At 43.0% G+C, this 56,900-nt stretch carries 63 protein-coding genes and 2 pseudogenes; 17 read left to right on the top strand and 48 right to left on the bottom strand.

Annotated features, from left to right (window positions below; all coding sequences use genetic code 11):
* Nucleotides 1-355: 355 nt before the first annotated feature.
* Complete coding sequence (locus ACWPOD_RS08220) at nt 356-559, top strand: hypothetical protein (RefSeq protein WP_005395134.1); 204 nt, start codon at nt 356-358, stop codon at nt 557-559.
* 75 nt (nt 560-634) lie between these two features.
* On the opposite strand, the gene ACWPOD_RS08215 is transcribed toward ACWPOD_RS08220, so the two are convergent.
* The 20 genes from ACWPOD_RS08215 to ACWPOD_RS08120 all read right to left on the bottom strand — a co-directional run bounded on the left by ACWPOD_RS08215 (nt 635) and on the right by ACWPOD_RS08120 (nt 16,748).
* Entirely contained in the window at nt 635-2,113 is a 1,479-nt protein-coding gene (locus ACWPOD_RS08215; protein WP_456231764.1) for a CesT family type III secretion system chaperone, read from the bottom strand.
* A 9-nt stretch (nt 2,114-2,122) separates the two neighbouring features.
* Nucleotides 2,123-2,581, bottom strand: a complete 459-nt coding sequence (locus tag ACWPOD_RS08210; protein WP_182019338.1) for a CesT family type III secretion system chaperone — start codon at nt 2,579-2,581, stop codon at nt 2,123-2,125.
* A gap of 230 nt (nt 2,582-2,811) precedes the next feature.
* Entirely contained in the window at nt 2,812-3,786 is a 975-nt protein-coding gene (gene vopR, locus ACWPOD_RS08205) for a type III secretion system effector VopR (RefSeq protein WP_005395139.1), read from the bottom strand.
* Nucleotides 3,787-3,796: 10 nt separating this feature from the next.
* Nucleotides 3,797-4,243 (bottom strand): type III secretion system chaperone, encoded by a 447-nt coding sequence (locus ACWPOD_RS08200; RefSeq protein WP_031780449.1) that lies wholly within the window; start codon nt 4,241-4,243, stop codon nt 3,797-3,799.
* A gap of 264 nt (nt 4,244-4,507) precedes the next feature.
* Nucleotides 4,508-5,671, bottom strand: a complete 1,164-nt coding sequence (locus ACWPOD_RS08195) for a VopS family T3SS effector adenosine monophosphate-protein transferase (RefSeq protein WP_456231763.1) — start codon at nt 5,669-5,671, stop codon at nt 4,508-4,510.
* Between the two features lie 3 nt (nt 5,672-5,674).
* Nucleotides 5,675-6,160 carry a CesT family type III secretion system chaperone gene (locus ACWPOD_RS08190; RefSeq protein ID WP_233059801.1) on the bottom strand — a complete coding sequence of 162 codons (486 nt, stop codon included), beginning with the start codon at nt 6,158-6,160 and terminating at the stop codon, nt 5,675-5,677.
* Between the two features lie 131 nt (nt 6,161-6,291).
* Nucleotides 6,292-6,930 (bottom strand): HrpE/YscL family type III secretion apparatus protein, encoded by a 639-nt coding sequence (locus ACWPOD_RS08185; protein ID WP_006741524.1) that lies wholly within the window; start codon nt 6,928-6,930, stop codon nt 6,292-6,294.
* Nucleotides 6,909-7,574 (bottom strand): SctK family type III secretion system sorting platform protein VscK, encoded by a 666-nt coding sequence (gene vscK / locus ACWPOD_RS08180; protein ID WP_114322286.1) that lies wholly within the window; start codon nt 7,572-7,574, stop codon nt 6,909-6,911. Before vscK ends, ACWPOD_RS08185 begins: the two co-directional genes overlap by 22 nt.
* Nucleotides 7,567-8,313: a type III secretion system inner membrane ring lipoprotein SctJ gene (gene sctJ / locus ACWPOD_RS08175; protein ID WP_086015689.1), complete on the bottom strand. Its 747-nt coding sequence runs from the start codon at nt 8,311-8,313 to the stop codon at nt 7,567-7,569. Before sctJ ends, vscK begins: the two co-directional genes overlap by 8 nt.
* Nucleotides 8,313-8,657, bottom strand: a complete 345-nt coding sequence (vscI, locus tag ACWPOD_RS08170; RefSeq protein ID WP_005377202.1) for a SctI family type III secretion system inner rod subunit VscI — start codon at nt 8,655-8,657, stop codon at nt 8,313-8,315. Before vscI ends, sctJ begins: the two co-directional genes overlap by 1 nt.
* A gap of 8 nt (nt 8,658-8,665) precedes the next feature.
* Nucleotides 8,666-9,301: a YopR family T3SS polymerization control protein gene (locus ACWPOD_RS08165; protein ID WP_456231762.1), complete on the bottom strand. Its 636-nt coding sequence runs from the start codon at nt 9,299-9,301 to the stop codon at nt 8,666-8,668.
* A complete protein-coding gene (locus tag ACWPOD_RS08160; protein ID WP_047009830.1) occupies nt 9,298-9,657 on the bottom strand; it encodes a YscG family type III secretion system chaperone in 360 nt (119 codons plus the stop codon). The genes ACWPOD_RS08165 and ACWPOD_RS08160 overlap by 4 nt, the downstream gene beginning before the upstream one ends.
* 3 nt (nt 9,658-9,660) lie before the next feature.
* On the bottom strand, nt 9,661-9,909 hold the full coding sequence (gene sctF / locus ACWPOD_RS08155; RefSeq protein WP_047009831.1) for a type III secretion system needle filament subunit SctF: 249 nt from the start codon (nt 9,907-9,909) through the stop codon (nt 9,661-9,663).
* A gap of 17 nt (nt 9,910-9,926) precedes the next feature.
* Nucleotides 9,927-10,130: an EscE/YscE/SsaE family type III secretion system needle protein co-chaperone gene (locus ACWPOD_RS08150; RefSeq protein WP_012841766.1), complete on the bottom strand. Its 204-nt coding sequence runs from the start codon at nt 10,128-10,130 to the stop codon at nt 9,927-9,929.
* Nucleotides 10,117-11,418, bottom strand: coding sequence for a type III secretion system inner membrane ring subunit SctD (sctD, locus tag ACWPOD_RS08145; protein WP_012841765.1), 1,302 nt, complete (start codon nt 11,416-11,418; stop codon nt 10,117-10,119). Before sctD ends, ACWPOD_RS08150 begins: the two co-directional genes overlap by 14 nt.
* A gap of 5 nt (nt 11,419-11,423) precedes the next feature.
* Complete coding sequence (gene sctC / locus ACWPOD_RS08140; RefSeq protein ID WP_047009833.1) at nt 11,424-13,298, bottom strand: type III secretion system outer membrane ring subunit SctC; 1,875 nt, start codon at nt 13,296-13,298, stop codon at nt 11,424-11,426.
* Entirely contained in the window at nt 13,295-13,723 is a 429-nt protein-coding gene (locus ACWPOD_RS08135) for a YscB family type III secretion system chaperone (RefSeq protein ID WP_074191269.1), read from the bottom strand. The genes sctC and ACWPOD_RS08135 overlap by 4 nt, the downstream gene beginning before the upstream one ends.
* Nucleotides 13,724-13,735: 12 nt before the next feature.
* A complete protein-coding gene (locus ACWPOD_RS08130) occupies nt 13,736-14,716 on the bottom strand; it encodes a T3SS regulon anti-activator ExsD domain-containing protein (protein ID WP_152814876.1) in 981 nt (326 codons plus the stop codon).
* Nucleotides 14,717-14,864: 148 nt separating this feature from the next.
* Nucleotides 14,865-15,725: a helix-turn-helix transcriptional regulator gene (locus ACWPOD_RS08125; RefSeq protein WP_456231761.1), complete on the bottom strand. Its 861-nt coding sequence runs from the start codon at nt 15,723-15,725 to the stop codon at nt 14,865-14,867.
* Between the two features lie 615 nt (nt 15,726-16,340).
* A complete protein-coding gene (locus ACWPOD_RS08120) occupies nt 16,341-16,748 on the bottom strand; it encodes a YscW family type III secretion system pilotin (RefSeq protein ID WP_134646525.1) in 408 nt (135 codons plus the stop codon).
* A gap of 387 nt (nt 16,749-17,135) precedes the next feature.
* Here ACWPOD_RS08120 and exsC point away from each other — a divergent pair, with 387 nt between their 5' ends.
* Nucleotides 17,136-17,582 (top strand): type III secretion system regulatory chaperone ExsC, encoded by a 447-nt coding sequence (gene exsC / locus ACWPOD_RS08115; protein WP_167426523.1) that lies wholly within the window; start codon nt 17,136-17,138, stop codon nt 17,580-17,582.
* Nucleotides 17,583-17,590: 8 nt separating this feature from the next.
* Entirely contained in the window at nt 17,591-17,896 is a 306-nt protein-coding gene (gene exsE2 / locus ACWPOD_RS08110; protein ID WP_005397379.1) for a T3SS regulon translocated regulator ExsE2, read from the top strand.
* Between the two features lie 134 nt (nt 17,897-18,030).
* Here exsE2 and exaC read toward each other — a convergent pair whose 3' ends face one another.
* Complete coding sequence (gene exaC, locus ACWPOD_RS08105; RefSeq protein ID WP_065646409.1) at nt 18,031-19,551, bottom strand: acetaldehyde dehydrogenase ExaC; 1,521 nt, start codon at nt 19,549-19,551, stop codon at nt 18,031-18,033.
* A 239-nt stretch (nt 19,552-19,790) separates the two neighbouring features.
* Here exaC and ACWPOD_RS08100 point away from each other — a divergent pair, with 239 nt between their 5' ends.
* A complete protein-coding gene (locus tag ACWPOD_RS08100) occupies nt 19,791-21,551 on the top strand; it encodes a sigma-54-dependent Fis family transcriptional regulator (RefSeq protein WP_456231760.1) in 1,761 nt (586 codons plus the stop codon).
* 60 nt (nt 21,552-21,611) lie between these two features.
* Here the strand turns inward: ACWPOD_RS08100 and ACWPOD_RS08095 are convergent, their stop codons facing one another.
* Entirely contained in the window at nt 21,612-21,749 is a 138-nt protein-coding gene (locus ACWPOD_RS08095) for a hypothetical protein (protein WP_005464410.1), read from the bottom strand.
* 575 nt (nt 21,750-22,324) lie between these two features.
* Between ACWPOD_RS08095 and ACWPOD_RS08090 the strand changes: the two genes are divergently transcribed.
* Complete coding sequence (locus ACWPOD_RS08090) at nt 22,325-22,528, top strand: hypothetical protein (RefSeq protein WP_005464314.1); 204 nt, start codon at nt 22,325-22,327, stop codon at nt 22,526-22,528.
* A 10-nt stretch (nt 22,529-22,538) separates the two neighbouring features.
* Here the strand turns inward: ACWPOD_RS08090 and ACWPOD_RS08085 are convergent, their stop codons facing one another.
* The 4 genes from ACWPOD_RS08085 to zwf all read right to left on the bottom strand — a co-directional run bounded on the left by ACWPOD_RS08085 (nt 22,539) and on the right by zwf (nt 26,999).
* On the bottom strand, nt 22,539-23,066 hold the full coding sequence (locus ACWPOD_RS08085; protein WP_041852947.1) for a hypothetical protein: 528 nt from the start codon (nt 23,064-23,066) through the stop codon (nt 22,539-22,541).
* A gap of 231 nt (nt 23,067-23,297) precedes the next feature.
* Entirely contained in the window at nt 23,298-24,746 is a 1,449-nt protein-coding gene (gene gnd / locus ACWPOD_RS08080) for a decarboxylating NADP(+)-dependent phosphogluconate dehydrogenase (protein ID WP_134646517.1), read from the bottom strand.
* 37 nt (nt 24,747-24,783) lie between these two features.
* Nucleotides 24,784-25,500, bottom strand: coding sequence for a 6-phosphogluconolactonase (gene pgl / locus ACWPOD_RS08075; RefSeq protein ID WP_152814862.1), 717 nt, complete (start codon nt 25,498-25,500; stop codon nt 24,784-24,786).
* Nucleotides 25,497-26,999, bottom strand: a complete 1,503-nt coding sequence (gene zwf / locus ACWPOD_RS08070) for a glucose-6-phosphate dehydrogenase (RefSeq protein WP_005397367.1) — start codon at nt 26,997-26,999, stop codon at nt 25,497-25,499. Before zwf ends, pgl begins: the two co-directional genes overlap by 4 nt.
* A 539-nt stretch (nt 27,000-27,538) precedes the next feature.
* Between zwf and ACWPOD_RS08065 the strand changes: the two genes are divergently transcribed.
* Together ACWPOD_RS08065 and ACWPOD_RS08060 are read left to right on the top strand one after the other, a co-directional pair.
* Nucleotides 27,539-28,471: a helix-turn-helix domain-containing protein gene (locus ACWPOD_RS08065; RefSeq protein WP_456231759.1), complete on the top strand. Its 933-nt coding sequence runs from the start codon at nt 27,539-27,541 to the stop codon at nt 28,469-28,471.
* A 117-nt stretch (nt 28,472-28,588) separates the two neighbouring features.
* The gene (locus ACWPOD_RS08060) at nt 28,589-30,724 is read left to right on the top strand and encodes a TonB-dependent siderophore receptor (RefSeq protein WP_456231758.1); all 2,136 of its coding nucleotides are present in this window, start codon (nt 28,589-28,591) and stop codon (nt 30,722-30,724) included.
* A 91-nt stretch (nt 30,725-30,815) separates the two neighbouring features.
* On the opposite strand, the gene ACWPOD_RS08055 is transcribed toward ACWPOD_RS08060, so the two are convergent.
* Together ACWPOD_RS08055 and ACWPOD_RS08050 are read right to left on the bottom strand one after the other, a co-directional pair.
* Nucleotides 30,816-31,502, bottom strand: a complete 687-nt coding sequence (locus ACWPOD_RS08055) for a response regulator (protein WP_456231757.1) — start codon at nt 31,500-31,502, stop codon at nt 30,816-30,818.
* Nucleotides 31,499-33,118: an ATP-binding protein gene (locus tag ACWPOD_RS08050; protein ID WP_456231756.1), complete on the bottom strand. Its 1,620-nt coding sequence runs from the start codon at nt 33,116-33,118 to the stop codon at nt 31,499-31,501. Before ACWPOD_RS08050 ends, ACWPOD_RS08055 begins: the two co-directional genes overlap by 4 nt.
* Nucleotides 33,119-33,595: 477 nt before the next feature.
* Here ACWPOD_RS08050 and ACWPOD_RS08045 point away from each other — a divergent pair, with 477 nt between their 5' ends.
* The 7 genes from ACWPOD_RS08045 (at nt 33,596) to ACWPOD_RS08015 (ending at nt 40,996) form a co-directional block, all read left to right on the top strand.
* Nucleotides 33,596-33,823, top strand: a complete 228-nt coding sequence (locus tag ACWPOD_RS08045; RefSeq protein WP_005377125.1) for a hypothetical protein — start codon at nt 33,596-33,598, stop codon at nt 33,821-33,823.
* Between the two features lie 130 nt (nt 33,824-33,953).
* A complete protein-coding gene (locus tag ACWPOD_RS08040; RefSeq protein WP_258620295.1) occupies nt 33,954-35,369 on the top strand; it encodes a TolC family protein in 1,416 nt (471 codons plus the stop codon).
* 3 nt (nt 35,370-35,372) lie between these two features.
* Nucleotides 35,373-36,353, top strand: coding sequence for an HlyD family secretion protein (locus ACWPOD_RS08035; protein ID WP_258620297.1), 981 nt, complete (start codon nt 35,373-35,375; stop codon nt 36,351-36,353).
* A gap of 22 nt (nt 36,354-36,375) precedes the next feature.
* Nucleotides 36,376-37,542 carry an ABC transporter permease gene (locus tag ACWPOD_RS08030; protein ID WP_456231755.1) on the top strand — a complete coding sequence of 389 codons (1,167 nt, stop codon included), beginning with the start codon at nt 36,376-36,378 and terminating at the stop codon, nt 37,540-37,542.
* On the top strand, nt 37,539-38,690 hold the full coding sequence (locus ACWPOD_RS08025; RefSeq protein WP_395205101.1) for an ABC transporter permease: 1,152 nt from the start codon (nt 37,539-37,541) through the stop codon (nt 38,688-38,690). Before ACWPOD_RS08030 ends, ACWPOD_RS08025 begins: the two co-directional genes overlap by 4 nt.
* Before the next feature lie 259 nt (nt 38,691-38,949).
* Nucleotides 38,950-40,014, top strand: a complete 1,065-nt coding sequence (locus tag ACWPOD_RS08020) for an HlyD family secretion protein (protein WP_258687635.1) — start codon at nt 38,950-38,952, stop codon at nt 40,012-40,014.
* Nucleotides 40,004-40,996: a DUF2955 domain-containing protein gene (locus ACWPOD_RS08015; RefSeq protein ID WP_395202001.1), complete on the top strand. Its 993-nt coding sequence runs from the start codon at nt 40,004-40,006 to the stop codon at nt 40,994-40,996. Before ACWPOD_RS08020 ends, ACWPOD_RS08015 begins: the two co-directional genes overlap by 11 nt.
* A 221-nt stretch (nt 40,997-41,217) precedes the next feature.
* Here the strand turns inward: ACWPOD_RS08015 and ACWPOD_RS08010 are convergent, their stop codons facing one another.
* Entirely contained in the window at nt 41,218-42,135 is a 918-nt protein-coding gene (locus tag ACWPOD_RS08010) for a LysR family transcriptional regulator (protein ID WP_395202002.1), read from the bottom strand.
* A gap of 301 nt (nt 42,136-42,436) precedes the next feature.
* Between ACWPOD_RS08010 and ACWPOD_RS08005 the strand changes: the two genes are divergently transcribed.
* From ACWPOD_RS08005 to ACWPOD_RS07995, 3 genes are read left to right on the top strand one after another with little or no spacing between them, the layout of a single operon-like run.
* Entirely contained in the window at nt 42,437-42,649 is a 213-nt protein-coding gene (locus tag ACWPOD_RS08005) for a DUF1656 domain-containing protein (protein ID WP_048626481.1), read from the top strand.
* A gap of 10 nt (nt 42,650-42,659) precedes the next feature.
* Nucleotides 42,660-43,523 (top strand): HlyD family secretion protein, encoded by an 864-nt coding sequence (locus tag ACWPOD_RS08000; protein WP_031780619.1) that lies wholly within the window; start codon nt 42,660-42,662, stop codon nt 43,521-43,523.
* A 14-nt stretch (nt 43,524-43,537) separates the two neighbouring features.
* Nucleotides 43,538-44,893, top strand: coding sequence for an FUSC family protein (locus tag ACWPOD_RS07995; protein ID WP_395202003.1), 1,356 nt, complete (start codon nt 43,538-43,540; stop codon nt 44,891-44,893).
* Nucleotides 44,894-44,939: 46 nt separating this feature from the next.
* Here ACWPOD_RS07995 and ACWPOD_RS07990 read toward each other — a convergent pair whose 3' ends face one another.
* From ACWPOD_RS07990 to ACWPOD_RS07900, 19 genes and pseudogenes are all read right to left on the bottom strand, one after another.
* Complete coding sequence (locus ACWPOD_RS07990; protein WP_256965179.1) at nt 44,940-45,281, bottom strand: hypothetical protein; 342 nt, start codon at nt 45,279-45,281, stop codon at nt 44,940-44,942.
* Nucleotides 45,282-45,423: 142 nt separating this feature from the next.
* Entirely contained in the window at nt 45,424-46,050 is a 627-nt protein-coding gene (locus ACWPOD_RS07985) for a LysE family translocator (protein WP_047009854.1), read from the bottom strand.
* A 308-nt stretch (nt 46,051-46,358) separates the two neighbouring features.
* On the bottom strand, nt 46,359-46,712 hold the full coding sequence (locus ACWPOD_RS07980) for a DUF1428 domain-containing protein (protein WP_012841750.1): 354 nt from the start codon (nt 46,710-46,712) through the stop codon (nt 46,359-46,361).
* Between the two features lie 97 nt (nt 46,713-46,809).
* Entirely contained in the window at nt 46,810-47,415 is a 606-nt protein-coding gene (locus ACWPOD_RS07975) for an SDR family oxidoreductase (RefSeq protein WP_047009855.1), read from the bottom strand.
* An 81-nt stretch (nt 47,416-47,496) separates the two neighbouring features.
* Nucleotides 47,497-47,793: an antibiotic biosynthesis monooxygenase family protein gene (locus ACWPOD_RS07970; RefSeq protein ID WP_104971812.1), complete on the bottom strand. Its 297-nt coding sequence runs from the start codon at nt 47,791-47,793 to the stop codon at nt 47,497-47,499.
* A gap of 144 nt (nt 47,794-47,937) precedes the next feature.
* Nucleotides 47,938-48,225 carry a putative quinol monooxygenase gene (locus ACWPOD_RS07965; protein WP_104971813.1) on the bottom strand — a complete coding sequence of 96 codons (288 nt, stop codon included), beginning with the start codon at nt 48,223-48,225 and terminating at the stop codon, nt 47,938-47,940.
* A 120-nt stretch (nt 48,226-48,345) separates the two neighbouring features.
* Nucleotides 48,346-49,020, bottom strand: a complete 675-nt coding sequence (locus ACWPOD_RS07960) for an alanine--tRNA ligase-related protein (protein ID WP_456231779.1) — start codon at nt 49,018-49,020, stop codon at nt 48,346-48,348.
* A 109-nt stretch (nt 49,021-49,129) separates the two neighbouring features.
* Nucleotides 49,130-49,675, bottom strand: coding sequence for a GNAT family N-acetyltransferase (locus tag ACWPOD_RS07955; RefSeq protein ID WP_167426509.1), 546 nt, complete (start codon nt 49,673-49,675; stop codon nt 49,130-49,132).
* Nucleotides 49,676-49,824: 149 nt separating this feature from the next.
* Nucleotides 49,825-50,394 (bottom strand): hypothetical protein, encoded by a 570-nt coding sequence (locus tag ACWPOD_RS07950; protein WP_456231754.1) that lies wholly within the window; start codon nt 50,392-50,394, stop codon nt 49,825-49,827.
* Between the two features lie 135 nt (nt 50,395-50,529).
* Nucleotides 50,530-50,872 (bottom strand): annotated as a pseudogene (locus ACWPOD_RS07945) (RDD family protein).
* Nucleotides 50,873-51,095: 223 nt separating this feature from the next.
* Nucleotides 51,096-51,704, bottom strand: a complete 609-nt coding sequence (locus ACWPOD_RS07940) for an MSMEG_1061 family FMN-dependent PPOX-type flavoprotein (RefSeq protein WP_456231753.1) — start codon at nt 51,702-51,704, stop codon at nt 51,096-51,098.
* Nucleotides 51,705-51,850: 146 nt separating this feature from the next.
* Entirely contained in the window at nt 51,851-52,252 is a 402-nt protein-coding gene (locus ACWPOD_RS07935) for a putative signal transducing protein (RefSeq protein WP_104971817.1), read from the bottom strand.
* Between the two features lie 104 nt (nt 52,253-52,356).
* A complete protein-coding gene (locus ACWPOD_RS07930; protein ID WP_104971818.1) occupies nt 52,357-52,878 on the bottom strand; it encodes a GNAT family N-acetyltransferase in 522 nt (173 codons plus the stop codon).
* A gap of 184 nt (nt 52,879-53,062) precedes the next feature.
* A pseudogene (locus ACWPOD_RS07925) lies at nt 53,063-53,275 on the bottom strand (glutathione S-transferase N-terminal domain-containing protein); the annotation flags it as partial.
* Nucleotides 53,276-53,448: 173 nt separating this feature from the next.
* Nucleotides 53,449-53,931 (bottom strand): hypothetical protein, encoded by a 483-nt coding sequence (locus tag ACWPOD_RS07920; RefSeq protein ID WP_146192903.1) that lies wholly within the window; start codon nt 53,929-53,931, stop codon nt 53,449-53,451.
* Between the two features lie 11 nt (nt 53,932-53,942).
* Nucleotides 53,943-54,380, bottom strand: coding sequence for a DUF5675 family protein (locus ACWPOD_RS07915; RefSeq protein ID WP_041852942.1), 438 nt, complete (start codon nt 54,378-54,380; stop codon nt 53,943-53,945).
* Between the two features lie 257 nt (nt 54,381-54,637).
* A complete protein-coding gene (locus ACWPOD_RS07910; RefSeq protein WP_456231752.1) occupies nt 54,638-54,940 on the bottom strand; it encodes a DUF4241 domain-containing protein in 303 nt (100 codons plus the stop codon).
* A gap of 49 nt (nt 54,941-54,989) precedes the next feature.
* Entirely contained in the window at nt 54,990-55,436 is a 447-nt protein-coding gene (locus tag ACWPOD_RS07905) for a GNAT family N-acetyltransferase (RefSeq protein ID WP_012841740.1), read from the bottom strand.
* A gap of 135 nt (nt 55,437-55,571) precedes the next feature.
* Nucleotides 55,572-56,336 carry a hypothetical protein gene (locus tag ACWPOD_RS07900; RefSeq protein WP_167426506.1) on the bottom strand — a complete coding sequence of 255 codons (765 nt, stop codon included), beginning with the start codon at nt 56,334-56,336 and terminating at the stop codon, nt 55,572-55,574.
* Nucleotides 56,337-56,900 lie beyond the last annotated feature (564 nt).

Here is a 56,900-nt window from a genome sequence, read left to right as displayed (position 1 = left end):
TAGCAACTTATTCTTTATCTTCCATTAAATAGCCTCAGTTTTGATTTAAATACGAACGAGAGTTAGCTCTCTTAGCATGGTTATCACAACGCGCTGTCTTTACATCGATAGGTTTATAAGGAATTTAACCTTATAAAAACAATCATTAAGCGTCAAAATAAGACATAACGCTGCATAGCCACTTCGTGTATATATCATCACTATTTAGGAATAGTCATTAGCGGTGAAATATATTAATCAGCGCGATGACAATGGAATATTTAGACTTAATTTAAACCATTTTGACTTCGTTATTCCTATAAAAGTAGAGGTTAATTAGATTAACCTTTAATAAACACGCTCTAGAGGAATAAAAATGAGAAAAAAACGAGATAGCTTTCAAAAAAAGAATAAAAAAAGCAATTATGAAGACAAATTTGAGTTGATGGTAAAAGAATACCACAGCGCAAAAGAAGTATTAGACGCAATGCCAGAAGGTTCGGCTGACTACGACAAGCAGAAAAAGCACTGTGAATCTCTATTTGCTAATGCCGAGCGCTTTTTCAAGCGAAATCAGTAGGCCAGTTTAACGCCTAGATAAACACCCGGCAAAACACCATATACGGTAAGGGAGCAGATGCTCCCTTACTTTCAATTAAACCCAACCTTCCGCTAAGTACATCAGTCGCAATTGACTTGGTGAGCCCAATTTATCTAATGCATCCAACTGAGCGTCACTCAGGTTTGGGCATTTATCAAGGTATACTCGTCCATTTTCGGCATCAAGTGGCAGTTTGTAAGTCAACTTTTCATTGATTTGACTCGCCTCACCTTTATCGATCGCTCGAACCGCAGGCATGAGCCAATCCCAATCTTCGCCCAGCAGCTTTTTAAACGCACTATGAGCAGTTGCCTCAGTTTTGCTTGGCGCATCTTCTGGACTTAGCTTCAAGATAGAATCAACGTCAGGGACTAAGTGTTCACTTGGCTCTGAGCCCAACATCTTTTTCAACGTTAAGCGAGCAGCTTCCATCTCTTGTGCTTCTTTAGGCGCTTGAGGTGATGTCATCGCCGTGTTCTCTTTAGGGCCAAGGTACGCCATCAATGCGCGTACAGAAGCTGGATCTTGCATGCTGAAGGTAAAGTCTCCTTTGGCATTAGAAACTTCAAGCCTTGGTAAAACACCAGACATCTCACCTTGCATGAGTTGCTCTTTGACTTCTGTATTTAGTCCGTATGCTCCAGCTTGGTTCGCAACAAAACCACCACCACTGATGATGCCAGTCGTGGCAGCCGAACCAATGGCTTCTTTTGCTATCGGCGTAACACCCGCTGTCGCTACAGAGCTCACACCAAAAGTACCCAAGCTCCCTGTCGCCATGCCCAATGTTGCCCCAACTGCACCTTCAGCTGATAACATTGCATGACCTTGAGCCAATGTTTGTTGCATCGGCATAGAGAGACGTTGGTCTCGCCCTGGAAGCTGCGAAATTTGCTCCAGCTGATGGTGGTAAGCTTCAGCATCGCCATTGACTGCCGCTTTGTGCAGCTCACGTCCTGTTGAAATTAATAGCCCTACGCCAGGCAAAGCTAGGTTGATGACAGCATTAACGCCAGAACCTTTCAGTTTTTCTTTGCCCATCTGTAACAGTTCGGCACCAAAACCATCCATTTTCCCCGGGTACTGAGCCTCTAAACTCACCTGCATACGCGGATCTTTGCTGATCGCGTCAAACGTATTTTTAAGCTGCTGGTACGTACCGCTGCTCACCTTGACTTCATCCAACAAGCTGACAACTTCTAAGATTTTGCGCTCAGTAAGCGGCTCACCGCGATAACCAGAAGGGCTAACCAATGAGTAAGCTAGCAAGGCAACCTCAGGCTTTTCTTGTTTAAGTAGCGCCTGTTTCAAATCAAGGTGAGTTTTGATGTTTTCTTGGAAAAACTTAGTGTATTTGCTTCTCAACACGCCTTCGTGGATAGAAGCAAACTTGTGACCTTTGTGGAACGTTGAAGGTTCTTTTACCTCACCTCTTTTACTGATCACTCGGTCATCTTTTTGCGCAGCGACTGCACGAAACTGTTCTAGATCAGGTACTGGGCTTTGGCTGATTTTTTGCGTTGTATTGACCATTTTTCTCTCCTACACACGAAGTGATTGAACATGAGCTTGTTCATGGTTAGGGGTGGTTGGAATCGCTTGATCCAACATTGCAAAACGCGCTTGCCACAATTCAGTCTGTTCAATAACCTCATGAAACCAAGCGGTAAGATTCGTCGTGTTTAGGTGCTCAACTGGTTTACGTCCCGCTAAGACAAGCTGTCGACCATTTGGGGCTAAAGCAAGTGCAAGGCTGCCACCACCGATACCCTGATAATTAGCATGAGCAAGAAGCTCTAAACCTTTGAGTCTTTGTTCGCCCGACTTTTCTAATCCTCCGAACGTCACGGACAACATTAAGTCATCCGTATCTGTCGCGATGAAATACAGCATGTAGCGGTCGTCGACCAGTAGCTGACAGCGTTCATTGTCTTCAAAACTCAGTTCGGGTAACTCATTGAGTTGGCAAAACTCCAAGAGCAGTTGTTGAATCGTGTTCATAACTTTTTCCTTTTGTTTCAATAACTCTATTGAACAACGATTGCAGATTGAACGATGTCGGTAATGGCTTTATTTTTGTCACTTTCTCGTCTTCATTGTGAGGTTTTCCGCAGAAATCTCGCTGTAAAAACGAGTTGCCAGAGTAATCAAAAAGAGCAGCTCAGGGCTGCTCTTTCAATAAAGGTTAGAAGGTTAGTATTATGTGTTTGCTCACTTCTTTTGCAGAGTGACTAACCCAGTTTATGGCTATCAAAAATGACTTCTGTTGGCGGGAACATATTCGAAACAGGTGGTCGTTGCGCATCTCCAAACATTGGTGCACCGAATGCGGATGTTGCCCAAGGATCAACAATTTTCACATCCTTACTCCATGTTGAGGGATCTTTAATATCACTCCCCTCTTGTCGACCAACCAGTACATAAAGGTGTGTACCTGAATGACCCTTTTTAAACGCAACCACTTCGACTTTAGGCTCACCTTCAGGTGTGCCTGACATGCCTTGAATCATCTCAGCAGCGGCAGCAAAGGCAAATGTAGTACAGCAGCCGGCTTTCGCGTTTTGTACTGCCTTAGCAATGTTCTGTAGAGTGCTTAATTGCGGTGCGGTTCCTCTTTGTGCTGCAGCTTGAACTCCGTTTGCAGACATAGTCGCTCGTTGATCTTGCATGATTCGCGCTTGATTCGCGTGAAGCGCTTCTAATCTAGGCTTTCCTTTGGTTTCATAAAACTGCGAACCTTTTACACCAAATGTATTTAAGTCTGTACAGGCAAAATCACCAAGCTTTTGAAGGTTAGTTTTATGTTCGTTGATCAGCGCTACACTCGATGAGGTTTTATTCGCTTTAGAAGAAGAGGCCGTTTGTGCGGCTGGCCAATGTGAGCTAGGACCAGACGACAATCTCTCAAGATTTTTCAGACTACCGAGCGTTAACTTGTTTTCACCGTTCAACACATTTTGTAGCATCAGCTTCGCAACGTCTTTAGGAATGCCCTGCTTCGTGAGCAGATTCACCACAATGTCTTTCGCTTTATTCTGGTGGCTAATACGCGCGCTGACGCTTTTGTTTTTAGGCGCCCCTTCTTTAACAAAAATATCTTTGCCATTATGCGCTCGAACCTCTTTATCGTCAGCTTGATTTTGTGTCGCCAAATGGGACGTTAACTGACTCAACGAATGCATGTGTGATGTATTAATATTGACCATGTTTGATGCCTTAAACCTGAATAAATGCGTGTACGTCTGTTTGGCTAAAATCTACAACCGTATTGTTCTGAAATAGCTGAGCCCAAGTATCCACTAGCTCATTCAGTTGAATCATTAAGTTAGCAATATTGGTGAGTTCACTCTCGGCCGCGATGGCAACCTGAAGAACCACATCTTTAGTGGTTGGATTAACGCAAAACTGCACACCGCCGGTTTCTCGATATAAGAAGTTGTATTCAAGTAAAACTTGAAGTTTGTCTAACGTAATATCCTCTTGTTCTATGTGCAGGTTTTTAGAAATCAACAACTCGCCTTTTTCCTCCACAAGCAGAACATCGACACTGTTATTTTCAGCAAAATGCAGTGACCACATTTGATCGTCATACGCTGTCACGCGCTCAAGGTTCAGCACTTCTCCCAGTTCAGAGAGAAGCATATTAATCTTTCCTGTATCCATGTTGTGTCCTGTCTAATTTAATATACCTAAGTAGCCTCGAAATATATGATGCAGCGAGACGACTTGGGTATAACGGCTTATTTAAATAAGCTCATAAGGATAAGAGCGATTTTATGGCGTGATAGACACAAGAGCTTTATTTAAACGTCTCAATTTTATTGCTATTAGCCGTTTTAGCGAGGTAGAAAAATGAAGAGTAAGTTGGATAAAGAAATAAGAAAAGAGCGGCAATCGCCGCTCTAAAATTGGAATAGAAGAGAAAAATTACTTGATGCCGTGAAGGCTGTTCTCTGCGTTCATAGCCAAAGGATTGAATGAGTCGTTACGAAGTTCTGCTATCGCGTATAGCATGCGTCCCATGCGACCGTTTCCATCGGTGAACCCGTGATACCCAATGACTCCTGCAAACAAGTGTTTACCCAGATCTTTATCCGCCACTGGTTTTTCTTTCAAAAATCCTTCAATGTGCTGCTTTAGCATCCCCTCACCGCCAATACTTGAAGGCAAAGTACCACCCGAAATATTTGGCCCTCGGTAGTCACGTTCAACATCAGGTACCAATCGAGCGTGTAGCTCTTTTAAGTTGTCCATATTCAATAAGTCTTTACCATTAGACGCGTACTCTTTAAGTAAAGACGTAATGTTTTCGGCATCGTTTCCTTTAGAGTTAGAAGCATTAATGATCCACGCCGCAGCTCGTTCGACATTATCGGTGACGCCACTTTTGTTAAACGCGTCCTCTGCCAGTCCTTCAGCGTATACACCTTGGCTTAGATCGGTGCTTGCTAGACCTTCGATATGGCGTTGCGCCGATTTAAGATGCATCACCTCCATATCAAACACCGCTTGCATTTGAGTGATGCTACCTGCTGGATTTTTTTGCGCTGCAGACACACCACCGCCGCAGTCTTTTACTACACGTCCAGCAAGCGACTTCGCTGCACTTTCGCCAATCAGTGATGTGAGGTTTTTACCAGAATCGGTTTCTAGCATTGATTCTGTCATTGCTCGCTCCGCTAACTGGTTTAGCTCAGCAGAGTGCGATTGGACCGTTTTGCTATCCAATTTCGCGAATGCATTTAATACATCTGATGCGGTTTTTATGTTTCCATCTTTGAAGAACATTTGTCCATGCTCAACAGAAGAAGCAGCTCGTAAACGCTGAGCTTGGCCTTGCTCATTATCAAATACGGCTTTTGTAAGGGCTTTCGCAACCGATTGTGAGCTGCCTTCGCGAAACAATTTTCCTGTCGCTTCAAAAAATCGCGCTACCGCACCATTAGTAGGATTGGTACGAGTAAATTCTTGGGTCGCTGCGTTGATTTGGTATTCTTTGCCACCAATACTCAGCTTGCCTTCGTTTAGTATCTCGTTGCGAGCTTGCGGCATGGCAGCCTGCAATGCGCTAACACTTCCAAAACTGATCATGTTTTAAACCCTTAATGTGGAAAAATGAGTAGTACTCGTTACCGGGACTTCGGTTGTTTTATTGATTACTTTTTGCGTGTTCGCACTTTTTAGCCATTCGATGAAATTCGCTAATGATTCATCAAGAAAAGAAGCAGTTAACAGTTGCTGGTGCAGGTGTGTGAAACCGATGTATCCCGTTTCTGCCTCCCAGAATACCGCTGGAGAGCCTTGCGTTAAGGCATCTTTCATATGTTGACGCAAAACATCATCACTCGGCTTATCGCCTGAAATCAGCCCAATAAGTGTCAGGCGATCTTCTTGTGCGCGAATTGTGATTGCTGTGTTTTGGTCAATGAGTAGATGACAACAATCATCCTCATCAAAAACCAGCGACTCCAGTTGGCAGCGGCTGGCAAAATCTGTCAGTAAAGAAGTTATAAATCCATTAGCCATTCGACTAAATAATCCTATTTTTGTTGTTTTAGAGGCGCTGCTTGGTTGCAACACTTATCAACTAAGCAGCTTTCTTAGGTGTATTCTTAAGGATTTATGGCAGTGAATATTTTAGAAATGGTCGGTTTTTTTTTGTTTAAAGGCATTAAAATGAAAAAACTCAGCAAGTACTGAGTTTTTAAGATTTATTCATGAATCGTAATTTTACGCTCACTGAGCTGCTTCACCATCGCTTGCTTTAATGCATGCAACTGTCCATCAATACTGGCGTCGATGATCCCAACTTCAGTTTCCAGAATGCAGCCTCCATTTTTCAAGCGAGCGTCTGCTACCACGTCAACGTAACCGACTTCAGGGTAATCACTCAATACACCAGCCACCTTTTCCCTCACATCAACAACCTGCTCTGGATGGACATGTAAAATGACCTGCTTTTGGTTGCTCACCAATTGCAACGCTTCTCGCACGACGCTCACCGTGGTATCGACATCATCAAAGGTATCGATGATCTTACGCACCGCTTCTAACACCACACCTGTCATTTTTTCTTCGACTTGCTGATAGTAGTCATTACAACGTGCTAAGGTTTCAACCATCGTTTGCGCATTTTCAATCTTAGCTTGTGCGAGACCATCTTGATAACCACGTTGTTTTTCAGTTTCGTAGGCTTGTTGGGCATTAGCAATTATGCTTTCAGCTTTGGAGTTCGCGGCTTCAACTAAGTGTTGCGAATCAAGATAACTGGCATAATCTTTCGCTTTCAGCACCTTTAAGCCAGGTGCCAGCTGCAAGTTGTCTGTTTTTATTTCAACAAATGAAACCATTGGGGAATAACCTGTTTTGCGATTTTTTTTGTGAGTCGATACGCCAGATCTCGCTGATCTTTTGCCAACCAGCTAGCCATTTCCGTACTCTCGCTGAGCTGCTGTTCTAGTTTGAATTGCCAACGCAGGACAATGTCTTCTGGCGAGTTAACTAAAACAAACCTTATCCAGGAGTACCCAAGCGCTTGCATTTTTGCTTCAACAGACCGCTCATCCAATGATTCTGGCAACGGATGTTGCCAACCTTGCGGCCAACTGGATAACAACATCGGCCCGTTTTGAATCAAGAACCGAGCGCCTTCCAATCCAAAGACGTTGTTCAGAACCTGTTTCGGATGTTTTAAAACAACGCCTCGCATTGCCACACAATGTAAAGCTCCGCCCACCATCAATACGAGTTGGTTCAACGCATCCGCTGGGAGCAACGCCAAGCTATGGCAAGGTTTGTTAAAAGCCGTCTCTGGAACCGGAGATAACGCCCACTCATTTATGCACCATTGGTTAAACATGGGGTTATCTCTCCAACCTTCAATATTTAATAACCAAGGCTGTTTCTGTTCTATCCAACTTTTATGGATGTATTGGCAAGGCGCGTAGTTAAATTGATGTTGTACCTGCGCGAGTGGTGTTTCTGGTTTAACCACGCTTTGTGTTCCTGCGGCACCAAGTAAAAGTAGCGATATTTGAACCGATAAGCGCAGCTACCAAGAACACCAGGATGGCGACAAAATTATTCGCCGTCTCTTTGGTGACCTGAACCGACAAAATGCTTTTAAATTGATTGTTTTGAGTAGCAACTCGTACCTCTGATGAGGGTACCATCACTACGCTGATTCGATCGTAATTCAACCCCTCAATACTGTTGTTCACCAATAATTTGATCTGAGGAACATACGAATCAAGCGCAATATCCGCCGCGTGTTTAATAAACACAGAGGCAGACGCAGGAGTTGGACGCTCTCCTGGACGTAGATCTTGATCTTCCAAAACAACATGAACACGTGCCACCAGCACGCCATCAATCTGAGATAAGGTTGAAGAAAGTTCTTGAGATTTCGCGTACACCAAACGTGCTCGTTCTGCTAATGGCGACGAGATCAAATCGTCTTTGGGAAACACCTCTTTCAATGTAGAAAACTGCTCTCTTGGATACCCTTTTCGCTTCAGCGCGTCTACCGCGAAGGCGATTTGAGAACTGTCTACCATTAACTTGACGGTGTTGTCTTTGTCAGGTTCTTTTGTTGCAACGACACCTTCGGATAATAAGATCGACAACATCTCATTCCCCTCTTTCTGAGTTACGTTGGTGTACAGCTCGGTCTGACAACCCACCAGAAACAACGTAAGCATGATGAAAACCGCTCTCATTTTATTCATCATCACTATTGTGCCTTCAATAAGGTTTCTACGTTTTGTGTGGTTTTACCCACGGTTTTCGCGATCAGCTCTTCTTGAAAAGTAATGCGCGTCAGTGCCCACTGCATTTGCAGTAATTGCGCCGGATCATCACCCACCATCTTCATGTTGTCTTGCAGGTTACTTTTCGCGTTATCGATAGTATTTTTTAACTCGCTGATGTTTTCGAGCAAACCGCCCTCCAAGCCATTATTCGCCTCGGGAACCGACATGGCTTGCTCGAAACGTTCACTTAAACCGTCCTCGACTTGTGCATCCTGCAACTTATCAATGTTGGTTTGCATCACCTCGGTGTACTGCGTGTTTATCATATGTACTCCTAAGACAAATCTAACTTGTGACTATGAGTCACGATGTTTTTCACCATCGCATTTTTTTGAATCATGAAGCTAAGCTCATCACGAACCATGTCCAGTGTTGATGCCATATCAGGTAACGACTTCAACTCAGCCCAGCTGTGCCACAAGGCTTGTTCTTTCTGGGCACCCAGTGGAAAATGCTGCGCCAACATTTCTTTAAGTGCTGCTTTATCGACAGGTGGCTCGGCAATAAGCTGGCCCGAAAAATCCCCTAGCAACTCCTGCTTCAACACCTTTAATAAATCGGCTTGCGGGTATTCGGTGCCCATTGCGCTCTTCGCCTCATAAAAGGCGTACCACATTGCCTCTCGTTTAACTTGAGGATCGGAGAACGCTTCATTCAACGACGATAAGACGCTTTGTTTACTGACAACGTCTGCGTCTTTTAGTGATTCATACCACGCTTTGATGTCCGCCAGTTTCGCTTCTGTTTTCTCTAACGTCTCTTTTGGAGAGGCGTGTGAGGCTTCCGCTTGCTTAGCATTACGCTCCATGAGCACACTCATCTTATCTTCATCGCTCCGCTCATAATGGCGCGACTCCGATTGGCGCAGAGGTTGAGGCTGAAGAGTTAGATTGCTTGAATCAACGATCATCCAAGGTTCCTAATGTCCTGAGAAAAGCTTGCTGCAAATGCTTGGCTTTCTTCGCTTCCCTGTGATGCGAGTTCTACCCAACTTTCCGCTTTGCTCAATAAACCAGCTTTGGCGGAAGCAAGGGCCGCTAAACTGATCAGATCAGGATAGGCGTTGCAAAGTGGTTCTAGCAATTGATGAGCCTCTTCGTACAAGCCTTTATTCATAAGGCTCATTGCACGAATCATCACCACGGTCTCTTCAGAACCAGAGCTTGCTTCAAGGCCGTCCGCTATCGTATTAGCTTCTTGATGACGATGCATACCGGTTGCCATCAGCGCAATTTCAGCCAGCAATTGGCGCATTTCTCGTTCCATGCTTTATACCTTCTGGAGAATCGACTGCATCACATCTTTAATCGCACGAGTGGTGGTCGCATTGATGTTGTAAACAACAGACCATTTGTTGATCGCGTGCTGAAGTTCAGCCAGCTTAGATGGATCATCGGCGTTTGTTTCTAGGTTCTTGATGGCAGTCGTCACTTCTGTGTTGGCATCTTTCGCTTGTTTTTCTAACTTAGTTTTAACATCATCAAGGTTTACACTGTTACTAGCATCGTAAAATGACATAAGACTTCCTCGTATTTTTAGTTCGCTTCGTATGATTCAACGACCGCATGTGCGGCGGTGTAAGCTTCATACTGTTTGAGTAGCAATTGGTACTGCTGTGGTGAGCACCCTAAATCCAACTGACGTTTCACCACCGCTTGTGCTTCTAAGAGCTTGCTCTTAATCTTGTGCACTTCCGCACCGTTTTTGTCGTTATTTAAAATTTGTTCAAGATTTGTCATTGTTCGTCTCGCCCTCGTATCCGAGTTCTATTGTTATCACCCGCCCGCCTTTGACCAACTCAATGCCAGCTGGCGTAACACTGGATATGCGGTAGCCTTGAGGCGTTCTTGCACCAACCATGTAACGAACGTTATCAGTCAGAATCACATATGGAACCTGACCAAAGTTAACGCTACGAAACGGGAAATCGATGTTGGTGCCTTTACTCACCTTAGGTATGGATTTCAAAACTAAATATGGTTTTTCACCATATTGTTCTCGGAAGTCTCGAGTCACACCGTAAAATCGAGTCGTTTCGATATCATCAAGTTCCCCGCGTACTTCGATGCGATCACCGCTGGTAACCAACTGGACTTTTTTCAGTAGCTCCGCATCCGTCAATAAGGCTTTTAGCGTATCCATGTAGGCACCCGCTCTTTGCAGTTCAACCTTCCACGCTACGAGGCCCGGTACGTCTCGCTCTAAAATTTGCTCAACTTGGTTCCAGCGGCTGGCATCATCGATATAACCCGTCAGTAACAGTGTGCCCGTCTCATCCCCATTTTCGACTTTCACCTGGTGATAGCCGAGGTTTCGCAAAATAAATCGAACCCCGCGACGGATTTCTTCCATCGTTCTTAAGTCACTTTTGTAATTGATACCTAGTACATCAATTCGACCAAGCAGATCGAGTTTCTGAGTTCGATCTTCAACATAGCCTTCCAAAACCGCTTGGCGTGCGGCGGCATTCCATTCCACACGAACGTCGCTAAGTTTGAGCTCGCCTAAGATGTTGCGCACCAAAACAATGGGTTCTGCTTCTGTGACAGTCTCATTATTGTTTCCGTTAGCTTGGCTGTACCACATACCAGCAAAAATGACACTCGGGACAAAACTACAAAGCAAGGCGATGAGCGTTGTTTTTTTCCAGCTAGAGCGTTGTACAGCAACAACAGGTGTATCCTGTTCGCTAGATTCGTCGCTGACGTTACTCACGATTAACGCATCTTCTGCGTACCCCAGTGCGAACTTCACAACGCCTACAGAGACAACGGCATGGCGTGACAACTCGATCCCATCATCTTCAACAGAGATGTTTTCACCGTTAATATTTGCCTCTTTGCAGCCTCGTAAAATGACCGAGTCTTGCTGGCAAACCAACGTGAAATGGTTAGCTTCGACCCCAGCATCAGACAGCACGAGATCTGCGATAAAGTCGTCACTGCCAAGCACAAGAGCGCCCTCAGGTAAGGTGACTTCAACTCCGGAATGCACGCCTGATAAAATACGAATTTTCCATTGCTGCATCGCGGTTAAGGCTCCTCTGATGGACGCACACACTCACTTTGTGAGTCATCGCATTCCAATACTTTTACACGCCAACCCTTTTGCCCTGTCGGCAATTGGCACTGCGTCAATTGAGACGACTGTTGCTGTGACAATAAGTCTTGCTGATAGCGCTCCGCTTGAGTCTTTGATGTGCAGCTATACACTTCGACGACCGATTTAAATTCAGCACTGTTGTTGGAAATGTTGTTGAGCTTGCCAATGCTTGGTCGCAGATCGTACTCATTACCAATCAACACACTATCGCCAATACCATCCACAACGATTCGCGGTTCTAGAATAAACATGCGCACCGTGCGGCGTTTAGTGTTGGTATTACTTCTAAACAACGCACCTAAATATGGGATGTCTCCCAACAGTGGTACTTTACGTAACTGATGACTCACTTCATCTCGATAAACACCACCGATGAGCAAGCTCTGTCCTTGCTTCACCGTCGCCAAGGTACTGATTTCAGTTTTTCGAACGGAAGGAAGGTCGTCGACACCACCATCGGTAATCTTTGCCCCGTCTTCGAGATGAAGGCTCAGGTTAATTTCTGGTCGGGCTGCAAACCTGTCACCAACGATACGCGGGACAATTCTCAGTAACGTGCCATACGTGACCTCTTCCAGTGCTGCGGTCTCTTTACCAACCAGCTTGACGTAAAACGTGCTGCTGTTGTTCAGTACCGCTTCGACATTTTCTTGGGTTAACAGTGTTGGTCTTGAAACCACTTGAGCACTGCCTTGAGATTCCAATAATCGGATTTGAGCCAACAGGTAATTCAGATTGGTTGAATCAAGCAAAGACTTAAAATTTTGTCCGCTGCCGAGAGTCACATCACCCGAACTCACATCCCCTGTTGTTTTGATATCAACAATTCGATTATTTCCGACAGACACTCCCGCTCGCCAATCCACGCCTAACTGACTTAAATCGTTGGCACTGATGTCGACAATCGATAACGCAACTTCAATTCTTGATTGCGGTTGGTCCAATTGAGCGACCAGTTTGCGATAGAGCGGTAATCGCGCTTGAGTATCACGAACAATAATCGCATTAAGGCCCGGCTCTGCTTCAACCGTTGCTCCGCCATGAACTGAGGCGGTTTTATTGCTTTTTACAGGCTTATCTGAACTGGTAACTTCTTTGTTCGATGCACTCGTCACTTGAGTTTGAACACCAGACACGACTCGCTTTAAAACCGATGCGATACCAGGAACCGTAATTGTCTGATCTCGATATGCAATTTCTCTGTCCGTTGCAGAAGCGTACTTCAAAGGAATTATTTCAACGAATAACTCGTCGGTTGAATTCGATTTCTGCAGCAGGCGCGTTTCTAATGCTTCGGCCGTTTGTACAACTAAGTCGACATAACGTGGAGGACCTGCAAGATAAACCAACCCTTTACTTTCAGCGGCTCTCCACCCATAGCGCGAATCCCACACTCCAGTGGAAATTAACGTGCTTCGTAGCTCTCTGGCGGTCAATAATTCTAATTGGAGTAAACGTGAGCGCGTTTCTGTCGCCTTATAGACATGTAAGACGGCACCATCGAAATACCACATCAAGTTATAGACTTGCGATAAGTAATCGAGGAACTCAGCCGGATCATCAGGAGTAAAACGTCCACTCACTCGATCATTAACTTTGTCACTCACCGAAACCGAAACGCGATAGTTTGCGCCAAAGTTATTCAACAACTCTTTTAATGAGTCGTTATCTGCATAGTATCGGAATGGTTGTTCGGGCCAGTGTAAGTCTGTTGCTTGTGCGAATCCCAACGGAGCAAAGCTCACAGCACACAACAGTATCTTAGTGGCAGCACGTCTGATGTTCGGAAAGACTTTTCGCATCATGGCAACCACACATTATGATTAATCGTGTGGTTCACGCGCTCTTGCTCCAATAATGCCATATAACGCTCACATAGATTAACGTGCTTGGAAAGCAAAGAAGAGAACAGCTCAATCGAACAGTCCTCGATCCTCACTTTGCTTTGTAAAATCAGCTGCTGATCATCATTCGCTGTTAGTACGCAGCCATCTTCACGGATTGTTTTTAATGAGAGCTGCATGCAACGTTGTAGCGCTTGTTCTTGTTGATAATCTAGATGCTCTTTAAACTGGAAGGGTAAAGCCGCTTCCCATAAAAACCATGATGCGTGTTGTTTGATGGTCAGTGACAACTGATCAACCTCGATGTTGTAAGAACCATTTTCTGAGGCAATAAAATCCCCTACCTTTAGCGTTTCCGCTAAAGATTTCATCATCTTATCTAACATTTAACGCCCTATTTAAATCTGGCTGAGGTGATTGCAAGCCTGGCCGCACTGGCCGCTTTGAGTGTCAAAATAGTAGTGATCGATGTCGCCAACAATTTGCATGCTCTTGAACCACTGCCATACTTTCGCAACCGCATTTTGGTCGTTGTAAACCACATCACATGCATCCCAGACTTCGTTCAGCTCAGGAGCTTCAAGTCGAACTTCCGAACACCACTTTTTCCACTCAGAGATAAACTGAGCAGTCGTAGAAGTGTACTCTGCGAACCCTTTAAGCTCGTCTAGGGACGGTTGCCACTTCTCAATTAACGAACGATGACATTCAATCACTTGCATCTGTTGTTCGCTCAACGTCCCGAGTTGATCTTTCAACTGGTGTTGTTGGCGCTCAATTAAATCGAGCTGCTGTTGCACAAACACCGCACTGGTGTCCTCTCCCAATAGTTTCGACCAATATTCCTTTTGAATATCGAGCTGATTGATAAGCTGTTCCACTTTAATGGAGGCATGCAAAGCGCTTTGATCAACTTGACGGTTAATCCACTCGTTTAGCGATAAATGAAAACAAAGCATCAACGTTTTTGGTACCGCTAAATTGAAGCGAAAACCAAGACGCGCGTTGATGTATTCCAGTCTTTGTTCAAAGGTCACGAGTGTGCGGCTATCACTGAGCTGCGACCCAATTTCCAAAAATAAACGCATGGCGAATCGGTCAAGCGACGCACCGAGCTTTTGATACGTTTTCACCAACTGGCTTGCGCACAGGCTGTCGACGACGCTTCTATCCAACAAGCGCTGAAGTAAAGATAACTGTTCATAATTAATGACGCCTTCACTCAACAATTGTCGGTGATTGACGTGCACAACATTGAAATCCTGCGTTGATCTAGAAGCACTTTCATATCGAGCTCCTCTCTGCAAAACAGTCACTTTCCGTTGTGTCACAATGCTGTCTGGAAAAAGCGAACGGCGTCGCCAATGCTGCTTTTTCATTTATGTTCGTCTCCGCACCCCTCTCGAACGATCCAGAAAGAAAGAGGTGTAATAATTTTTAATCGTTCGTTGTTACATGACGCATAATAGAATTTACGCTGATGAGTGACTTTCAAAATTAGTCAGAAAATTTTAGTCCCAAGTCATTTCATTTCGCGATAGCTACTTGATCGTCTCCCGAACGTACACGGCTTGGCGTCGTTCCAAAACGACGGCGGTAACTCTGCGTAAAGTAAGACTGACTAGAAAACCCAGCCTCCATCGCCACATCCACGATGCTCATCTTGCTCGTCAACAGGAGTTTATGAGCGTGCAACAATCGGCGCTCACTGATCCAAGCTCTTGGAGAAATGCCATAGTGCTCATTAAATAGCTCTTTAAAAGTCGTTAAGCTAGCACCAAACTCTTGCGCATAGTCAGTCAACTTCCACTCTTTGAGGTAGTGTTGTTCCATAAATCGACGTAACCGTTCCGATGTTCGGTTAGTTTGTTGTGACAGCAACGCATAGAGTGATTCTCCCCCTTTGCCGTGCAGCAAAAGAATGAGTAACTCTTCATATTTTAGGCACATGATCGCATCTGGATACGCCTGTTGCTCAAGCGTCTGCATGCTGGAAAGCACTTGCTCTACGAGTATGTTCAAACCAAAAGTAAACAAGCCAGAACAAACTTTATCTACCTTGGGCAGCATCATCAAAAGATCACTGTGCTTCTGTAATAGCTGGCTAACGAGTTCATTGTCGTAGGTTATAATCGACGCTTTGTATGCCCCGTCTAAGGGCAAATACTCGAATAAGTAATCCCCTTGGGATAGAAACACCCCGTTTTCTGCCGCGACATCGATTGTGCAATCACCTGTTTGAACTCGAAGCTGACCATTGTGAACGACAACAATGTGAGATTGGTCTGAGTGAAATACTTCGTCAGATTTTTCATAGCGGGAAAAACTACGAATTTTTCGCGAGCTCGAGCCGACCTTTTCTGTGTTTAGTTGGCCTGACACATCCATTTTCTACCCTTCATTATTTTGAGTTTCTCAGTACGAGTGTTGAGAAACTTTCAAAGCAATACTTTGATTGTTGTTATTTCTAAGTACTGCTATATCAATTAAAGAAGCAAAGAAAAGAGCATAGAAGTTCATATCACTTACCATACCCCCCGAATAATTAGCGAATATCCTAAGCATTACCCTTACCTAAAGGTAAAAGTTTATCTTAGTAAACTCTGCTGTCCGTCTTTATTATTTTTATCAGATAGCGTTTATTATTAGCCAAAACTTAAATATCATTTCGTTATTAAAGTTTAGGATTTTTGTTATACATTAGAATAAAATTAAATAGATTATGGTATCGTTTATCGAACAAACTGAAATTTCCAAAATCTTAAAATTGTATGTTTTATAGCCTAAAACGCCAAGCCAACGTGTTCAAGGAGCGAGATATAATCATAAAGAATGCTATTTTTGCAACAAGTATAAGTCTAAAAAACAACTGACCCGATGACTTAAACCATGTGATTAATGTTTGTAAAAAACAACAAAACTTTCACAACAGGAAAGAGCAAATCTTTATTTTTAATAATTTAGTAAGGTCTAATTAAATGTAACCGATTACTTTTCATCTGGTTATTTTTTTGGCACGAGTATCAAGTTTTCCTGTTTTCCCTCCACTGAAAATAAATAGTTCTTTTCTTTTTCCGCTACAAGTTCCCCATTCGAGTATAGCTTTCCAATTATCTTCATGTTTCCGTCACCAGCTTGAATCGGTGCAATTAAAAATGAATACTGTACGGGTAATTGAACGCCTTGGTAGTGCTGCAATGCAGATCTAAGACACTGATTTTCAATCACTTTACATATTTCCACATCAAGAGACGTAATCGAAGGTGGAAAGTATCCATCGACAGAAACCCAACCATAGAGTGTCGCCTGACTCTTTGTGTCAAAGCTACCTTCCCTTACAATCGGCACAGATTGACTACACCCACTTAGTAGGAATAGTCCGACAAAACCAGCCCACATAGAATTGTTCATTATGACACCATAAACTTATTTTATAGACTTAGTTCATTTTAATTTCACACAATTCTTTATGTAAAAATATAAAAGATCAACTTATATTTATACTACAAGTGGACAATAAATCGCATTCTTCAACAACACATATTTAACATTAGATTTAATTTAACTCATCGTGACTGCACCTTAATACACTTTCAATTAGGCGGGTATATTAGAGAACAAAGATATTTAAATATCTAAGAAGCACCACAATATGCATCAGAGCACATTTGTTATCGCTGTTCTATTTAGCTCACCGAAATTAAAAACCAAAATATAATAACAACCGACCAATATTGATAAACATGAAGAGATACATCTAATATTTTCCTTGATAAAATTTCAAAAGGGACTATTCCTATGTCAGCACGCCAAACTATCGATGAGATTTTGCTAAAGTTTGCTCATCAAATAGGCTTGCCTGCACTGCATCTAACGGAAAATGAAGTAAGCTTAGCGTTTGATGATAATCTAATAGTGCATATCATCTTTCATCCTGAATCGACAACCCTCCAGCTCGAAGCTGAGATTGTTGGTCTTCAAATCGTTAATTCCGATCTCTATCGTTCTTTCCTAGCCTTTAATTATCACTGGCCTGAGCATCAATTATTCTTTAGTTTAGATAATCATCGACATGTACTCTGTTTAAACCGACTCATTAACATTAAGCGACTGGATTATGAGTATTTTGAAACTGCTTTGGCGGAATTGTTGACGCAAAGTGAGTCGTGGGAGTCGTTATTGTCTGCTCATGTCGCCACTGCTGAGGTAGCTCCGATGCCACAAACTTTAGACTTAAGAGTTTAGGTGTCTCTATGTCCAACGACATCCAATCTAAATACACTAACTTACCGGTTCATGAAGTAAAGCAAGCACAGCAAAGTGATGCTCTGCCACAAGGAACGTTTCATGGCCGCAAAGTGACCCTACTCTCTTCATCAGAAAGCAGTTTGGCTCGAATGAGCTCTAAAAGAGAACTTAGCGAATGTTTAAACCAGTTTGCGAGTCTTGAGTCTTGTAATCGCGTCTTGGATTTTGATCAGCAGTTTAGTCTTGAAAAGCAAAACACCGCGGTCGAAAAACTACTTGAACGAAAAGTGACCGTAATTCAACGTTCCTGATCACGCAATATAAATGGGTTCAAAATATAAATTTCACGTATATACACCCTCCCACCCGCAAGCCCATGCAATAAAAAACCCCGAAGGCTCGGGGTTTTGGTTAGTACTGCTTTTTCTTTGTTAACTACTTCAATTTAGAAGAAGCCTAGTGGATCAACACTGTAGCTAATCAATAGGTTTTTCGTATTTTGGTAGTGATCCAGCATCATCTTATGTGTTTCACGTCCAATACCTGACTTTTTATAGCCACCGAACGCAGCGTGTGCAGGGTAAGCGTGGTAGCAGTTAATCCAAATTCGACCAGCTTCGATATTACGGCCCATACGATATGCGACGTTCGCATCACGAGTCCAAACGCCTGCGCCTAAGCCATATTCGGTGTCGTTCGCGATTTCCAGAGCTTCCGCTTCATCTTTAAACTTAGTGATGGCAATGACGGGGCCAAAGATTTCTTCTTGGAAAATACGCATCTTATTGTGGCCTTCCAACATCGTTGGCTGAATGTAGTAACCCTGATTGATTGACTCTGGCTGTTCAGATACGCCACCACCAAAGACCACTTTTGCGCCTTCTTCACGGCCGATTTCGAGGTAACTTAAAATCTTATCAAACTGTTCTTGAGAAGCCTGAGCACCAACTTGAGTATCGGTATCGAGCGGGTTACCTTGCTTGATTAACTGCGCACGTTCCGTCAATTTCTCTACAAACTTATCGTAAATCGCTTCATGAACTAATACGCGAGATGGACAGGTACAAACTTCGCCTTGGTTGAAGAAACCAAGTAGCGTACCTTCGATACACTTGTCGAGGTACTCATCTTCGTAATCGAAAATATCTGAGAAGTAGATGTTTGGAGATTTACCACCTAGCTCCACTGTCGATGGGATCAAGTTGTCTGCTGCACATTTTAGAATGTGATTACCAACCTGTGTTGAACCGGTAAACGCTAACTTCGCAATGCGGTTGCTGGTTGCAAGCGCTTGGCCCGCTTCTGAACCAAAACCATTAACAACGTTGATGACGCCCGGAGGCAGTAGATCACCGATCTTTTCCATAAGAACCAGAATCGACGTTGGAGTTTGTTCTGCTGGCTTCAATACCACGCAACAACCTGCCGCAAGTGCCGGTGCCAGTTTCCAAGCCGCCATCAACATAGGGAAGTTCCAAGGGATGATTTGACCAACTACGCCAATCGGCTCTGGGAAGTGATAGCTTGCCGTGTGCTCATCCAGCTCCGCCGCACTGCCTTCTTGCGCGCGAATACAGCCAGCAAAGTAACGGAAATGATCCACCACCAAAGGTAAATCCGCAGCCAAGGTTTCACGAACTGGTTTGCCGTTTTCCCATGTTTCTGCAACCGCAAGTTCTTCTAAATGCTGTTCAATACGGTCTGCAATTTTCAGCAAAATGTTCGAGCGTTCGGTCACGCTGGTTTTCGCCCACTTTGCTTTGATGTTGTGTGCTGCATCCAAGGCTAAGTTGATATCTGCCTCGCCAGAACGGGCAACTTTACAATACGCTTGCCCGTTGATTGGTGAGATATTGTCAAAGTACTCACCGCCCGTTGGTTTTACCCATTCTCCACCGATAAAGTTATCGTAATGCGATTTGAAATTAACGATGGCATTTTCACTACCTGGCTGTGCATAGATCATAACTCTTCCTTTTGTTTCTCGTTCAATGTGTTATTGCAGTGTCGTATCGCACTGTTCACAAAGAGCATTACGCAAGTCACACGCCAACTACACCACACTTGTTGTTAATTAAATGTAAAACTATGATTACCAAGCGATAACAAACCAAGTGAGCGATGTTTGAGCGGATGTATGGTGTGAACACCAATGTTCAAGTGTTCCAAAATGGCACACCCTCACTGTGACAAAATGGTACAGTCATGGAACTTCAACACATTAGCGATAACAATTGGCTTTCAACTTCATGGATCCGAAGTGAACAGGCGGGTTTAAAACAGCGTCGACGCCCTGAAGATATTCGAGTGACACCAGCGACACTTCAAGATAGGCGTCACCAACTCAACTTCTTATTGGAAACCGTCACCCAGTTTGCTCTCCCGCTGTTCAATCAGCTTTTTGCTCATAGTGACAGCCGCTTAATTCTGACGGATGCCGACGGCGTCATCATCGGCAGTTGGGGACAACCTAAGTTCCGCGAGAAGTTGACCGAAATTGCGCTAAGCTCTGGTGCGTGCTGGCAAGAAAAGGTCAAAGGCACCAACGCGATTGGGACTGCGATAGTTGAAGCAAAACCGGTCTCAGTCATCGGCGATCAACACTTCATCCAACATCATCGTTTTATTAGCTGCTCGGCCAATCCTATTTTCGATCATCTTGGTCATTTGATTGGCGTGCTAGATATCACCAGCGAACAAAAGAAACATGATTTCTCAACGCAAGTTCTGGTACAAAACATGGTTCAGCAAGTTGAAAATCAATTGCTTAACTTGATTCCACAAGGGCATATTCGTGTGGATTTGGCGTGTGAAAAAGGCTTACTAAACAGTGGATGGCAAGGCATTATCATCGCTAATGAAGATGGACAGATTCTCGCGCACAACCAAGTTGCTTCTCAGCTCCTCGCGCAACAAAACGTCATCGGGCAATCGCTCGACGACATTCTTTCTATCCAAAGTGCCGACCATCCTTTCGTGTTCAAAACAAAGCCGTTGACCGACAAAAAAGTGAAGTCTCGTTCCGTTACCGCTTCCAATGATCTGCATTACAGCGATTCTACTGTCGAACATTGCTGGCAACAAGCCAATCGCGTTATCGATAAAGACATCAGCTTACTGATTCTCGGAGAAACTGGGGTTGGTAAAAATGAGTTTGTGAAAGCGCTACATAAAAACAGCCAGAGAAAAACGGGGCCGTTGGTTTCCGTTAACTGCGGCGCACTACCAAAAGATTTGGTTGAGTCCGAATTGTTTGGCTACGTGGCTGGTGCATTTACTGGCGCAAACAGCAAAGGCTATCAGGGAAAAATTCGCCAAGCACACAAAGGGATTTTGTTTCTGGATGAAATCGCAGATTTACCCTTGGAAGCTCAAAGCCGTTTACTGCATGTATTGCAAGATAAAACCGTGCTTCCTGTGGGTTCAAACCAAAATGTTCAAGTCGATACGCAAATCATTGCGGCCACACATAAAGATCTCGAGAACTTGGTTAGCGAAGGATTGTTCCGTCAAGACTTATACTATCGCCTCAATGGTTTGATCATCGAATTGCCTCGCTTCGAAGAGCGAGATGATAAGCAACAACTGATCGCAAATATCCACCGACGTCATGCTGAATCTGAACAACAACTTTGCCCTCACCTACTTTCTCTGCTGCTTTCTTACTCTTGGCCAGGAAACTTGCGTGAACTCGATAGTTTAATCAAAGTATCCGCGTTAATGGCGCAAGGTGAAGAAACGTTAGAGCTCGCTCACGTACCGACTCACCTGAGTAAGAAGCTCAGCCAAGCTCAAGACGTAACAACCGCTACAGAGCCGACATTAAAACTGCGTGCAACCGTCGAAGACAAACTGCTCAAAACATATCAAGCCAATCAGGGGAACATCAGCAAAACATCTCGTATGCTTGGCGTCAGTCGAAATACGATTTATAGAAAGCTGAAAAACCTCGGCATATTGGGTTAATCCATAATCTCAGATACAAAAAGAGCACCTTTGCGGTGCTCTTTTTATTTGAAACCTAGCTTACAGGCCGCCTTGTTGTTGAGCCTGTTTTACTAATGCCTGACGTTGAGTTTCCTTCTCAGAGATCACTTGGTTGTCCTTGTGTATTTCCTGATCCAATTCTGCCGGAATGAAAACAAAGTACTTGTTAAGAGTCATCTTAGAACCTCAATTTGTTGTGTTAATCACCTTCTTGGTCAACGTAAACAACACCAGAAAAACACGTTTTACTGGATCCTTGTTGCTGGTTTCAAAAAATAGAGGATGTTCATTTATTAAACATCCTCCATGTGGGCGCTAATTATAGGCGTAGTTCAAAGGCTTACCTAGCACTCTTTTTCGCCTTTCTTGCAACCTTAGTTTCATTCTCAAATCTGATGCAATCACATATATTCAATAAAGTATTGTTAAGCAAAGAAAAGTGATTTTCATCGTGACTGATCATGAGGATGAGCTTCCCGGAATTATTGACTTGAAATTACGCCTAGTAAACTCGAAGGCTGCAATAATAGCGTTAAAAGGCCTTAATCCGCACAGCAAAAACTTTGAAGTGATAGACAAATGCATTCATATATTTGTAAATCCGTTTATGGATTTGTCTACCAGTTCAATATTTCACCTTTTTTGAGAAATCTTTAGCCGCTTTTTTGTGTGAAACGCCAAAAAAGAACAGACAATCAAAGCGTGGTATATGACCACACTTGTCTATCCCCACTCAGCTTTGGGAGGCGTTTATGAAAAGTAACAAACTTGGCCATGTGATGTCTTTCAGCAGAATGTTTTCCTTCATTGCGTTTTTGACAGCTACATTCGCATGGATTCTTAGCATGTATGCCCTATTTACTGTTTCTGTAGTGGCTCTTGTGGTCAGCGCAATTCTCTACCTCAAAGACAGGTTTTATCAAAACAAGAAAACGACCACAGAAAAGAGCGCCTAGGCGCTCTTTTCTATTGAATGTAATTTTCCTGTGACTTGATATAGTTATCAATCCGTTCGAGTTCGTGAAAATAGCCATACACCGCAATGCGATTAATCTCAGCATCCAAGCAAAGCCTCTCATCTTTCACCATAGCTTCAATCGACATCCCACTGGACGCGATTGTGAAAGGTGGGCACGCTGAGTAACCATTATTTTCTGCAATATACTTCAATCGCCCAAATTCCAAAATTTGAACTGGAATAGCAACGATAAGGGACAAGACAACTGTTATGGTTATCACTTTAATCGGCACTTTGACTAACTGTGTCGTTCGATCAAATAAAATATAAACCAATAATGTAGGACACAAGAGTAAGCTTGCGATACTTAAAACATATGACGCATCAATGTAGACCACTTGAAAGCCACTACTGAGCTGAAGCGGTAGAGATTCGAAAGCGAAATGATGATAAAGGCGATAAATGGAGTAAATGATCAGTAATATGAAAATAAGCAACACGAAAGCTGTGTAAAATGGGGGCTTCTGTTGTGTCATTTCTATTACCTTGACCTTGTAGTTGAGGAGATGCAAGAGAGCGGCTTGGCTTCATCTTCGAAAAGAAATATTAAACTGCTAGCAAAAGCATGCTTTCCCATTTCTGAGAAGTGCGTAACGAGTCAAGGTTTGATGTAACTTTAAAATCTACCAATATCTCAATATCTTACGGACACAAAAAAGGATGCCAATTGGGCACCCTTTTGCTTTTATCCGTTTACTGACTGCGGATTACACGTCGTAAGTTGTAGACGCTGTGTCGCCGCCTGTACCAGTCCAGTTAGTGTGGAAGAATTCACCACGCTCACGGTCGATACGCTCGTAAGTGTGAGCACCGAAGTAGTCACGTTGAGCTTGCAGTAGGTTCGCAGGTAGACGAGCTGTTGTGTAACCGTCTAGGAACGTTAGTGCAGAAGTCGTACATGGCATTGGGATGCCTGCTTCCAGAGACTTAGCTGCAACTTTACGCCATGCTACTAGGCTGCTTTGTAGGATACCTTTGAAGTAATCATCAGAGCCTAGGAATGCTAGTTCTGGGTTTGCTTCGTATGCATCACGGATGTTGCCTAGGAACGCAGAACGGATGATACAACCACCACGCCACATAAGAGCAACGTTACCGTAGTTTAGATCCCAGCCATTCTCGTTTGATGCTTCGCGCATTAGCATAAAGCCTTGAGCGTAAGAGATGATCTTAGACGCTAGAAGCGCTTGACGTAGTGCGTCAACCCACTCTTGCTTGTCACCTTCTACTGGCGTGATTGTCTTACCGAACAGTTTCTCAGCTTCAACACGTTGATCTTTTAGTGCAGATAGGCAACGAGAGAATACTGACTCAGAGATAAGCGTTAGTGGAATACCTAGGTCTAGTGCGTTGATACCCGTCCATTTACCTGTACCTTTTTGGCCAGCAGTGTCTAGGATTTTTTCAACTAGAGGTTCACCATCTTCGTCTTTGTAGCCAAGGATGTCAGCCGTGATTTCAACTAGGTAGCTATTTAGCTCAGTGTTGTTCCACTCAGCGAATACCGCTTGCATTTCATCTGCAGACATACCAAGGCCGTCTTTCATGAACTGGTAAGCTTCAGTGATCAGCTGCATGTCGCCGTATTCGATGCCGTTGTGAACCATCTTAACGAAGTGACCTGCACCATCGTTACCAACCCAATCACAACAAGGCTCGCCAGCGTCAGTTTTCGCAGAAATACCTTGGAAGATAGGCTTAACCGCTTCCCAAGCTTCTGGAGCGCCGCCAGGCATGATAGATGGGCCAAAACGTGCACCTTCTTCACCACCAGATACACCTGTACCGATGAAGTGGATACCTTTTTCGCGTAGTGCTGCAACGCGACGGTTTGTATCTGGGTAGTTCGTGTTACCACCGTCGATGATGATGTCGCCTTTGTCTAGTAGAGGGACTAGAGCGTCGATGAATTTATCGACAACGTCACCTGCGCGAACCATTAGCATCACTTTACGTGGCGTTTCTAGCTTCTCTACTAGTTCTTCTAGAGAGTATGCACCGATGATGTTCGTGCCTTTCGCTGGTCCTTCCAGAAACTCGTCTACTTTGGCAGCAGTACGGTTGTGAGCTACCACTTTAAAACCGTGGTCGTTCATGTTTAGGATAAGGTTTTGACCCATTACCGCTAGGCCAATTACACCGATATCACCTTTCATTGTTTCTCTCCAATTTTGTTTCATTGACGAGCAGCGTTTAAGCAATTTTTGCTGCTGCGTCCAAATCTAAATACCATTCCGTCAGGCCAGATTTCGCTTGAATCTTAGCCGCTGGGTATGGCAGTGCGTGTGCAGGTGAACTGTTGATCTCTTCAACGATGTCCGCTTTTCCTGCACCCAGCACTAAGTAACTGATGCGTTTTGCTGCTTCTAAAACGCGTGCCGTTTTTGACACACGAAGCTGGCCTGACTCAGGATGAGGCGCCACAAGAGATAGATTCGCATCATCATAATTGGTTTGGCCAGGGAACAGAGAAGCGGTGTGACCATCTGCACCAACACCTAATAAGATCCAGTCAAACACAGGGGTTCCGTTTTCAGTCGGAATCACCTCTGACATCTCTTTCGCAAAGCGTTCCGCTTCCACTTTAGGGTCATCTTCACCGCGTATACGGTGGATGTTTTCTGTTGGAATGTTTACTTGGCTAAACAGTAGCGCGTTCGCTTCTCCGTAGTTGCTTTCCGCATCGTCAGGTGCGACACAACGTTCGTCACCCCACCAGAAGTGGAGATTTTGCCACTGAATAGAGGTTGCGTAAGCCTCTGAAGCCAACAGTTTGAACAGCATTTTAGGAGTGCTGCCGCCAGAAAGAGAGATGTGAACAGGTCGGCCCATTTCGCTGAACGCTTTCATGTCGTTAGCTAGGCTTTCAACTACCTGCTCTGCTGTTTGGTAGATCTTATGGTTGATCATAGTTCACAGTAATCCGTATCTGTTAAGTTTTTACATGGGAAGCGCCAAGCGCGACCATCACGCTGTAGCAGGTCGTCTGACTCTTTAGGACCCCATGTGCCGCATGCGTACCCGAAGAGGGATTGTGGATCTTGTTTAAAATCTAAAATTGGCTGTACGTACTGCCAACACGCTTCCACCGCATCACTACGTGCAAATAGCGTAGCATCACCATTCAAAGCATCAAGTAGAAGACGCTCATACGCAGTTAGCATTTGCGTTTCTTGTAGGTCAGCGTAATGGAAGTTCATTTTCACTTCTTTCGCTTCAAAACCTGCGCCTGGCTCTTTCAAGCCAAAGCTCATTTGAATGCCTTCGTCTGGCTGAATGCGAATGATCAGCTTGTTTTCTGGTGCGTTTTGACCAAACACTGGGTGCGGTGTTTGTTTAAAGTGGATAACCACTTCAGTAACGCGTGTTGGAAGACGCTTACCAGTACGCACGTAGAATGGCACGCCATTCCAACGCCAGTTGTTAATGTATGCTTTCAAACCGATGTAAGTTTCGGTACGAGAATCATCTGCAACCCCCGGCTCTTCACGGTAGCCACGTAGACTTTGTCCACGAACTTCAGAAGCGGTGTATTGACCTAATACTAGATCGTTACGCAGAGCGTTTTCGTCCAAAGGTTTTAGACACTGGAGTACTTTAACGACTTCATCACGCATCGAATCTGCATTGATCTGTGCAGGTGGCTCCATACCCACCATCGCCAATACTTGTAGCAGGTGGTTTTGGAACATATCGCGCACGGCACCCGAGTTGTCGTAGTAACCACCACGCTCCTCTACGCCGAGGAATTCTGCGCCCGTGATTTCAACATAATCAATGAAGTTACGGTTCCAAAGCGGCTCAAACATCGCGTTTGAGAAACGAAGTACAAGAAGGTTTTGTACCGTCTCTTTACCTAAGTAATGGTCAATTCGGTAGATTTGATGCTCTTGGAAGTGCTCGTGAATTTCTTTATCCAGAATACGCGCTGATTCAAGGTCATAACCGAATGGTTTCTCAATAATCAGGCGTTTCCAACCATCTTCTTCTTTGTTTAGGCCGTGTGCTGCAAGACTTGCAGGAATCACACTGTATAAACTTGGTGGGGTTGCTAAGTAGAAAAGCGTATTGCGCTGATCGAAACGATATTCGTCAGCAAGTTGGTCTAAACGAGAAGATAGCTTACTGTAATCTTGTGTGTCAGAAGTATTGATAGCTTGGTAGTGCAGATGGTTAATAAATGCATCAAGCGTTTCTGGCTCAGTCTTTTCCATTTCCTGAAGCGATTTTTTCAGCTTCGCGCGGTAAGACTCATCACTGTATTCAGTGCGACTTACACCCAGAATGGCAAAATTTTCTGGAAGCTGCTTGTTCGCATAGAGGTGGTATAAAGCAGGAATGAGCTTACGATATGTAAGGTCACCTGAAGCACCAAAAATAACGATGCTGCTGTTTTCTGGTATTACCATCATCTTTCCCTTAAAAACGAGGTACTTATTGTGTGCCCGGATACGGCTAAAGGATGAGCCAACCCTATCAATGGCACCTCAAAATAGAAAATTGGTCTTACCTATTACGTTGATAGGTAAAGTCTATAGGCCCAAAGAACCTCAAGAAGTAGCACTCCCAAATCTGTTGGAAACACGACGTATTAAGGTCATTTAGGTCACTTATGTCTCAAAAGTACACACTGTACTCGCTGGAGGAGAGTCCGACACGGTGCAGTATTGTCTACGACTATTTGATTTACATCAACACTTGCCAGTGCAAACGTTTAAATAAGTTGCACAAAACATCATAAATATTTGTATTTTATGGATAAAAAAAGTTGCACTAACGTAAGACAAAAATTAAGCAAAAACTCTAATATGGACAATCCTTACCCACCCTTGCAATCCATTACAATTTTATTGTGATCTATGTAGCCTGAATTTTATCCTCTCACTCTATTGATAATGATACTCAATTAAAGATAATGAGGATACTATTAATGCGAAAGTAGAATGTCATGAAACCAGGCACAAAGAATCTGCACCCGATAAACCGAATACACACTGTGCTTGATTACATTCACAACAATCTAGATATCGCACTTAGTGTGGATGAAATCTCGAAAGCAAGCTGCTGGTCACGTTGGCAACTGCAACGAGTTTTCCAGCAACACACTGGCGTATCCGTCGCTCACTATATTAGAGAGCTTAAACTAAGCCTTGCAGCTGAACGCTTAATCCATACATCAGATCGCTCGTTAGATATTGCGATAGAAATGGGGTTTGCTTCTGAACATGCATTCAGTCGAGCGTTCAAAAATATGTTTTCAAAGAGTCCTCGGGATTATCGTAAAGCTCAGCAACTAACGGGCTTGAGGCAACCTTTAACATTGCGCGATACACCAGAAGACGAAAATAGACATAAGTGCTTTATCGAAGTTCGAATAGAAACAAAACCTGCTTTTGTGCTTGCTGGTTATCATGAACCTATTTATGGATTGTTTTCCGCAACGCCCAACTTCCAATCCAAGGTGCCCTCGCTGTGGTCACAGCTCTATTCATCAGAAAACCATACTCATCTGGAAAGAAACTATCTTGGTGTGATTGACGTAACAAAAGCGTATTCAAGCAACCAGCAACTCGAGTATTGGGCAGGTTATGAGTACAACTCAGCGTCAAAAACTTCAATATCCAAAGTCTCTACGCAAGAACCAGATCTTCTGGTTGTTCCTAAGCAAACCTACGCAGTGATTACGCACATAGGTAAAGCATCAAATCTAGCGGCGACGCTTGAGTGGTTCATTTTGCACTGGCTCCCCTATTCCAATTATCACGGTATTGATGGCTACGAGTTAGAAGTTTATCCAGAAGACTATGATGTTGAGAGCGAGAATGCCCAAATGCATTACTGGATACCTGTCAAACCGAACGAAGCCATGACCATTAGATAAAAGCCTAAGCACTTAGGTTCTGGCTTTGCACCAAATTGTTAACTTTTCCTATTTCTTTAGCTATAGAATGCAAACAACAATCATTATCAACAAATAAAAGTAGTGGAATTAATAAATATGGAAAGTCCGAATCGATTTCATCGTTCTGCGGTTGCAGTCGTGGTATCCGCGCTTATTGCTGGTCACGCCAGTGCCACTGAGAGCACTTCTCAGCACGAAACTATCACAGTACTTGGCGAAACATACCGAAACACCGCAACTAAAACCGTTTTAGAACCGGAAGAAACGCCGCAAGCGATCACGGTAATCACTAAAGATGACATGGACCTACGCGGCGTAAACTCGGTGAGCGAAGCATTGCGTTACGCGCCTGGCGTGAATACAGAGCTGCGTGGCGGTGCCGTTTCCCGACTTGACCTATTCAATATTCGTGGTTTTATTAACTACACCAACTTTTATGATGGTCTTCCTTTGCTGTACAACGGCTGGAACCTTCAACCTCAGGTCGATTCCGTTGCCCTTGAACAAATCGAGGTTTTTAAAGGGCCAACGTCTGTTCTTTACGGCAATATTCCACCAGGAGGTATGGTCAATATTATCGCCAAGGCGCCTCAGTCAACACCTTCGCACTCTGTCTCGATTAGTACTGGGACTAACAGCCTAAAAGAACTGACGTTCGACACCACAGGACAAATTGGTGACTCTAATGTTGATTACCGTATTATCGGCCTCGCAAAACAGCGAGATGGTCAAGCCGATACTTCTGAAGACGAACGTTATGTCCTCGCTCCATCTTTCAATTGGCAAGCGACAGAAAGCACCTTAGTCAACGTGAATGTTTACTATCAAAATGATCCATCAGCAGGTATCTACACGACCGTGCCAGCGTCTGGCTCAGTGATTGACAACCCACTTGGCTCGATGTCACCAAGCACTTATTTGGGGGATGAGGACTGGAACACTTACGAACGCGAAGTTCTGATGATGGGTTACAAAGTCCAACACGACTTTAACAACAATTGGCAATTTCTACAGAATGCCCGCTACATGACCGCCGATGCCTATCAGGAAAACACATATAACGGCGCACTTGAGGCGGATAACCGTACCGTTGGTCGAAATGCCTATTTAACCGATGAAAAGTCCAAATCCTTTGTGATTGACAACCAACTATCTGGCTACGTTAAAACAGGAAATTTTGAACATAACTTATTGTTCGGGCTTGATTATCAGTATCTAGATTCGGATGTAAAATACAAAGATACGCTTGGGTATTCGCTAACTCAGGACATCTTTAATCCTGACCACAACAGCATTGATCGTAATGCACTGAATTTTCAATACAAACAAAACTTAGATATCAAAACGAAGCAAATTGGCGTTTATTTGCAAGATCAAGTTCGTTACGACCAACTTGTAATGATTGCGGGTCTTCGTTGGGATAAATACGATTCAAATACAGACGCCGTGAGCGATTACCTAGGAGCAATATCCAACAGCAAGGAAGAGTTAGACGACACCAACGTATCTTTCCGAGTCGGCGGTTTGTATGAACTCGACTTCGGCCTATCCCCATACCTTACTTACTCCGAGAGTTTTGAGCCGATTGCGGGTGCAGATGCCACAGGCAAAGCGTTTGAACCATCAACCGGGCATCAGTGGGAACTCGGTTTTAAATACGCACCATTATCTGGTGATATCTCAGGTAATTTAGCGTTCTTCCATATTACGAAGAAAAACGCGATCTTGACCGATCCGAATAATCCTTATGCACCGAACTATCAAGCGGGCGAAGTGGTATCACAGGGTGTTGAACTAGAGGCAAAGTGGCAAGCCACAGCACAAGCTGATTTCACTCTAGGCTACACGTATACCGATATGGAGATTACCGAAGACAGTTATTACAACCAAGAAGGTAAAACGCCGGTTTGGGTGCCTGAGCAAACTGCCTCTCTTTGGGCCAATTACTTCTTTGAAGGAAATCTTTCAGGCCTTCGTACCAGTGCTGGCGTTCGCTATGTCGGAGAAGCACAAATTGATGCTCAAAACAGCGAAAAAGTGCCTGACTACACCGTGTTTGATTTGGCAGCAAGTTACGATTTCTCAACGGTATCTGAATCAATGAAAGGGGCTAGCGTCACGCTTTCTGCAAGCAATCTATTCGATAAAGAATACTATTCTTGTTACGACAAAAATAACTGTTGGTTTGGCGCTGAGAGCTCTATTGAAGCGAAGTTAGAATACAACTTCTAACCTCTTAGAGCGGAACAACAGTAATTTGTAAAGCGATGGTTTCTACAATAAGCCATCGCTTTTTATTTTGCATAGAGTATCAATATAAACGCTACCGCGTCACTTTTTTATAGCACCTTTCAGGCCTACCTACCGACCCATAGTTTAAATCAGCCTCTAGTTCGCCAGTACTGATCAGATACTCCAAATAGCGCCTTGCCGTTGTTCGGCTCGCACCAATCTTTTCGCCTGCCTCATCAGCGGTCAGCACACTACCACTTGGGAACAACTCTTTGATCTTATCTAAGGTTACACCATCAATTCCTTTCGGTAATCGGTTCGGCAAGTTGTCTTGATTGGCGTGAGACTGCAGCATTTTATCAACGAGGTTCTGATCCAAACTCTCTACGATGTCTAGTTGTTGGCGTTGGGACACATACTTTTTCAGTGCGGCGTCTAAGCGTGGAAACATCACTGGTTTGAGTAGGTAATCAACGACTCCCCCTCTCATTGCCTGTTGTAGCGTATCGACATCCCTTGCCGCGGTAATCAAAATGACATCACACGTTTGGTTGTTCGCACGTAATGTATTGAGTATCTCAAGCCCTGTTCCATCAGGAAGGTATACATCCATCAACAAGAGGTCTGGCTTAAGAATATCGAGTTGCATTTCCGCTTCAATTCTCGTGGTCGCAATGCCGACCACTTCCAAACCTGCCAATTGGCTTAAGTATTTGTGGTGCAGCTCAGCAATAGCCAGATCATCTTCAATGATCATTACGCGAGTCGCCATACTCATAATTGTTCTTCCTTGGGTAAATACACCGTTATTCTTGTTCCATAATTTGTGTTGGGCATCATCTCAACATGGCCGTGATATCGAGTAGCCAACTGGTTGACAAGATGCAATCCTACCCCCCGATTTTGACGAGATTTCGTCGACACCCCTTTTTTAAATAGCACCTGCGGCTCTATATCGCTTGGTAAACCACAACCTTGATCTATCACCTCAAGTATCACTTCATTTCCGTAATCACTCACTGACACATCGATATTTCTGCGCTCCGATGCGACATTCGATTCATCACGAATCGAGGTTAACGTTGCGTCGAAAGCGTTATCAATTAAGTTGCCCAGAATGGTGACAAGGTCTTCCGAATTTAACCACTCAGGCAGAGGCTCCAAACGACTGCCTTCTTCAACCACCAGCTGTAAGCCTAACTCGCGAGCACGTTCTGTTTTTCCAAGCACCATACCAGCAATTAACGGGTCTTTAACGGTGTCTCTTAAAAATTCGATCATCGCTTGATAGTGTGCGGTTTCTTGCCCAATTAACTTTTGTACGGCATCCAGCTCACCCATCTGAACTAACCCGCTAATGGTGTTTAGCTTATTTCGATGCTCATGGGTTTGCGAACGTAATAAATCTGCATATTCTTTGGTTTGTGATAACTGCTCGGTTAGGTCGTTGATTTCATCCCTTAAACGGAAACTCGATACTGCCCCCACTATTTTTCCATCCACATAAATTGGCGAACGGTTTGCGATCAGACGTTTATGATTAAGGAATATCTCAATATCATGATCTTCCTGTCCGGTTTCTAGCACCGTATATAAGTCACTATCGCGTAACGTCTCAGTCAACGGTTTATTAAGAGCTGCCTCTCTATCAATACCGAGAATCTGACAGGCGCTACGATTGATCGAGCGAAGTATCCCTTGGGCATCAATACTTAACACGCCTTCTTTAATGGTACTCATCGTCACTTCTAATTCGCCGTACAACCGCCCTATCTCTTCAGGCTCGAACCCCAAAATGGCGCGCTGAAACTTTCTCGACGCATAATTGGATACAATGGCATTAGCGACAACAACTACGATGACCATTAAAATCAAAAAGGCCAAAAATGGCTCGATGCGGTCTTGCAGCCGGTCAAGCAAATAGCCAACCGAAACCACACCAATGATGTTCCCTTGCTCGTCAAAAATCGCAGCTTTACCACGAACTGAATAACCTAACGAGCCCTGTGCCGTCGAAACATAAGACAATCCCTGCTCTAGCGCTCGACGATTGTCGCCACCTCTCATTGGCTTGCCCAACCGCTCATCAACAGGGTGGATTAAGCGTACTCCCTTATGGTCGCCAATAACGATGAATGCAGCACCGATGGCTTCGGTTAATTCTCGGAAACGAAGTTGGTATGGCTGAGGATTTTGGGTTGCGACCATTTCGCGAACAACGGCGGAGTCTGCTAAAAAGCGGGCAACACCCAGTGCTTTTTCTCCCATTTCTTGCTCTTGATTGATTTTGAGATAAGTGAATCCTGCAGCGACAAGCAATAAAAGCTCTATCAACCCCGACAGCGTCATAATAATGAGCATTCGCTTACGAAAGCTAATCGTTTTCCAACTCATTGATACATCCTTATGATTCACTCCCAAGCGATTACGTTAACACTCAGTTAACAGCATGGCTTTGTTGCGGTGATAAATCTGTGAGGAAGGCAAGCAAACCGCAGAGTTTACGGTTAATTAATCGACGAGCTGAAACATAAAATTACAACCATTCACCAAATTTAGCATTCCTCTCTGATACTCAATTCCATACATAAATTGCCCTTTAAAACATGATCGTGATCACATCGATTTTAGCGGTTTTTGAGGCGTTTTTAGACTTTCCAACGTATAATTTTTAATCAACGAAACCATTGAGAGTTTCGGTTAGAAAGCAGTGAAGCTGGAAGTCTATTAAAAGCTCAACATTGATGTCAGTGATTTGGACACAAATAAAACAAAACACAAATACTGACTATATGACAAACACTTAGACACCATCTGAAAACTGGAAAACTATAAACAGAGGTGCATTTATAGTTAGAAGGAACACCAAACATGGAACGCGATACCTTTGGAATATGCCTGAATAAGGCGATGCTGTCAGAGAATATGTATTCAACGTTTACACACGTCAGGGCTTATGAAAAAAACGGAGGCGGTACTTCTGATCTCAAGGTCCTGTTATCGTTCCCTCAAATGAGTGGAAAAGACCTATTGAATACGATGCGAGGTTCTCGTCAGCTTGAGTGGAGAGCAGAGTTTCACTGTCCATATACGAAGTAAACTTGTAACATCTCCCGCGCCCAGCACAAACATAACTGGGCGCATACTACTACCCAATTTCCCCTCCTACTTAACACCAAGTTACGAATCCTTTATATTAGAGCTTATACTCTACGACAAAGCAGCCATTATGAAAAAAACAGGAAAGTTTTGGATACTGGGCTTACTTAGCAGCTCGATTTCCCTTGCCTGTCATGCGGCACCGATCACTTTTGATACCGCATGGCAGCTATTGCTAGAAAACAACTATTCTCTTAAAGCTCAACGCTCAAACGTCGAGAATTACCAATACCAAGAGAGTGCCACCAGCAATCTCAACTTACCTCAGGTTACCATTGGCGCGAATTACACGCGTTTAGATACCGATATCACGCTGTCGGGAAAACAGATCCTAGACAGCACAGGAACACACATTAACGTACCTCCTGCTTTTCAACCTATTTTTGGTGCCTTAGCTAATACCACTTCGACCATAACCGAACGCGATGTTTTCTCTTCGTCTATTCGTGCCATTTGGCCAATTTTTACTGGTGGTCGTATTTCTGCTGCTCAATCAGCAGCAGAAGGCAAAACAGATGAGGCTAAAAGCCAGCTTCTAATGGAACAACAAGCGCGCTTTGAAGATTTGTCGAAGTACTACTTTTCTGTCGTGCTGGCAAAGGAAGTACTCGCAACGCGGCAAGCGGTTGAAGCTGGACTAAAAAAGCATAGAGATTTTGCCATTAAGCTTGAAGAGCAAGGACAAATCGCACACGTTGAGCGCCTGCAAGCCGAGGCTTCTTTAGATAAAGCATCTGTAGAAACACGTAAAGCCGCTAGCGATTTGAGTATCGCTCAGGCCGCATTAGGTAAATTACTCGCACAAGATGACGCCGTAGAGCCCGCTGAATCTTTGTTTATCAACGACAGTCTTCCTCCTCTTACCGCTTTTGTCGATCAAACGTTGCTTACCTATCCGGGGTTAGACCTTCTGAGCGCTAAACACAAACAAGCCTCTAGCTTAATCAAAGCAGAAAAAGGGAAATACTATCCTGAAGTTTACCTTTACGGCGACTACAGCTTGTATGAAGACGACTCTCTCGCAAGCCAAATGAAGCCTGACTGGTTAGTTGGTGTTGGTGTCAGCATTCCACTGATTGAATCATCAGGGCGAAGCGAAAAAGTCAAAGCCGCTCAAAGCGTCGTCTCGCAGGTCGATTCATTAAAGTCCCAAGCCAAACAAGACTTATCGCTGTTAGTCCAAAAGACATACTTGGAGGCTCAGCAAGCCATTGATGAAGTACAAGGGCTCGCATCTAGCATTGAACTCGCTAACGAAAATCTGCGCTTGCGTGAAAAAGCATTTACTCAGGGTCTGTCGTCTTCTCTGGATGTTGTGGATGCACAGCTTTATGTCGCTAGTATAGAAACACAACGTTCAGCGGCGCGTTTCCGCTATTTAATATCTTTAACCAAGCTACTCGCATTGAGCAGTGAAATGAACAGCTTCGAACAATATCAAAATACCGCTTATATCCCTGCTTCAACATCCAAAGAGGTGAAATAAATCATGGCAGCTAAATCACTAAAACCCGTTTTACTCTCACTTTGTGCTTTGGGTGTTGTCTCTTGGGTTGGCTACCAATTTTACCAAGCCTATCAACCAGAACCGATCCGCTTACAAGGATTGATTGAAGCCCAGCAGTACAGCATTTCCTCAAAAGTTCCAGGCCGTATTGACGAGGTCATGGTCCGTAAAGGCGACGATGTAGAGAAAGGCCAGCTTATTTTTACCCTTCATAGTCCTGAAATTGAAGCGAAGTTAGAACAAGCAAAAGCAGGTGAAAAAGCGGCGGACGCCTTAGCTCAAGAAGCAGAGAAAGGCGCACGTGAGCAACAAATCCAAGCAGCAAAAGATCAGTGGATGAAAGCTAAAGCCGCCGCGAATTTAACGGAAAAAACCTACAATCGCGTGAATAACCTCTATAACGATGGCGTGGTTGCAGAACAAAAGCGCGATGAAGCTTTAACTCAATGGCAAGCAGCGAAATACACAGAAAGTGCCGCATTTCAAATGTACGAAATGGCAAAAGAAGGCGCGAGAAGTGAAACCAAAGTAGCTGCGGCGGAAAAAGCGCGCATGGCATCAGGTGCCGTAGCGGAAGTAGAAGCGTATGCGAAAGATACTCAGATCTACAGCTGGTTTGACGGCGAAGTCTCTCAAGTTCTACTTCAAAGTGGTGAATTAGCACCTCAGGGCTTCCCGGTTGTTACTGTGATAGATACAGAAGATGCCTGGGCGACACTTAATGTGCGTGAAGATTACCTTCAACACTTTAAAAAAGGAGCAACCTTTAATGCCTATTTGCCTGCCTTAAATAAAAATGTTGAGTTCAAAGTAACGCATGTTGCCGTTATGGGTGACTTTGCAACGTGGAGAGCAACCGATTCTTCTCAAGGTTTTGATCTTCGTACCTTTGAAGTAGAAGCTCGTCCAGCTCAACCCGAACCTGAACTGCGTATGGGAATGAGTGTTGTCGTTGAACTTTAATCACAACCACTAGGTTAATGCTATGACGATTAAGATTTCACAGCGGCATATCTTACGACGAGATAAGTGGTTGCTTTCGTGCCTTACTTGGATACCGATTTTGCTCGCGGTGATGATTTGGGGAGTGTTCTCTGCGGGCATTGCCCGGGATCTGCCAATCGGTGTGGTTGATCTACAACATTCCCAACTTTCTCGAAAGCTCATTCAATCTTTGGATGCGTCGTCGAGTCTGGCTGTTAACTATCACTACACCAGTGCAAGCGAAGCAAAAAATGCGATGATTGAAGGCGATATCTACGCTTACGCGGTCATCCCATCTAAGTTCGATCAGGATATTCTCCAACACCGCCAACCTCAACTTTCTGTCTTTTACAACAGTCAGTACATTTTGGTAGCGAAATTGATCAACTCTGCCGTTGCGCAAGCACAAAGCTATTTCGACGCTCAGGTTGAAGTAATGAGCAACTTGGCTAAGGGTAACACCACAACGTTAGCAGCGGCTGGGCAGGCTGTACCCGTGTCGACACAAATAACCGCATTATTTAACCGTAACAATAACTACGCACAATTTTTGGTAACAGCTATCGTGCCAGCTATTTGGCAAATATGTATTGTAGTAAGCACTATTTTGATTCTTACCGCGCACTTTCGCATTTATGGTGGAAAGAATGGCTTTGCGTTTTTGGGCGAAAAGCCATACGCCAGGCTCACTTCCCTATTAAGTCAGTACATTCCGGTCTTTATGGCGCAAGGTGCGTTGTTCTTATACTGGTTTTATTCCGTGCTTGATTGGCCAATGGAAGGCAGTTTTTTGGTTATGCTATTAGCACAATTGGTGACGGTTATCGCCTGTATCATTATGGGAGCGTTGTTCTTCTTCTTGTCGATGGATCCTGCACGTGCGATGAGTTTTGCTGGCGCGTTTACGGCTCCAAGTTTCGCGTTCATGGGAATTACATTCCCAGTTTCTGACATGAACACGCTCGCTTATGCATGGCGTTCATTATTGCCGATTACCCATTACATTGAAGTACAAGTGAGTCAAGCAAGCTATGGAGCATCGACCGCACAATCTTTAAGCTCGCTATGGCCTATGATTGGTTACGTTGTGCCCCTGCTCATTACCGCAGCCTTGATGGGTAAACATCGAACAGCTTCATCAACACGCCAAGCGAAGGAGGCGGTATGACATTGTGGCAACTGATTAAAGCGGAACTGAAGGCCGTTCTAACCAATCCAGTCGTTACGTTGACCGTTTTTGGTGGTGTCGTATTTTACTCGTTTTTATACCCTTTGCCTTATGCACAACAAACGCCTCGTGAACAACCAATCGCGATTGTTAATTTAGATGGTAGTCAGACGAGTTTAAAGCTGGAACGTATGGTTGATGCCACTCCACAAGTCAACGTAGTTACTCGACTTCACACGATTGCCGATGCAAAGCAAGCATTTTTACAACGAGAGATCACCGGTTTTTTAGTCATACCAGAACACTTTTACAAAGACCTAATGATAGGTAAAAGCCCGACTCTGGCCTACGCTGCGGACGCCTCGTATTTTCTCGTGTACGGAACCGTGGTAGAAGGATTGGCCCAAGCGGGAGGCACATTAGGGGCCCAAGTGAAAGTCAGTAAAATGGTGATAGATGGTGTGCCCGTGAGTATGGCTAGCCATAATTACTCTGCTATTAAGCTTAATATGAAACCGACGTTCAACCCAACCATGGGTTACATCGAATACGTAGTGCCAGCAGTATTTGTTCTGATTTTACAACAAACGTTGATCATGGCGGTTGGATTACAAACGGGAACACAGCGTCATGGTCGTGGCTACTGGTCTCAAGTATCAACGGGATCGCTGCTGCTTGTGAGAACGTTAGTATTTGTGGCAATTTATTATTTACTCGGCGCCTATTATTTTGGTTTTAGCTTCGAACGTTTAAACGTAAACCATATCGCCAATGTGAGCGAACTACTTACCATGTTGTTCCCGTTCTTTTTAGGTTGTTGCGGACTAGGCTTCTGGCTAGGTTACTTATTACCTCGGCGTGAACTTGTCACCTTAGTCGTCCTCGTGAGCTCTATGCCGCTCATTTTCTTGGCTGGTTTTATTTGGCCAGTTGAAGCTATTCCTGCTCCCCTACTATGGATTGCTGATTTAAGCCCAAGTACTTGGGCGATCAAAGCTTTCTTAGCGCTAAACCAAATGGGGGCAACCTGGCAACAAGTCGCACCACATTGGACGGCACTTTGGGCACTCACCGTGCTTTGGGGTAGCGTTGCGTACTGGATTGCTAAGCGCAATAACAAGCCAGTTGTAACAGAAAGTCTAAGTTGATTTCTCTCTACAGCTCAAAGATATAATCACAAATCAAAAACCTGATGGACGATCTGAGGGGCGAAGTATCGCCCCTTTTTTATTGGCGACGTTAGCCAACGTGATTGGAAAGTTCGTTTAGCATGCTTCAGCCTCTCTAAATGGCACCTTCGGAACGATCCCATAACCTTATCGACAAATAGTTGATTTTTTGGAAGCATTGTTTATGTCACATGTTGTAACATTGCTTACCTAACGTATTGTAACAAGAGAGAATTGGATGTCTAAAGCGGAATCATCTTCCAGAAAGTTAAGCTTTATTATTATTGGCCTCGTTTTTGTGGTTTGGCTATATAGCTTGTGGGCTGATCGAGTAACACCAATCACTGGCACCGCTCGGATTCATTCTTATCTTGTCCGTATTACTCCAGAGGTTTCGGGGAACCTAACTGAAATCCATGTTCGTAATAATCAAGTCGTCAATGCTGGTGATGTGCTTTTCGAAATTGATCCAAGAGATTATCAAATTAATCTGCGTTCAGCCGAAGCAAACTTAGCCATTGCTGGCCAAAACATTGGAGCCAACACCGCGGCTGTTGAAGTGGCACAAGCTAAGGTCATTGAATCACTCGCAGCTCGTGACAACGCAAGAGAACAAGCAGCTCGCGTAACCGAGCTCGCCGCCAAAGGGGTATTGAGTAAATCTGAGCTAGACAACGCCATCGAAGCTAAAGCACGAGCTCAAGCCACATTAGAGGCAGCAGAAGCGTCCTTAGCTCAAGCCAAGCATAATCTTGGTCCCGAAGGGCAAGATAATCCCCAGATTCTCGCAGCTATAGCAAATCTAGAAAAAGCGCAACTCGACTTACAACGAACGAAAGTGATTGCTCCATCAAAGGGGATCGTTTCTAACTTACAACTCACTGTTGGGCAAAAAGCGACGACTGGCTCACCTCTTGTCACTTTCATTGATCCGAGAGGCGTGTGGGTATCAGCGCTTGTTCGCGAAAACTCACTCGAGCATGTTCGTGCGGGACAAAAAACAAAGATTGTGTTGGATGCTTTACCTGGCAGAGTGTTTGAAGGGCGAGTAGAAAGCATTGGTTGGGGTACTGGTGGCAGTAACGACGTCGATCCGACAACTGGCTTTTTGGTTGCAGACAATAATTCCTTAAACGCACAGCGCTATCCTGTAAATATTGTTTTTGAAGGCGGAGATATTCCCGAAAACGTACGTTATGGTTCGAAAGCAACGGTCGCTTTTTTAACTGAGCAAAGCTCCTTTGGAGAGTGGCTGGCCTCTTTCTGGATGAGAGTGTTGAGTATCTGGACTTATGTTTCATAGTTCAGCAAACCCAATCATTAGATTGGTTTTCACTCCGATTCTTTTACTGTTTTACTTACAGTATTCAGGTGCGCCTACTCCCTTTATCGCGCCAATATTCGTTGTGATTTTTCTAACTCTGATGCCATCTAAACCCCCGTTCAACATGATGTTGAAATTGCTGGTAATACTCTCACTTCTCAGCTTTGGCATCGTAACTTTAGCAGGAGCGCTCATGAGCTCCCCTAGTGGCTTCTTACTGTTTACTTGGTCACTTCTCTGTTGGAGTTATTACCGAAGTCATCGCGATCCCAAAGACATCGTTTCGACACTCACTTTGATTGTTGTATTGATTATCGTGGTCACAAGCCAACAAATGGGGTTGTCGCTTGAGGGGTTGCCATGGGTCTTATTTACTAGCTTCATTGTTGCGTTGGTTGCCACATATATTAGCTTTTGGTTATTCCCTGGGGACGAAAAAGATATACAACCAGACCAAACCACTCTTGATGGTGCAAACGAACATATCGGGCTTATCGTCTTTAAAGCAACCGCATTGTGTGTTGTTTTGTACGCGCTAATATCATCTGGAAGCTCTCAAACGCTATTGATCGCAATAACATTTGGCAGCATGATTAAGCACCCAGTTAATCAAGACAGCCATTCCTTTGGGCGGTATCGAATTATCACTACAAGCCTAGGGATCTTGTTTACTATTCCATGCATGCTTGCAGTAGCCACAGGTGCACCTACTTACGTTGTACTTGGCGTTACCATCTTTTGTGGCCTGCAACTAGCGTGTTTTGCAATACGTCGACAGACACACTTAACCATCTATCAATTGCTTTTTACTAACTTCACTGTGCTGACTTACCAGATTATTAACAATACGGGCATCGAATCATTTTCTGCTCAAATGACTCGATTCGTCTCTATTTCTATCGCTATAGTTCTAGGGGTACTGGTTCTAAATTTATTTAGATCAGATCAAGAGGTGAAATAACTGCAGCCTCTCTTTCTTAAACTAACAGCGGCTGAGCGATATGAGCTTTCTCATTGAACGAAGCTTGAATAAATAAAAAAAGCATCGATCTTATACTCACATACAGAGGATTACTCCCTCCCAATAACCATTAACGTCCAATCAGAAGAGAAGAATTTTTCAAGTAAAAAAACAAGACTCGAATTGAGTCTTGTTTATAAATGTGGTCTGGATGAATACAGTTATGGCGTCGCTTTAAAATCGCGGATTAGCTTCTCCCGATACGCCGTAATAACCCTCATGATAGAGTCTTTTACATCCCCTATTTGCTTAGAGGGTTGACACCAAAGGCCAAAACCAAACTTAAAGCCTTCTAGTAATTCACAGACTTCAACGGGCTCTATATCATTATTAGAAAATTCGGAATGAGCCAGCGTTCTAGGAAGAATCGCCCACCCTAGTCCTGCTTCAACCATTTTTACAACAAGAGCCAACTGATCGACTTCTTCATGATTCGAACTGACGATAACTTTTTCACCCATTCCTTCTTCAATGAAAGATCGCAACACAAATTGCTTGCTATTCCTCAACGCAGTTAACACTCGGTCGGGTGCCATAGAAGCCAGTTCACCACCTTTCTGGACAAAGGGAACAAATTCAAAGTGACCTAAAAACGTCGAGTCTAGACTGTGTATTGCACGGCTATCATGTACATTTACAATACCGAACTGATACTCACCGGTCGCTAAACCCTCTTTGATCTCGTTACGGTTACGAACAAAAAAGTTAACTCGCATCATCGGAAAATCTGCCGCTAATTGAACACGAAGTAACACCAGCAAACGATGTGGGATGGCACTAGAATAGGCAATGCTGACACTCTCTAAGCCACCATGAGCAAGGCTCAATGCGACTTTGTCAAACGTACGGGCTTGTTCAATTGTTTGCTTTGCATAGTGGTAAAGAAGGCGAGCATCTTCAGTGGGTTCTACGGAACGGCCAACCCGATTAAACAAGCTCACAGCAAGTAAATCTTCTAAATTCGTAATAACCTGCCCGATGGTTGTTCTGTGCTTATTCAATTTTACAGCAGCCTTGCTAAACGAAAGCTCCTCGTAAACAGCAACGAATGCCAATAGTTGTTCAAGACTAAAATTCATAGGTTTTCTTATATCTTAGGGCTACATGGCTAAACTATCACAAGTTATTGAGAATGCTAGCTCGAAAGAGCGACGGTTAACCCGAGGCTTTTATCCTCATCACTAGATACGTAGTTATTCCGCACGTAAATGCGAAAACTTATCGCACTCACACTCTCCTTAAAGCACGTTCGACATCAGACGTAACTCATTACGAACTCTCTAAAAAATACATTGATGGATTTGATCCTACAAAAGCGATTATTACATTTGTAGGATTTCTCTTATCTTTGCATTCATCAAATAAATAGAGAAAAGCACCATGAACTCAATGCCACATGAGCTTGTGTGGGGTGAAGTTTACTTCCCACCCTTGCTGCTGGTTATTGCATTGGCTTACATGCTCACCATTTTGGTTGGAACCGTTGCGACAAAATTAGGGGTACACAAATACGTTGCGTTTCCAGCACTTGCAGAGCTGAGCCTAATTGTGATTTTTACTGGCGTTATTGGTCGATTCATAACCATCTTTTGAGGCAAATTCCGTGATAAAACGTTATCTAATCACATTTTTATTACTGTGTTCCGCTGGCACTGTAATTTTCAGTTACTACCAATCATACTCAAACAATCCTTGGACTAGAGATGGTCATGTCAGCGCGTACATTGTGTCTATAACGCCCCGTGTAACCGGGCAAGTCATCAAGGTGTATGTTGAAGACAACTCCCAAGTTAATGCGGGCGACTTACTGTTTGAGATTGACCCAAGCATTTATAAAGCGTCTTACCACAAAGCCCAGGCGGCTCAAAAGCAAGCCATTGCGTTGTTAGCGAAAGCCAAAAATGAAGAACAACGCGCACTGGAACTAGAAAAGCGTACACCTGGCGCGGTATCTGTGCTGACGTTGAACAATTTGAACAACGCCGTAGAGACAGCAATCGCAAACGTGGAGCTGGCGAAAGCAAACGTCGAAGAAGCAAAACTGAACCTTGATTACACCAAGGTGTACGCTCCAACAAATGGTTACATCACCAATTTTAATCTGCGCACCGGCTCCCAAGTTGTCGCAAACTCACCAGTTGTAGCATTAATTGATGAAGACAGCTTTTGGATCGAAGGCTATTTCAAAGAAACGGATTTAGTTGGTGTTGATCCACAAGATAAAGCATACGTAACCTTAATGATGCACGACGAAATGGTGCTAGAAGGCAAAATCAAGAGCATTGGTTACGGCATCGCGAAGCAAGACGGTAGTACAGGTAACGACCTTCTGCCTAATGTGAACCCTAACTTTCAGTGGATACGCTTAGCTCAACGCATTCCAATTAAAGTGAAATTAGACAACTTACCAAAAGATTTTCAACTACGCGTCGGTATGACGGCATCCATCAAAATCATCAAACAATAAATGCGGTGAAATGTATGCTTAATGCCTCAACCAAAGAAGCAATAAAAGCTGCACTGTCTATCGTTATCGCAATCTGCCTCGCCTTATGGTTTCAATGGGAGAAACCCTATTGGGCAGCGATCGCCGTCGCGGTAATGGCATTAAATGAAAGCTTCGCTCACTCGATAAACAAAGGTCATAATCGCCTAGTGGGAACCCTACTGGGCATCGGCTATGCCTTTTTCCTCATCACAGCATTTTCTCAAGATCGCTTCTTGTTCCTGACTTTTTTTACCCTATTTTTAGGTGTATGCATTTTCATGTCGAGCGACGAAAAGTACGGTTATGTGTTCTCCATAGGCTTTGCTGTGTGCTCTATCATCGCTTGTATGGGAGGGTTTGATAGTCAAGTGACGTTCCATTTCGCAGTACTTCGAATGCAGGAAACTATTCTTGGCATCATTACCTTCTCCGTTGTTTATCGTTTGGTTTGGCCAGAGAATACTGAAGAGAATTTCATTCAACGCTTTGAGAGCAGCCGTGAGGTGTTGCTTAAAGCTATGGACAAACCAAATGACATTGATATTGATGCCCTTGAAACCAACACAACAAACATTGAGAAGATGTGCCAACTACTGGGATTACCGCTCACGGGCAGTTACCACCTCAAAGAACATCGAAAACTGTGGCATCAGCGCCTCGAAGAGATGAAACGTATTCAAGAACGATTACTTGAACAAGTGGAAAAGCCTCACTGTGATGATATTGACTGGAAACCTGTGGCTCAAAACCTGACGCTATTTGATATCGCTCAGCCAACCACGCATCTAATTGGTCGTACCTTATTGACAGAACAAGTGAAACAGAAAGCATCTTGGCATCGTGAACACCGGACTTTCATACAGCACTTGAAAGAAGACCGCAGAAAGGTTTTGCAAGGCCTATCGATGTTTATCACCTCGTTATTGGTTTGGATTTATCTCCCTGTACCAGGTGGGTTTATCTTCCCTATGTTGGCCGGTGTCTTTTCATCAATAGTACCTACAATGCCTCCTAGCGTTGTTAAAGATGCCTTCTTTGGCGTTTTGGGAACAGGTTCTGTGATACTGCTGCAATACATCTTCTTGATGCCCACGATGACTGAGCTCTGGCAACTAGGGTTATTTTATTTCATCAATATTATTTTGATTTGGGAGGTATTTTCTACACCACAGCTGATGATTCATAGAGTCTTAGGCGTTAATTTATTAGTGGTATTGACCTCAGGCGCACTTAACTTGACCCCGGAGTATCGTATCGAAACACCTTTACTCATGCTGGTAAACATCATGCTCATTTTGATGATCGCCAAGTTATTTAATGACCTGTTTCATCCCCGCGTAACCGCTTAAACAAGTAATTAAACTTAATAAGGAAATGCTTTGAACAATGGTTAGATCAAATTACATAATGGCAAATAACACCGCCCGAAAAGGTAAAAATTAAAGACCAAACCAACACACTTTGAACAGGAAACATATGAAATATCAGCGGTGGGAATACTTTAATATCACGAAATGAGAATAATATTTGAGGTTGAAGATCCCAACATGTAGCTAAAGATGCGCCTCTTTTGAGCCGAGGATGCTTGATCAAATACTCAGCATAGGATGAATAAACCGTCCACAACCCTAACAGCCCAAATAACTCGATGATAGAAATAACTTCCAGACTAAATGGCAATAGTGAAGGCCCACCAATGAGTAAGATAATTGCGAAGATCCACATCTTACTTTTCATTACACATCCTTGTTGCTGATTTACGCTTATGTATTACCAATAACAACACCAAGTAAAAGCTGTTGGCCATAAAAACGCAACCCAACGTTGAATTGCTCATTTCAAGCGTTGAGGTTTTCTCTTATACAAATATTTCCACCCACTAGCGATCACTAAATGCCACTTTACTCGCTAGACTGATAAGCAGAATACCCGAAACACCTTCAAGAGTTCTTGAATATCGTTGAGAGTGTGGACGACTAAATACCCAATTACCCACAGATGCGTACAAAACGTTACATGTCGTCGCAAGCACGCTGAACAGCAAGCCAAGTACTAATAATTGCATTGATGTTGAGCTTGCAGACGTATCAATAAATTGAGGCAGAAACGAGAGGAAGAATAGCGCTACTTTTGGATTCAAGACGCTGACGATAACACCCTGAACAAACACATTTTTATTATTATCAACGTTTTTGTTTTCAACGATTTTACTTTCTCCACGCCACATGGACAGTAACGACTGAACACCTAAATAAACTAGGTAAGCAGCCCCTAACCATTTAACAACGCTAAAAGCCAAAGCTGAACTCAGAATTATTGCTGACAAACCTAAACATGCCGCTAGTGTATGAAAAAAGTAACCAACACCAAGCCCCAAAGCCGCTTTCAGCCCAGCAGAGAACTTACCTTTCATTGTATTAGAAACAATATAAATTACATCAGGTCCAGGAATCATGTTGATAGCGAGACAAGCGACAACAAATAGTAATAGTGAGTTTGAATCCATTCTTTTCTCCAGATTAACTTCTTGCGGGATAACATCTCATCGAACTATAAGTAATGCAACGTCTAGGTTTCCGTCGGTTATCAAGGCGTTGACCGTAGTTCATTAACGTGCCTGCCATCGCAGGCCCGGGGCTAGCTATAGCTGATACGACAATCAGTGAATAATTTATCCCTTCCATTTTTACTCTAAGCCTCCACATGAAGTTTTATCAACCCTTATCGCGGAATACTTTATTGAATGTACATCAGAAGCGTAATCCTGATTAAAGCACCAAGTGTCACGAATCAAGCTGGGGATTCTCTGATATTTTACTGCTCCAAAATAACATCAAATCCACCATAAATGAGACGCTTTCCATCAAAGGGCATTGGGTTATTCTCAGGACTCATTCGAGGATCACCCATGATCCGCTGCCACCCTGAGTCTCGCACTTCTTTTGAAGGCCAGACTACCCATGAAAACACAACGGTTTCGTTGCTTTCAGCTTTAACTGCCATGGGAAACGATGTGATCTCACCATCTGGAACTTCACTTCCCCACGTCTCAATAACCTTTAAGGCCCCAAACTCCCTGAACATTTCTGCTGCTATTTTTGCGTGTGCGATATACTTTTCTTTATTCGCTGTCGGTACTGCAGCGACAAACCCATCAATGTATGACATAAGTAAACTCCTTTCATTGGAGTTATAACCATAGCTCAATAAAAAGAATGCACATGATGCCAAATCATAGAAGCAGGTACGTAATACAGCTTGAGAGCTACATTCCTAGCTTGGACTTTATATGCATATTTGAAAGGTATGTGTTTGGATCTAGCTTAGTTAGCGTATTTATAATTTCCAAAACGCTCGAATACTCAATACGTTCCTCTTCTGCATGCCCGATCCCACCTATTGTAAAGTGAGTAAAGCGGTAATCACGATAAACGTTTTGAAGCTGGCTAGAAATATCTTTGAGTAATCTTTTACTGAGGCTGAATGCAGGGTACTCACTATTTTCTGAAAGCTCTGCTGTAGATCCAATAGATACAATATTGCATTTATCGTTAAGTGAACCTAAAGCGTTAAGTTCATTGACTAAATTAAGATACCCAATCGGGCCAACATTCATAAACTCAATCAGTTCGTTTGTTGTCAATTTTGAAGACTCTCCCCACATCGACGCCAAATAAACTATGATGTCAAACTTTACACCTTTGAAGCACGTGTAATCTGGTTTTTTCTCCGGACTAACATCAATACGAACAGAAACTACTCCATCCTCAACTAGCTTTGATCTAGAAATAGTATAAGTTTCTGTACCCTGTAAGTTCGTAGCCAAGAACCTTCCTAGACCCTTGCTACCTCCAACAATTAAAATCTGCATAACCCTGTTCCTTGGTTAAGATTGTCTTTCATATTATCCGCCAAACTGTGCATTAGGCATCACTTTAACGTTTCTATTGCCCTACTTAGTTCTATCTTCAATTTCATCGAATGGTTCGACTGAAATACGCTCTGCAATTTCACTCATCTTCTTCATTTTTTCTGGGTTACTAGTCTCCCAAAACCGCTCCCAGTCTTCACGTGTTCGCCACTTGGCAATAGTTAAAACCTTTTCCGGTACATCGTAAGAACGAAGCATAAAACTACCAAACGCCCCATCTACTGACTGATGAATTGAATCTGTCGTCGAACGCCATATATTTTGAAACTCATCCATTTTTTCACTTGGCACACGCCATTCGTACACAACTCTAAACATAACACTTCCATTAAAATTTCTAAATTTAATACGGCAAAGTATCAAGAACACTAAGCCAGGTGAATAGATGAATAAAGCAACATAGTAGAGCGTAGAGCAACCTAAAAAAACAAAGCGTAAACGCTCTAAATCACTCCGATTCGATTAGTCATGCACACATTCAAAGATTTCGTATTGCCGTTTAACATTGGCTGTTACTTTTCCCCAATGTGATGCTTGAACTCTTTCCTGATGTTGTTTAAAAGAGGCTTTGTCGACGAACTCCTCATATACATCAAAACGAAAAGGATTAGTCGGGCTTTGAGTCACAAGAAAAGTAAGGCAGCCCGGCTCTTCTAGCGTGAGCCTTTTGTGAGTTATTAACTCATGCTTTACTAATTCTAAATCCTTTTCCGGAACTAAAATAAAGCCTTTCAATGCTACCTTCGACATATCATCCTCCCGCTCCTATCGTGTAGCGTTTCGTTAAGAAGTAGCCAACACGCCCTCAATCTCAATCATCATATCGCAAATGTGAATCTCACCATGAACTAATATGCCACGTGTATCGACTTACGAGCATAAGGTTATCTCAACCCTTTCTTTGCCTTTACCGATGTTCTTGCGTTTTAGTTGAATTTGGCCGACTTCTGATGTGCGCTTTAAATGAGTGCCACCGCAAGGTACTTGCGCAAACCCATCCACTCTCCAATACCTTCTTTCACTCTCTTGATCGGAAAAGTCACTAATAATAACTGAATCAGAGTTAATCAAATCTTGCACATCAGTTTCAATTTCTTTCAATAACGGACCAATATTTTCTGACCACTCGAAATCTATGCGGCTCTTATTTTCAGAAATATGCGCGCCTATCTTAACAATGCCTTCCCAACGCTGATAAAACATCTCGAGCACCACTTCGGCAGCAAAGTGTAGCTTCATTAAGGCGTATCTACGCTTCCAATCAATACACGTAGTTACAGTGTTACCAAGAGTAAAATTTGGAGAGGATTCCAATGTGTAAATAAGTCGAACACCTAACTTTTGAGCAATCAAAACCGGAATACCATTAATCGTTCCTTTATCACTCTCTTGGCCTCCAGACTCCGCAAAAAAGATAGTCTGGTCCAATTCAACTTTATTTCCGTCTACATTGGTCACTCTTGAGTTAAGTTCTGTTTGGTAGGGATTAACCCAGAATAATTTCTCGCTCATGCTGCTATCCTTGCAGTAAGTCCTCTCCTTGATAGTACATTCAGTGTCTACCAAGTCAATCCGAGAAACCTCAACGTCAAGTATAAGGCTACGTATAGAGCGCTGGCAGGCTATATCTATTAGATGCTTTTAAGGCCGGATACTAAACGCTGTTCAGAGGGTTAGCTAACAACCCATAAATTGCGGAATCTGATACAACTCCATTCACTTCCCAGCGCTGCCTTAGGAAACCTTCCTTTATAAAACCTAACCGTTCCAAGACTTTACCTGAAGAAACATTGTCTGGATCTATCTCAGCCTCTATTCGACGTAGATTCAGTGTCTTAAATGCGTGTTCGATTAATGCGTTTCCCGCCTCTAGTACAATGCCTTTACCCCAGAAATTGCGACTAACGCCAAAGCCAATTTCTGCGCGCCTGGACTCTTTCACGTAGTTAAACAGCATTATCTTACCCAGAAGTTGGCCATTACTCTTTAGGAAGATGCCTAGTGTCATTTCTGTATTGCTATTCATAGCCTGTGTACTATTGGTTATAAATGTTAGAGCCTCATCAATTGAACCCCAAGGGCCAGAGTTCCAATATTTCATGACCTCATGGTCTGAGAATATGCCAAACAATTCGCTTGCATTATCTTCAACTAGCTCTCTTAGAATTAATCGTTCCGTTTCAATCTTAGTTACTAACATTTTTTGGCCAGCCTTTTGATTTGTTATTGGTGAATAAAAACCAACTAAAGTGTGATATACGTAATACAAATGCTCTCGTATAACACTTTTTAATAAGCTCAACGCATAGTAAAAGCGCCACTTGTCACGATTCTCAATTGAAGCAATTTTTAGGCCTTCAAGTGCTTCAACAAGTAACCTTTGAACGCATCATAGTTTGGAATGAGTTGATCACGAGTCCTAAGTTCGGACTCAAAATAGGCCATATACTTTATTGCTTCATTTGGCGAAGTTTTACTTAGAAGCAAAGGAAGCAGTCGTATACGAGTGGAATAACTGAACACGGGCCAGACTTTTACATCTTCGCTTTTTAAACTCTCGATAACCCGCTTTCTATCTCTTAGTTTTTCTAACTCAATAGGTAGTAACTGTTTTACCATATAAGCGAAAGCTATAGGACTAATTGCGTCGGTATATGAATTACCAGTGATACTGCTCAACATGCGAGAAACACCACCAATACAACGCATTTCTCTAGGTAAGACCTTTTCTATATCTTTGTATTTAACCCCGAAGGAAGGGTTCAAAACAGTAAGCCCAAAGTTTAAGTGAAACCATTCGACATCGACCCTACCCACCTTGCGCTCCCATACTCCTCTAGATTTGATAAACTTGAAACCGCTCGGGGCTAAAACCTTATCAATCTCCAAAATGAAAGCTTCGGAATGCGCTTTATTCATAATTACGTACTGATTCTGATTGCCTAACACCGAATTGAGGTGTGAGCAACGCCACCACCTAAGCGAAGCTGTTCCACCCTGAAAACAAAGCCCGACTTGAACCCAAACCCCCAGCGCTGTCAATTTTTAAACAAGCTAGTGAACTACCACCACTGTTCTCACTAACTTATCACCGAGCCGTTGCCTCTTTTTACCAAGAACGAAAATTGAGTCAATAAAACCGAAGAATGGAGTAATAATATTTCTAAAAAGTGACTGAAAAATATTGCACCTTTTACCCGTTCTTGCACTTATAACTGCAATGCCCAAAAGTTTTTTTGCCCACACTTTGACCATTTGGGAAACTATCAGAAAAAAGGTAATACGACACAGCCGCTGTTACTGCTGTAGCGCGAACAAGTTCCTTTTCAATACCGATTTCTAAGCCGCCCCACAAAACGAGTGTAAAAATGCTAAAACTGACAAAAAAGTCGATCATTTGTCCAACACACCTAATTCCCGGACTAGCCAAAACGTAATTTTCTAGAGTAAAGTTTTCTACATTTTTCATTTTAAAATTTGGACTAACAATTGTTTATTTGTGGACTAACGTTATGGGTTGAATAACATCCCCACCAAAACTAATCCATAGTGCCGTACAGCAGGTCAAACCTAAAGAGCCAAGCATTTTTCTCCCTTTTAAACACTTTACTACACTCGCTCTAAAGACTGGATTGGTAATATTTCAACCTCTCTTCTTGATTAAGCGCTTTATTTTCTAACTTTTGTTGATCTTTAAAGATTTGAGCTAATGAAGGGAGAATTGAGCGATTGACTTTATAGTAATCAGACCAAAGTTTCCCTCTCATCACCGCTTTCGCACAATGAAAGTACATACTCTCGATGACTATTTTGATAACAACCTTAGGATCTTTACTTCCATCGGGGCAAGCAGATATCAATTTGGAGTCTGTGTGAATACTTGCAATTCCTTTAATACGCAGTACTTCATCAATACCATTTACCATCAATAACAACCCAACTTTGGGGTTACTAATGATATTTTTTAGACTATCTATACGATTATTCCCCGAGCTATCAGGGAGCAACAATGTTGATTCATCTAAAACTTTTACGAAGCCAGGCTCCCCTCCTTTCGGAGAGAGATCGATATAGCCTTGAGTATCGGCGGTACTTAGAACTGCAAAATGGCAATTATTAATTAATGTAATCGCATGAACATCTAGGGCAGGCAACGCTTTATTTTTAGCTCTCGCACTTGGCTCTGCGTAAATTTCTTTTAACTGCTCTATTGTTTTAATTTCACTCATTCAATGTTGTCCCTTCACTATCGTATAATGCTTTGCTTGGAAGTAAGCATAACTCTGACTTCTGCATAGCCACTCAACCTAACGCAAAGTAAAAATGCTACGCGTGCAAATTATCTCTTCAACGCTTTGTTATCTAACGACTTAAATTAAAGCCTTTCACTGAATTCCCCACACTGCTTACACTTGTAACCATGCTTGTAAAAGAACAATGGAAAACCCAGTAAAATAAAGACTAAGAAAGCTGGACGCTTACCTTTTGTAAATGCAAATAGCTCTTTACTACCACAGTTAGGGCAAACATCTTTTCCTTCATCAACGGCAAGTTCACTTTCTAATGATTCTGAGAAATCACTGCTAAGTATTTGTTTCGCGTCTTCTGCATCACTTTCGGCCACCATCAGACGAACGCCGCCCATTGCATTTGAATAAAGCCACTGAGTATTCACCGTGTGCTCGTCAGCAATGTGGCTTTCTATTCCGACACTATCTAGGCTTGCTCTCGCAATATGAGCTTCATGAGGAAAAGAAAACCTTGCTACTACAATCACATATTACTCCTTGTGGAAAAGCGCTCTCGTAAGGTATAAGCTACGCGAATTAAAAATGCCACGTGTGGCGTTTCTTTTCAAACAATTTAGTAGCCCACTACAGACTAGTACATATACCCTAACCAATCTATATGACCAACAGCCCAAGTTTTGCCGCTGATAGGTTTAACATATAAATCATCGACTTGCTCTATAGCAACACCGTAATTTTTATGTTCATGAACTCGCAACCAAGAACTTAGAGAGTTAAGGCGCACATAACCATTAGCCACATAAAAACGATCCAAATCGGAGACTAAAATGATGAAGTCGACATCTTTAGTTGACGCATACTCGCTGAGTTGAGACAACATTGTTGTGCCAATACCTTGCCTTTGAAGTGTGCTCTCGACACAAAAGTCACTCACACCTAATACTTTATAAATTTCATCACCAACGCGAACAGCTCTGTAGTCTAATCCCATATAACCAACTAACTGGTCACCTTCGTACTTCAGAACTCTCATATGCGGGAGTTGCTTATAGTAAGAACGAGCAACCTGATGTTCAGGAAACGACTTGTTTCTCAGAGCCTCAATTGCATTATGCTGCGCTTTAGATAACTCGATTTCTGGGTAAATATCCATATTTGACCTTTGAGGGCTAATGACCTGTTAAAGGGTGATCAACACAATACCGAAACTCCCGCATACCGCCTTAATCACTGAGCTCAACGCATAGTTAAAATGCCACGCATAGCGAATCTATCTTAAACGCTATGTTATGCGCGTGGTTAATACATACCTACATAACCGTCCAACTTGCGAATTACCCCAATATTGCATTGGACTCACAGAGTACTCGACCGTCATCTAAAACGACTGTCGGGATTTTACCATTTGGATTGAGGACTAAAAATTCTGTTGTTTTAGCCTCGTTATCTAAGATATTAACGTGTTTCCATTGGTGCTCAATGCCAAGGAATGACAATAGTAATTTTACTTTTAAGCAGTTACCTGACTGCAAATCTCCATATACAACCATTACACTCTCCATGTTTCAATTCGTAAAGCGCATAACGCGCAGTTAAGGCATGAACTACGCTACCACCCAAACTAAACGATTGTGCCTAAAACACGAAACCCAACCTTGAACTGAAAATGCCAAGCGTTGGGAGTCACTCTAAAATGCTTTGTTAGCTGGCTACTAGCACTGGCTTAATCTATCACGCTCACCTTTATAACCTCCAACCTTTCAACAAGTGCGTCAGCCATTAACTTTAACTTATCCGGCTGTTTTATAGAGTAGGATTTCATTGTTGCTAATACATCAACTCTTAACTTTTCTAACCGATTCGCCTCATTGCCTGTATGGTCTGTGAACACCATCCCTTCTAGCTCACTTAACCATTTGTCAAAAGACTCCGGGTTTTCAGATAGTAAAAGTAAAGTATTCTGAGGCTCAACTTTTAGTGCAACCAACAATAAGGGAGAAACTTCTCCCGAAATAGCTCCGTCTCTACGTTTCCAAATTTCTACCAAAGAAAAAAGCGTAGGAACTATTTTCGAACCGCCTTTTTTTTCAAGGTTTGATTCAATAGATTTGTAGTTTTCTATCATCCAGTTATGTAAGAGACTTACTTCTGGCGTCTTAGCATACAGTAGTCCTGAACAAAAAACAGACACAATTAAGATTGCCATATTCCTTATCATCATTGCTGCTCCAACTGATTAGATATATTTATGGTAATTTTTTTGTAGCTCGCGATTTCAGCAAAAATTTCTTTCAGAGCCGATTTACTATTACCTACATAGTAATGAGATTTAGCCACACTCCCCCACGTTTTACCAGGCATCAAACACCCAAGAGTGTCTTTGTGATAATTTCCGGCATGGATTAGAATAAACGTTCTCCCTGGAACATTTTGTAATTCATATACATTAGGATACTTCGGTGAGCTATAAGGCAATAATTTGTAAGCCCCTGCCTTGATCCTTTTATCGGATCCTTCAGTTATCGAGTCTGGTCCTGCGGGCTCCAATACAAACCAACTTTTACTTACTCCCTCAATCGTCAACTTACCTAAAGTTGTCTCTCCCATTTGATTTGTTCGCTTTAGATTTAGTTTAACTTCATCTAGTTTTTTCATTGCTCTTATCCTAGCTATCAAATCAATGAAATTAACAGAAGAGTATTGTTACAACAGATCCGTTTCATCATTAATAGAGACATCGCTAACTTAAATGAAATTGAGCATTAAGTTTTTTACACCAACTTTAGTGTAGACAGCTAACGCCGCGTTAAGGGACGCTGGCACACGATACAGAAGTGACCACATAACACCCTAACAAATTGAAAATGCCACGTGTGCCAAGTCCCTCTTAAACGCTTTGTTAGGTAATACTTTTACCAAGATCTCAACAAAGTTATGGACGCTGATTCAACTTTATTTTCAGATATGTCGACAACAAAGAAATCTGTATGAACTGCGACTAAATTATTATTCGAGTCGTAGCCGCCAATTACCGGATAGAAACCATCTCCCCCCCCCCCCCCTGAATGGAAAAGAATAAGGTTCTTATCGCTATTAGGCAGCTGTATGTTTGCAAGCCCTTCACGTATTAGTGTTTTTCTGTTCGTTTGATTGAACCAGCAGTCATCTCTACCATTGTCAAAAAGTCCTTCATACCAACAATCTTCCTCGGGCATTACGCATACTAAAAATGCCACGCGTGCTGAATCACTCTTAAATTGTTTGTTATGTGCGAACTAGTCGCATTGGAACAAACCTTACGCCATTAACGTTTTGCTCACCTTCTGTGGCAACAAAACCTTGAGAATCATAAAACTTTTGCGCGTTAACAGACGATCTCAATCTTACTTCACTGGACTCAGTAAGCGATAACAATTTATCTAGCAATAGTTTGCCTAACCCTTTGTTTTGAAAGTTAGTATCAATGAACAGATGAGTAATGCAATCATTTTCTCTCAACGCAGCAAAACCAATGACTTTGTTATTTTCTATCAGCTTAAGGTTTTGAAACTTTGATTTATCAAATGTAGTTTCAACATCAGACCGCACTTTTGAAGAAAACAACGCCTGCCCTTCATTGCTGAAATGAGGAAGGATATTTTTGTCGACAACGCGCTTAACCAAATCAACAACTTGGTTAAGGTCAGATTCTTGAGTTTCTTCGATTCTCACGTTTATCTCTCTAGCACATAACGCCCAATTAAGGTGTGAGCCACGCTACCACTATACTCAACTTAGACGCCGCAAACACTAAACTTAACCCAAACCAAAAATGCCAAGCGTGGGGAATCACTCTTAAATTGTTTGTTAGGTGTTTATTTCATCTAACCTAACCAAAAGCCACAAGTTTTTGTCTGTTGGTGTATAGACAATACCTTCACCATATTTATAACTGTCAATTTGCTCTTTCAGCTCATCTGAATCTGATTCATACAAAGTGAATCTAAATGATTTGGATATGTTATATTTTGAATCAGAGCATATAACATTAAGTTCTAAACGATACTCTCCCGTTTCCCAAACGTTGTGCGAGTTTGAAAAACTACGTACTTCAGTGAGTAAAGAATCCGAAATTTCGACTAACCCTGTCGTTTCTTTGGGTCTTTTCTCTAAATTATCGGAGATATCATCACGTACACGTTTAGTAAGGGATTTACACTCTTTCTCGTCACGTTGAGAAAAATCATTATAAAAATTTGTCAGATGAGCCCATTCATCACCTGACTTTAACTTAAACTTTGTTAAAAGAACTTGTCCGCTTTTCTCAGGCGTTTTTATGTAGTTCTTACCTGAAATACTGCCAATTGCCTTACTTCCTTGTTTTAAGAAAACATCCAAGCCCGTAATCGTTACCGGCTTTCCACCAGTATTATTTAAGATAATATGCAACTGCAAGTTAGGGTTTCCCAACATATGCGTTACACCTACTTTCTCATACACATCTAACTCAAGTTTCCCTCTGCGCAGAAGCTTATGAATTGGGGGCAGTTGTGATAGCACCAAAGCTAAAAATGCGATAGCCGCAGACCACACTTTAGGATCTGAATAAAATGAAATTTCTTGAACTTCCATAATGAACCTTATTTAAACACCTAACGCCCTGTTAAGGGGTGAGCAACGCAATACCGAAGCCGCCGCAAACCACCTTAAACACTAAAATCAACGCATAGTAAAAATGCCACGCGTTGCGAATCCCTCTTGAACAGTTTGTTAACTGAGCGCCCTTCAGTTTTCGCCGAGCTTACAGCCACTGTAGCCAAAGCTGGTTTCACTAATTAATGATTAGTAAAGCTAACTCAAATATGTGTTTAACCAAAAGATTACAGTTTATCTTTAGTTTGAAATGTGTCTCACAACACCATACTTCGGAGATGTAAGTTCGCCGAACTAATCGCGAATGCCTTATATTATTAGAAGGCTTTGTGCCGCCTTTCACATCAGTAAACTTAAGTACCAAATTTAAATTAGTCGCATTAGCTAAATTAAGGAAACCAACCGAACACGCTAGACCTCTGGACCTAGAAACCGTATCAATGTGCTTTCGTATTTTCTGCGCCAGTTAACGCCCTGCTAAGGGGTGAGCAACGCAATACCGATGTCGCCGCATACCACCTTAATCACTAAATTCAACGCATA

The sequence above is a fragment of the Vibrio sp. JZG120 genome (genome assembly GCF_053890955.1).
The sequence above is the reverse complement of the archived record's forward strand: the minus strand, read 5'-3'. Positions and strand labels throughout refer to the sequence as shown.

Coding starts and splice junctions, on each gene's coding strand:
- ACWPOD_RS08220 (WP_005395134.1), top strand. CDS start 356: ATGAGAAAAAAACGAGATAGCTTTCAAAAAAAGAATAAAAAAAGCAAT.
- ACWPOD_RS08215 (WP_456231764.1), bottom strand. CDS start 2,113: ATGGTCAATACAACGCAAAAAATCAGCCAAAGCCCAGTACCTGATCTA.
- ACWPOD_RS08210 (WP_182019338.1), bottom strand. CDS start 2,581: ATGAACACGATTCAACAACTGCTCTTGGAGTTTTGCCAACTCAATGAG.
- vopR (WP_005395139.1), bottom strand. CDS start 3,786: ATGGTCAATATTAATACATCACACATGCATTCGTTGAGTCAGTTAACG.
- ACWPOD_RS08200 (WP_031780449.1), bottom strand. CDS start 4,243: ATGGATACAGGAAAGATTAATATGCTTCTCTCTGAACTGGGAGAAGTG.
- ACWPOD_RS08195 (WP_456231763.1), bottom strand. CDS start 5,671: ATGATCAGTTTTGGAAGTGTTAGCGCATTGCAGGCTGCCATGCCGCAA.
- ACWPOD_RS08185 (WP_006741524.1), bottom strand. CDS start 6,930: ATGGTTTCATTTGTTGAAATAAAAACAGACAACTTGCAGCTGGCACCT.
- vscI (WP_005377202.1), bottom strand. CDS start 8,657: ATGATAAACACGCAGTACACCGAGGTGATGCAAACCAACATTGATAAG.
- ACWPOD_RS08165 (WP_456231762.1), bottom strand. CDS start 9,301: ATGATCGTTGATTCAAGCAATCTAACTCTTCAGCCTCAACCTCTGCGC.
- ACWPOD_RS08160 (WP_047009830.1), bottom strand. CDS start 9,657: ATGGAACGAGAAATGCGCCAATTGCTGGCTGAAATTGCGCTGATGGCA.
- sctF (WP_047009831.1), bottom strand. CDS start 9,909: ATGTCATTTTACGATGCTAGTAACAGTGTAAACCTTGATGATGTTAAA.
- ACWPOD_RS08150 (WP_012841766.1), bottom strand. CDS start 10,130: ATGACAAATCTTGAACAAATTTTAAATAACGACAAAAACGGTGCGGAA.
- sctD (WP_012841765.1), bottom strand. CDS start 11,418: ATGCAGCAATGGAAAATTCGTATTTTATCAGGCGTGCATTCCGGAGTT.
- sctC (WP_047009833.1), bottom strand. CDS start 13,298: ATGATGCGAAAAGTCTTTCCGAACATCAGACGTGCTGCCACTAAGATA.
- ACWPOD_RS08135 (WP_074191269.1), bottom strand. CDS start 13,723: ATGTTAGATAAGATGATGAAATCTTTAGCGGAAACGCTAAAGGTAGGG.
- ACWPOD_RS08130 (WP_152814876.1), bottom strand. CDS start 14,716: ATGAAAAAGCAGCATTGGCGACGCCGTTCGCTTTTTCCAGACAGCATT.
- ACWPOD_RS08125 (WP_456231761.1), bottom strand. CDS start 15,725: ATGGATGTGTCAGGCCAACTAAACACAGAAAAGGTCGGCTCGAGCTCG.
- ACWPOD_RS08120 (WP_134646525.1), bottom strand. CDS start 16,748: ATGAACAATTCTATGTGGGCTGGTTTTGTCGGACTATTCCTACTAAGT.
- exsC (WP_167426523.1), top strand. CDS start 17,136: ATGTCAGCACGCCAAACTATCGATGAGATTTTGCTAAAGTTTGCTCAT.
- exsE2 (WP_005397379.1), top strand. CDS start 17,591: ATGTCCAACGACATCCAATCTAAATACACTAACTTACCGGTTCATGAA.
- exaC (WP_065646409.1), bottom strand. CDS start 19,551: ATGATCTATGCACAGCCAGGTAGTGAAAATGCCATCGTTAATTTCAAA.
- ACWPOD_RS08100 (WP_456231760.1), top strand. CDS start 19,791: ATGGAACTTCAACACATTAGCGATAACAATTGGCTTTCAACTTCATGG.
- ACWPOD_RS08095 (WP_005464410.1), bottom strand. CDS start 21,749: ATGACTCTTAACAAGTACTTTGTTTTCATTCCGGCAGAATTGGATCAG.
- ACWPOD_RS08090 (WP_005464314.1), top strand. CDS start 22,325: ATGAAAAGTAACAAACTTGGCCATGTGATGTCTTTCAGCAGAATGTTT.
- ACWPOD_RS08085 (WP_041852947.1), bottom strand. CDS start 23,066: ATGACACAACAGAAGCCCCCATTTTACACAGCTTTCGTGTTGCTTATT.
- gnd (WP_134646517.1), bottom strand. CDS start 24,746: ATGAAAGGTGATATCGGTGTAATTGGCCTAGCGGTAATGGGTCAAAAC.
- pgl (WP_152814862.1), bottom strand. CDS start 25,500: ATGATCAACCATAAGATCTACCAAACAGCAGAGCAGGTAGTTGAAAGC.
- zwf (WP_005397367.1), bottom strand. CDS start 26,999: ATGGTAATACCAGAAAACAGCAGCATCGTTATTTTTGGTGCTTCAGGT.
- ACWPOD_RS08065 (WP_456231759.1), top strand. CDS start 27,539: ATGAAACCAGGCACAAAGAATCTGCACCCGATAAACCGAATACACACT.
- ACWPOD_RS08060 (WP_456231758.1), top strand. CDS start 28,589: ATGGAAAGTCCGAATCGATTTCATCGTTCTGCGGTTGCAGTCGTGGTA.
- ACWPOD_RS08055 (WP_456231757.1), bottom strand. CDS start 31,502: ATGAGTATGGCGACTCGCGTAATGATCATTGAAGATGATCTGGCTATT.
- ACWPOD_RS08050 (WP_456231756.1), bottom strand. CDS start 33,118: ATGAGTTGGAAAACGATTAGCTTTCGTAAGCGAATGCTCATTATTATG.
- ACWPOD_RS08045 (WP_005377125.1), top strand. CDS start 33,596: ATGGAACGCGATACCTTTGGAATATGCCTGAATAAGGCGATGCTGTCA.
- ACWPOD_RS08040 (WP_258620295.1), top strand. CDS start 33,954: ATGAAAAAAACAGGAAAGTTTTGGATACTGGGCTTACTTAGCAGCTCG.
- ACWPOD_RS08035 (WP_258620297.1), top strand. CDS start 35,373: ATGGCAGCTAAATCACTAAAACCCGTTTTACTCTCACTTTGTGCTTTG.
- ACWPOD_RS08030 (WP_456231755.1), top strand. CDS start 36,376: ATGACGATTAAGATTTCACAGCGGCATATCTTACGACGAGATAAGTGG.
- ACWPOD_RS08025 (WP_395205101.1), top strand. CDS start 37,539: ATGACATTGTGGCAACTGATTAAAGCGGAACTGAAGGCCGTTCTAACC.
- ACWPOD_RS08020 (WP_258687635.1), top strand. CDS start 38,950: ATGTCTAAAGCGGAATCATCTTCCAGAAAGTTAAGCTTTATTATTATT.
- ACWPOD_RS08015 (WP_395202001.1), top strand. CDS start 40,004: ATGTTTCATAGTTCAGCAAACCCAATCATTAGATTGGTTTTCACTCCG.
- ACWPOD_RS08010 (WP_395202002.1), bottom strand. CDS start 42,135: ATGAATTTTAGTCTTGAACAACTATTGGCATTCGTTGCTGTTTACGAG.
- ACWPOD_RS08005 (WP_048626481.1), top strand. CDS start 42,437: ATGAACTCAATGCCACATGAGCTTGTGTGGGGTGAAGTTTACTTCCCA.
- ACWPOD_RS07995 (WP_395202003.1), top strand. CDS start 43,538: ATGCTTAATGCCTCAACCAAAGAAGCAATAAAAGCTGCACTGTCTATC.
- ACWPOD_RS07990 (WP_256965179.1), bottom strand. CDS start 45,281: ATGAAAAGTAAGATGTGGATCTTCGCAATTATCTTACTCATTGGTGGG.
- ACWPOD_RS07985 (WP_047009854.1), bottom strand. CDS start 46,050: ATGGATTCAAACTCACTATTACTATTTGTTGTCGCTTGTCTCGCTATC.
- ACWPOD_RS07980 (WP_012841750.1), bottom strand. CDS start 46,712: ATGTCATACATTGATGGGTTTGTCGCTGCAGTACCGACAGCGAATAAA.
- ACWPOD_RS07975 (WP_047009855.1), bottom strand. CDS start 47,415: ATGCAGATTTTAATTGTTGGAGGTAGCAAGGGTCTAGGAAGGTTCTTG.
- ACWPOD_RS07970 (WP_104971812.1), bottom strand. CDS start 47,793: ATGTTTAGAGTTGTGTACGAATGGCGTGTGCCAAGTGAAAAAATGGAT.
- ACWPOD_RS07965 (WP_104971813.1), bottom strand. CDS start 48,225: ATGTCGAAGGTAGCATTGAAAGGCTTTATTTTAGTTCCGGAAAAGGAT.
- ACWPOD_RS07955 (WP_167426509.1), bottom strand. CDS start 49,675: ATGTTAGTAACTAAGATTGAAACGGAACGATTAATTCTAAGAGAGCTA.
- ACWPOD_RS07950 (WP_456231754.1), bottom strand. CDS start 50,394: ATGAATAAAGCGCATTCCGAAGCTTTCATTTTGGAGATTGATAAGGTT.
- ACWPOD_RS07940 (WP_456231753.1), bottom strand. CDS start 51,704: ATGAGTGAAATTAAAACAATAGAGCAGTTAAAAGAAATTTACGCAGAG.
- ACWPOD_RS07930 (WP_104971818.1), bottom strand. CDS start 52,878: ATGGATATTTACCCAGAAATCGAGTTATCTAAAGCGCAGCATAATGCA.
- ACWPOD_RS07920 (WP_146192903.1), bottom strand. CDS start 53,931: ATGGCAATCTTAATTGTGTCTGTTTTTTGTTCAGGACTACTGTATGCT.
- ACWPOD_RS07915 (WP_041852942.1), bottom strand. CDS start 54,380: ATGAAAAAACTAGATGAAGTTAAACTAAATCTAAAGCGAACAAATCAA.
- ACWPOD_RS07910 (WP_456231752.1), bottom strand. CDS start 54,940: ATGCCCGAGGAAGATTGTTGGTATGAAGGACTTTTTGACAATGGTAGA.
- ACWPOD_RS07900 (WP_167426506.1), bottom strand. CDS start 56,336: ATGGAAGTTCAAGAAATTTCATTTTATTCAGATCCTAAAGTGTGGTCT.